Origin of the sequence: Bradyrhizobium guangxiense (assembly GCF_004114915.1) — a bacterium.
Taxonomy (GTDB): domain Bacteria; phylum Pseudomonadota; class Alphaproteobacteria; order Rhizobiales; family Xanthobacteraceae; genus Bradyrhizobium; species Bradyrhizobium guangxiense.
This window is the reverse complement of sequence record NZ_CP022219.1, coordinates 5233791-5291461: the sequence shown is the minus strand read 5'-3', so window position 1 is coordinate 5291461 and position 57671 is coordinate 5233791. Positions and strand designations below refer to the sequence as shown.

Here is a 57671-nt window from a genome sequence, read left to right as displayed (position 1 = left end):
GCGAGAGCCTCCGCGTCGGCCGCGACGATCAGCTTCGGCTGGCCCGCCGGAGCCATCACGAAAACTTCCGCCAGCTTCGCCCGTCGCGCCGCAGCAGCTCGTCGGCGCAGGCCGGACCGTCGCTGCCGGCTTCGTAGGTCTCAATGCCGTTGGTGCCCGCGCTCTTCCAGGCATCCAGGAACGGCTGCACCGCCTGCCATCCGGCCTCGATGCCGTCGGCGCGCTGGAACAGGATGTTGTCGCCGATCATGCAGTCGTAGATCAACGTCTCGTAGCCGGTCGAAGGATCGGCGCGGAAATAGTCGCCGTAGCGGAACTTCATCTCGACGCCGTCGATGGTGACGCTCGGCCCGGGAATCTTGGCGTTGAACTGCAGCTCGATGGTCTCGGTCGGCGCGATGCCGATGGTGAGGAAGTTCTGCGACAGGCGGTCGACTGTCGTGCCCGAGAACATCGACAGCGGCGCCTGCTTGAACTTGATCGCGACTTCGGTGCGCTTGTGGCCGAGCGCCTTGCCGGTGCGCAAATAGAACGGCACGCCGGCCCAGCGCCAATTGTCGATCATCAGTTTCAGCGCGACATAGGTCTCGGTGGTGCTGTCGGGCTTGACGTCCTCGGTCTTGCGATAATCCGGGATCTCGTCGTCGCCGATCCGCCCCGCCAGATATTGCGCGCGGACCGAGCTCTTCAGCGCCTCCTCCAGGCTTGGCCGCTGGACCGAGGTGAGCACTTCGGCCTTCTCCGAGCGTACGGAATGGGCATCGAAACGCGCCGGCGGCTCCATCGCGACCAGCGACATCAGCTGGAACAGATGGTTCGGCACCATGTCGCGCAGCGCGCCGGTGGCATCGTAGAAGCCGCCGCGATGACCGACTCCGAGCTTCTCCTCCACCGTGATCTGGATGTGGTCGATGTGGTTGCGATTCCAGATCGGCTCGAACATGCCGTTGGCGAAGCGCAGCACCAGGATGTTCTGCACCGTCTCCTTGCCGAGATAATGATCGATCCGGTAGATCTGGTGCTCCTCCATGATCTTCAAGAGCTCGGCGTTGAGCGCGCGCGCCGAGGCGAGGTCGGTGCCGAACGGCTTTTCGATCACCAGCCGCCGCCAGGCGCCGTTCTCCTTCATCATTCCAGTGCGGCCGAGCTCGCGCGCGGTCGGCGCGAACGCCGTGGGCGGGGTCGCGAGGTAGAACAGGCGGTTGCCGCCGGTGCCTTGCGAGCACTCCAGTGAGTCCAGATGCGCGCGCAAGCGGTCGAACGACGGCGGGTCCTTCGGATCGGCCTCGACGAAGGTGACGCATTCCAGCAGCTGCTTGGCGACGACATCGTCCACGGGCCGGGTTGCGAACTCGCGCAGGCCCTTCATCAGGCTGTCGCGCAGCTGCTCATCCGTCTGGCTCTTGCGGGCGACGCCGACAACGCAGAACTTTTCCGGCAGCAGGTTCTCGGCCGCCAGATTGTAGAGCGACGGGATCACCAGGCGATGGGTGAGGTCGCCGGTGACGCCAAAGATGACGAAGGCGCAATTTTCCGGCTTGCGCTTGGCTTGCGGGGCTTTTGTCACGAACGATTGGCCTTCGCTTTGTTACGTCTTATTTCGGCTTCGAAGCACCCGGCCGCTTCGGCTCCTTGTGCCCACCGAACCCCGCACGCATCGCGGAGAGAATTTTCTCGGCGAAGGTGTGTTCCTTGCGGGAACGGAAACGTGTGTAGAGCGCTGCAGTCAGCACTTCGGCCGGCACGGCCTCGTCGATCGCGGCATTGACTGTCCAGCGGCCTTCGCCGGAATCCTCGACGAAACCGGAATATTCCGAGAGCTGCGGGCTGTCGGCGAGCGCGGTCGAGGTGAGGTCGAGCAGCCAGGACGGGATCACGCTGCCGCGCCGCCACACTTCGGCGATGTCTGCAAGATCGAAATCATAACGATGATCTGCCGGCAATGCGTCGATGTTGGCGTTCTTGAGAATGTCGAAACCCTCGGCATAGGCCTGCATCAGGCCGTATTCGATGCCGTTGTGAATCATCTTGACGAAGTGGCCGGCGCCGACGGGGCCGGCATGGATGTAGCCCTGCTCGATGCGGGGATCGCGGCCGTCGCGTCCCTCCGTGCGCGGAATGTCGCCGGCGCCGGGCGCGAGCGCGGCGAAGATCGGATCGAGCCGGTCGACCACCTGCTTCTCGCCGCCGATCATCATGCAATAGCCGCGATCGAGCCCCCAGACGCCGCCCGAGGTGCCGACGTCGACATAGTGAATGCCGCGCGCTTTCAACGCCTTGCCGCGGCGGACGTCGTCCTGCCAGAAGGTGTTGCCACCGTCGATGATGACGTCACCTTCCTGCATCACGCCCGCGATGGTGTCGATGGTCGTCTCAGTGATGTGGCCGGCCGGCAGCATCACCCAGGCCGTGCGCGGCCGTTCGAGCTTCGCGATGAATTCTTCGAGCGTTGCCGAGCCGGTTGCGCCGTCGGCGGCAAGGCCGGCGACGGCCTTGGCGTCCTTGTCGTACACCACGGTCGAATGTCCCTGGCGCATCAGGCGGCGAACGATGTTGCCGCCCATCCGGCCGAGGCCGATCATGCCGAGTTGCATGTGAGAGATTCCCTTAATTCAGCGCGTCGTTGAGTGCCGCGTTGAGGGCCGCGAGGCCCTTCTTGAGCCCGCCCTTCAGGTGGACCCGCAGCGCGCGCCGGCCGCGTTCGGTGAGCACGTCGAAATCGCCGCGGGCCTGCGCCGCCTTGATCACGCCGAAGCTGGCCTTCTGGCCGGGCACCGCGAGGTCCTTGGCATCGTCGGCGGTGATCTGGAGGAACACGCCGCTGTCGGGGCCGCCCTTGTAGGCCTGACCGGTCGAGTGCAGGAAGCGCGGGCCGAACTCGGCGCAGGTCGCGACATGCCGCTTCTCGCGCACCTCCAGCCGCATGGCCTGGAGCGCATCGATCGTGGCCTTGTCGCGCGCGATATAGCCGAGCAGGGCGACATAGTCGCCGTCGCCCGAGCGCGACAGATGCGCCTTCAGCCAGGAGGTGAGATCGCCATTGGCGCCGGCGGCGCGCAGCGCCGTGGCGTTGGCTTCGTCGGTGTAGAGATCGGCCTCATCGGTGCTGACCACCGGCTCTTCTTGTGGCAGGGCACCGGTCTTCTCGAATGCGGCGGTGAGCTCGCGGGTCTTGATCTTGGCCGCTTCCACGTCCGGCTGGTCGAACGGGTTGATGCCGAGGATGCTGCCTGCCACCGCCGTTGCCATCTCGAAGCGGAAGAACTCCTGGCCGAGATGGTCGATCGACTTCATGGCGATGCGCACCACGGGATGGCCGGCCGCCTCGATCGCGGCAAGCTTGGAATCATGGGCGGCATCCGCTTCGCCTTCGACGCGGATGTCGATGAAGAAACGGTCGTTACCGTAGACGGAGGGATCGCCCAGCGGCTCGCCCTCGATCGGGATCAGGCCCTTGCCCTCCTTGCCGGTCGATTCCGCGATGAGCTGCTCGGCCCAGGCGCCGAAATCGGCGATCTTCTTAGATGCCAGGATCGTCACCTTGTCGCGGCCTTCGAGGCCCGCGAGGCCGATGGCGAGGCCGAGCTGCACACCCGGATTCTCGCTCGGCGGCACGTCCGGTCCGCAGGAGCGGGGCATCGCCAGCGCATGCTTGACGATGGTCTTGACGTCGATGCCCGCGGTTGCCGCCGGCACCAGGCCGAACGGCGAGAGCACCGAATAGCGGCCGCCGATCGAGGGCTCGCCACGGAAGATGCGGGCATAGTTCAGCTTCTTGGCCGCCTTCTCCAGCGACGAGCCGGGATCGGTCACCGCGATGAAGCGATGGCCGGTCTTCACCTTCGCACCCACCGCCTTGGCAACCTGATCATGGAAATAGTCCTTCATCGCGTTCGGCTCGGTGGTGCCGCCGGACTTGCTCGACACGATGAACACGGTGTTGGCGATGTCGATCTTCGATTCCATCGCGCGGACCTGCGCCGGATCCGTGGAGTCCAGCACATGGAGCTTCGGGAAACCGGGCTTCTTGCCAAAGGTCTCGGCCAGAACCTCGGGGCCGAGGCTCGATCCGCCCATGCCGAGCACGACGGCGTCGGAGAACTTCTGGCCCTTCACGCGGCCAGCATAATCCTCGTAATCGGCGACGTCGGCCTTGGCCGCGCTGTCGAGCCAGCCGAGCCATTTGTCCTCGTCCGCGCCGGTCCAGACCGACTTGTCGCGCTGCCACAGCCTGCGGATCTTTGCGGCCGCGCGCCATTCCTCGGTGCTTTTGGCCACGGCCTTGCCGAGCCCGTCACCGAGCGAGAGGTCCTGCCGGTCGAGCGCTGGCCCCAGCACGGTGGCGCGCTTGTGGGCGACCGCGCCGTAGAGCTTGTCGGCGGCATCCGCGAACAGCTTGACGCCGTCCTTGACCAGCTCCTCGGTGATGACATCGAGCGAGATACCGGAGCGCTCCAGCTCCTCGAGAACGCGGTTCGCGTCGTCGACGTTCTCTTCCAGGCTGTCGCGCAGCTTGCCGTGGTCGCGGAACGCGTCCAGCGTCGCCGGCGGCACCGTGTTGATGGTGTCGGGGCCGATCAGCTCCTCGACATAGAGCACGTCGCTGTAGTCCTTGTTCTTGGTGCCGGTCGAGGCCCACAGCATGCGCTGCGGCTTGGCGCCCTTGGCCGCGAGCTTGTCCCAGCGGCTGCCTGAGAACAGGCGCTTGTAGTCCTGATAGGCAACCTTGGCGTTGGCGATCGCGCCCTTGCCCTTGAGCGCGGGGAGCCGCTCCTTCTCGGAAGGGTCGTTGGCGCGGGCGATCTTCTCGTCGAGCTGCTTGTCGACCACGCTGTCGATGCGGCTGACGAAGAAGCTCGCCACGCTCGCGACATGGGAGGGGTCGCCGCCGCCGGCGACGTATTTTTCGAGGCCGGCGATGTAGGCTTCGGCCACCTGGAGATAGACCGCCCTGGCGAACAGCAGCGTGATGTTGATGCTGATGCCCTCGCCGATCAGCTGTTCGATCGCCGGCAGGCCCTCGGGCGTCGCCGGCACCTTCACCATCAGGTTCTTGCGAGCGACATCCTTCCACAGCCGCCGTGCTTCCGCCACTGTGCCTGATGTGTCCATGGCGAGATAGGGCGAGACCTCAAGGCTGACATAGCCGTCGCGCCCTTTGAGGCGGTCATAGACCGGGCGGAGCACGTCGGCGGCGTTCTGGATGTCCTCGACCGCGACGGCCTCGAACAAATCGGCCACGGGCCGGTCGCCGCGCTTCAGCGCCTTGCCGATCGGGGCATCGTATTCGTCCGAGCTGCCGATCGCCTTCTCGAAGATCGAGGGATTGGAGGTGACGCCCTTGACGCCGTCGGTGTCGATCAGCCGCTTCAGGTCGCCCTTGGCGATGAAGCCACGGGCCAGGAAGTCCAGCCAGACGGCTTGTCCGTGCTTTTCCAGTTCTTTGACGGGATTCATGATGCTTATTTATCTCCAAGCCTGCGGGCGAGGGGTTTCCGCCCCGGTCCTGACGCGCTATCCTCTAGCCTACATGCTCCCGTGAGGGAACCAATCAAGAGTGTGGGCGTCATACCCTCCAGTGTAACTCCGTCGCGATCATGGCGATCCGGGCGGCAGTAGCCGTTGCTGCGTAAAAAGTCGTTGGCCGAACGTTCGGCCGGGCTTGGTTATGCAACGTCGGCGGCTTTGCTCTCGATGCTTCCCACCCGGCGGCGGAGTGGTGGTCGTCGGCAACGCCTGCGCATCCGCGATCTCCACATCACCACATCGGCAATGAATTTCTGCCGTCGGATTCGATTGCGGAGATTTCGGTCGAACCGCGCCGCGGCCGCAACATGATTTTCCCGACGTCGCCCCTGCAGCGGCAGGTCCGCACCATCCGCGACTTCTTGGCCGTCACGCGCAGAGCGACCGGAGGGCCTGGCGGCCGATTTTGAGACAGTGCTGCGAGCACGCCTCGCGCCGCATTGCAGCAGGAAGATGAACGCGGCACTCAAGGCTTCGCCGTACAAGCGTCATAAGATCGCCGCTCCCGGTTCGCTATGCTGCAGCGCCGGATGGGCGCATCCCCGGGAAGGCCCGGATGTTGCGACCAAGTGACATTTTCTGGAAATGAGCCAATATAGTCAGAGATTCGCACAAATTACAGGCATGTGCCTGTTCGTAACTCATGGAGTGCCTACGTTGTGCGTTGCGTCGTGTCGGCACCCGGGTGTCCAATGATCGTCATGTGCTCACGCTGATTCGAAACGGCCTGAGGAACGGTCCGGTAACTGCTTTCGTTTCAGCTTGTAGCGGAACTCACGCGGAGAGGGATCATGTACAACGATTCTCTATTCAACGCTTTCGCTCGGTCGTTCGAGGCGAGAAGCCAGCACGACATGTCGATGGCGGAATATCTGGAATCGTGTCGAAGCGATCCCATGAAATACGCGAACGCGGCCGAACGACTGCTAGCGGCGATCGGCGAACCCCAGACGATTGACACGGCCAAGGACCCACGCCTTGGCCGTATTTTTTTGAACCGCACCATCCGGACCTATCCGGCCTTCGCCGGCTTCTACGGCATGGAAGAAACCATCGAGCGCATCGTTGGTTTCTTCCGCCACGCGGCGCAGGGCTTGGAAGAGCGCAAGCAGATCCTCTATCTGCTCGGGCCGGTCGGCGGCGGCAAATCTTCGCTCGCCGAGCGGCTGAAGTCATTGATGGAGGTGCACCCGATCTACGTGCTCAAGGCCGGCGACGAGCTCTCGCCGGTGTTCGAGAGCCCGCTCAGCCTGTTCGATCCCGACCAGCTCGGCCCGATGCTGGAAGAGAAGTACGGCATTCCGCGCCGGCGTCTCACTGGGTTGATGAGCCCGTGGTGCTACAAGCGGCTGGAAGCCTTCGGCGGCGACATATCCCAGTTCCGGGTCGCGAAGATCCAGCCGTCGCGGCTGCGTCAGATCGCAATCGCCAAGACCGAGCCCGGTGACGAGAACAACCAGGACATCTCCTCGCTGGTCGGCAAGGTCGACATCCGCAAGCTCGAGACCTACGCCCAGAACGATCCCGACGCCTACAGCTATTCCGGCGGCCTCAACCGCGCCAACCAGGGCGTGCTCGAGTTCGTCGAGATGTTCAAGGCGCCGATCAAGATGCTGCACCCGCTGCTCACCGCGACGCAGGAAGGCAACTACATCGGCACCGAGAACATCGGCGCGATCCCGTTCACCGGCGTGATCCTCGCGCACTCCAACGAAGCCGAGTGGGCGAGCTTCAAGGCCAACAAGAACAACGAGGCCTTCATCGACCGCATCTGCGTCATCAAGGTGCCTTACTGCCTGCGCGTCACCGAAGAGCAGAAGATCTACGAGAAGCTGATCCAGGGCTCCGAGCTCGCTTCGGCGCCTTGCGCGCCGTCGACGCTGGAGACGCTGGCGCGGTTCTCGGTGATGTCGCGCCTGCGCAAGCACGAGAATTCCACCCTGTTCGGCAAGATGCGGGTTTACGACGGCGAGAGCCTGAAGGAATCCGATCCGAAGGCGCGCAGCGTGCAGGAATATCGCGACGCCGCCGGCGTCGACGAAGGCATGGACGGCGTCTCCACCCGCTTCGCCTTCAAGATCCTCGCTGCAACCTTCAACCACGATCCGCAGGAAGTGGCGGCCGACGCCGTGCATCTGATGTACGCGCTTGAGCAGGCGATCCGCCGCGAGCAGCTGCCGGAGGAGACCGAGAAACGTTATCTCGAGTTCATCAAGGCGGAGCTTGCGCCGCGCTATGCCGAGTTCATCGGCAACGAGATCCAGAAGGCTTATCTGGAATCCTACTCCGATTACGGCCAGAACCTGTTCGACCGCTACGTTGACTATGCCGACGCCTGGATCGAGGATCAGGACTTCAAGGATCCCGACACCGGCCAGCTGCTCGATCGCGAGCTTTTGAACCAGGAGCTGACGAAAATCGAGAAGCCGGCGGGCATCGCCAACCCCAAGGACTTCCGCAACGAGGTCGTCAAATTCTCGTTACGGTCGCGGGCCCAGAACGGCGGCAAGAATCCGACCTGGACCTCCTACGAGAAGATTCGCGATGTGATCGAAAAGAGGATATTCTCCCAGGTCGAGGACCTGCTTCCGGTCATCTCCTTCGGGTCGAAGAAGGACGGCGAGACGGAGAAGAAACACGGCGAGTTCGTCGCACGCATGGTGGAGCGCGGCTACACCGAGCGTCAGGTTCGCCGGCTCGTCGAATGGTACATGCGCGTGAAGCAGGCCGGTTGAGGCGGATGGGAGGCGAATGGTAAAGTGCCCATTCACATTATTGACAGGCGCCTGAATCCAGGCGGCAAGAGTCTTGAGAACCGCCAGCGGTTCTTGCGTCGGGCCAAGTCCCTGGTGCAGGGCGCCGTCAAGAAGACCTCGCAGGAGCGCGACATCAAGGACGTCCTGGAGGGGGGCGAGGTCACGATTCCCCTCGACGGCATGCACGAGCCGCGCTTCCGCCGCGAAGGCGGAACGCGCGACATGGTGCTGCCCGGCAACAAGAAGTTCGTCGAGGGCGACTATCTCCAGCGCTCCGGCCAGGGCAGCGCCAAGGATTCGGGCCCGGGCGAGGGCGACAGCGAGGACGCGTTCCGCTTCGTGCTCTCCCGCGACGAATTCGTCGACCTCTTCCTGGACGACCTCGAGCTGCCGGATCTCGCCAAGCGCAAGATTGCGCAGACCGAGAGTGAGGGCATTCAGCGCGCCGGCTACACCACGTCGGGCTCGCCCGCCAACATCTCGGTGAGCCGGACGGTCAAGCTCGCACTGGCCCGCCGCATCGCGCTCAAGCGCCCCCGCAAGGAGGAGATCGAGGAGCTCGAGGCTGCGATCGCCGCGTGCACCGACGAGGACGAACGTGAGGAGCTATTGGCCCAGCTCGAAAAGCTGAAGGCGAAATCCAAGCGCATCCCTTTCATCGACCCGCTCGATATCCGCTATCGCCGCTTCGAGACGGTGCCGCGGCCGGTGGCGCAGGCGGTGATGTTCTGCCTGATGGACGTCTCCGGCTCGATGTCCGAGCACATGAAGGATCTCGCCAAGCGCTTCTACATGCTGCTCTACGTGTTCCTGAAGCGTCGCTACAAGCACGTCGAGATCGTCTTCATCCGCCACACCGACCGCGCCGAGGAGGTCGACGAGCAGACCTTCTTCTACGGCCCGGCCTCGGGCGGCACGCTGGTCTCGAGCGCGCTGCAGGCCATGCACGACATCGTGCGCGAGCGCTTCAACCCGTCGGACTGGAACATCTATGCCGCGCAAGCGTCCGATGGCGACAATTCCTATTCCGACGGCGAGCTCACCGGCATGCTGCTGACCGACAAGATCCTGCCGGTCTGCCAGTTCTTTGCCTATCTCGAGGTCGGCGAGTCCGGCGGCAGCGCCTTCGATCTGTCCGACTCCTCGCTCTGGAGCCTCTATGAGCGCCTGCGCAACAGCGGCGCACCGCTCTCGATGCGCAAGGTCTCGGAGCGCAGCGAGATCTTTCCGGTGTTCCACGATCTGTTCCAGCGCCGCGAAACTGCCCAGGAGAAGGCCGCTCCATGACGGAACGATTGTTCGAAGGCGCGGATTGGGATTTCCACACCTTGCAGCGCATCACCGATGCCTGCGAGGAGGTGGCGTTGAAGGATCTCGGGCTCGAGGTCTATCCGAACCAGATCGAGGTGATCACAGCCGAGCAGATGCTGGACGCCTATTCGTCGGTCGGCATGCCCTTGTTCTACAAGCACTGGTCGTTCGGCAAGCATTTTGCCTTCCATGAGGCCTCCTACCGCAAGGGCCTGATGGGTCTTGCCTATGAGATCGTGATCAACTCCTCGCCCTGCATCTCCTATCTGATGGAGGAGAACACGGCGACGATGCAGACCCTGGTGATCGCCCACGCCGCCTTCGGCCACAACCACTTCTTCAAGAACAATTACCTGTTCAAGCAGTGGACCGACGCCGAGGGCATTCTGGATTATCTCGACTTCGCCAAGAACTATGTCGCGACCTGCGAGGAGCGCTATGGCCGCGTCGAGGTCGAGCGCACGCTGGACGCCGCGCACGCGCTGATGTCGCACGGCATCGACCGCTATCCCGGCAAGAAGAAGCTGGACTTGCGCGTCGAGGAGAAGCGGGCGGGGCGCCGGCGCCAGCATGAGGAGGAGGTCTTCAACGACCTCTGGCGCACAGTCCCGAAGGGCGCCGCCAAGAGCCGGTCCACGCTGAGCATCGAGCGCCGCCGCAAGCTGCTCGGCCTGCCGCAGGAGAACCTGCTCTACTTCCTGGAGAAGAGCGCGCCGCGGCTGGCGCCGTGGCAGCGCGAGCTGTTGCGCATCGTCCGCCACATCGCGCAATATTTCTATCCGCAGAGCCAGACCAAGGTGATGAACGAGGGGACGGCGACCTACGTCCACTATCGCATCATGACCAAGCTGCATCAGCAGGGCCGCATCACCGACGGCAATTTCCTCGAATTCCTGGGCTCGCACACCAACGTGGTGTTTCAGCCCGAATTCGATGATCCGCGCTTCTCCGGCTTCAACCCTTATGCGCTCGGTTTTGCCGTGATGCAGGACATCGAGCGCATCGTCACCAATCCGGAAGACGAGGACCGCGAGTGGTTCCCCGACATCGCCGGCAAGAACGACGTGATGGGCGTGCTGCGCGACGTCTGGGCCAACTACCGCGATGAAAGCTTCATCGGCCAGTTCCTGAGCCCGAAATTGATGCGGCACTTTCGCATGTTCCACCTGCACGACGATCCGGAGGAGCGCGCCGGCATCCGCGTCGATGCCATCCATGACGAGCGCGGCTTCCGCCGCGTCCGGCGCGAGCTGGCGCGGCAGCACGATGTCGGCTTCATCGATGCCAATATCGAGGTGGTCGACGTCGATCTCTCTGGCGACCGCCGCCTGATCCTGCACCACCATGTCATCAAGGGCTCGCAGCTCAACGAGACCGATGCCAAGCGGGTGCTGCAGCATTTGGCCGATCTCTGGACCTACGACGTCGCGCTGATCGAGGTCGACGCCAACGACAAGGTCCTGCGCGAATACGTCGTGAGCCCGCGGCCGATCCCGGCGGCGGTGGCCTGAGGCGTCTTTCGTACGGATCAACGGGGCGAGATGCACGTTGATGCGCCCTCGCCCCTTGTGGGAGAGGCTAGCGACGTCGGCAGACACTCGTGGCGGCACACTGCCTACGAGGCTGATCGCTTCGCCGGCTTCTTCTTCGCCTTGCTCGCGTTCAGCTCCACCGCCGCGCGGATCAGCGCTTTCAACGCCTTCTCGTTGATCTTCTCGCCTTCGCGAATATCGATCGCGCGCCGTACATTGCCGTCGAGGCTGGAATTGAACAGGCCCGAGGGGTCATCCAGTGCCGCGCCCTTGGCGAAGGTCAGCTTCACCACTGCCTTGTAGGTCTCGCCGGTGCAGATGATGCCGTCGTGCTCCCACACGGGAACGCCGCGCCATTTCCACGCTTCGACGACATCAGGATCGGCGTCCTTGATCAGCGCGCGAATGCGCCCCAGCGTTTCCCCACGCCAGTCGCCGAGCTCCCTGATCCTGCCGTCGATCAGCCTGGCGGGCGACAGCCCGCCCGCGTCCGTCGCGCCAGCCTTCGTCGCGGCCACGGTCTTCTTCATTCTCTCGCCTCGTTCACGCGTTGCTGCGGCCGAGATGGGGCAGCGCGAACAAATACAGCCCGGTCGCGAGCAACGGAATCAGCGGGACCAGCGCCAGGAAGCCGATCCAGACGGCCTGCAGCTGCATGATCATCGCCACGATGTTCGCGATGACGGCAAGCGTGAAGGCCATCGACAGCCAGCGGTGAATCTGCCGGATCCACATCTGCGTGCTCATTGGAATCTCCTTCTCGGAATGATCGGAATGACGATGGTGCCAAGCATGATCCGGAAAAATGCGAAGCGGTTTTCCGGAATGATCATGCGCAAACAACAACCTAAAGCGCGATGACGATTCATCTAGATCTCATCGCGCTTTAGCCGGCCCGCGCCAGCAGCTCGTCCAGTTTTGCAAGGAACTGCTTCCAGCCGGCATGCGCGCCGCCATAGGCCTGTTTCTGCGTTGGGCTGAAGCCCGCCTGCTCGACGCGCAGATGCGTGCCCGAACCGGTCGGGGTGAGCGTGAAGGTCACGACGCTCTTGAGGTTGAAGGCGGCGTCCTCATGAGAAAAATTCCAGGTGTAGGCGAGCGTCTTCTCCGGCTCGATGGTGAGCACCTCGCAATCCAGCACGCCACCCCATTCGCCGCGCAGATTGAAGCGATGGCCGACGGTCGGCTTGAAGTCGTTCTTCATCAGCCATTCCTCGATCAGATGCGGCTGCGTCAGCGCGCGCCAGAGCCGCTCGACGGGAGCGGCAAATTCGCGCTCCACGACCACCGCGCGTGTCTGGCTTGAGGGTTCGGTCATTGGTCCATCCTCTTCAGGAGATCGTCGAGTGCGTCGAGCCGGCGCTGCCAGAACGAGGCCATCCGGCTGCTCCAGTCGATCAGCGGATTGAGCGCGCCGGGCTGCGCGCTGTAATGGGTCTGCCGTCCCTCATGGCGGTCGCGCACGAGGCCAGCCTGCTTCAGTGCGCCCAAATGTTTTGACACCGCCGGCTGCGACACGCCCGATCGCACCGTCAGCGCCCCGACCGTCTGCTCGCCCTCCCGGCACAGCCGCTCGAAGATCGCCCGCCGGGTCGGGTCGGCGAGCGTCCTGAACAGGAGATCGGGCGCGGGGGACATGGGTAATCCATAACCAGAAAGTTATGGATTAATTCATAACCATGGAGTTATAGGTAAGTCAAGAGCGAGGGGATATGGGACTGGCTTTCGCTGGCCCCTCCGCCTCATTGCGAGGAGCCCTTGCGACAATGCAATCCAGACTGTCTCCACGGAGGGATTCTGGATTGCTTCGCGGAGCCTGTCATCGGGCCGCGCTTGGCGCGGACCCGGTGGCTCGCAATGACGGAGAGACACCGGCGGCCAAGTCGGTCTTACGGCCGCAAATACAGATATCCCTGCGACTGCAGCTCGGCGAGGCGCACCACGCCGCCTTTCTCCGCATTGACGAAACCGGGCAGCAGATCCCTGAGCGTGACGTTCTGCGCCTTCATCGTGTTACCGCAGGCGGCGAGCTCGATGCCGTCCTTGGAGAATTCGCCGATCCGCTTGCTGATATCAGGGTTGGTCTGCGTCGCATGAAATGCCTTCAGCGCCGGCCCGTGGATCACAAGCGCGATGGTGACATGTTCGGGGCCGCCGACACCGTCGATGTGGTTCTGGATGTTGCCGAGCACGAAATTGACCTTCTCGGCGTCGCTGAGGTGGTACACGACTTTCAGCTTGTTGCTCGCGCTCGCGTCCGTCGCGGCTTTTGCGCTGGAGGCGCCGAGCGCTGCGCCCAAGGCCGAGACGGCGCTCCACAAGATGTTGCGGCGGTTCATGGCGTTCTCCCTGATTGCCTGACGTTGCCGCAGAGATATCACTTGTGACGCAGCGCGGCGAGTTCCTTACGGTCGATCACGAGCGAAGCGCATTCGCTATTGTTGGTGCGGTCGAGCCGGAAGATCTTGTCATCAGCGCCGGCCACCAGCGCGTGCTCGGCTTCGTCGTCCGGCTTGTTGTTTTGCCAGACCCGGATCTGTTCGAGGCGGATGATGGCAGACTTGTTGTCCTTGGACAGCGCCACTTCGATCCCGCCGCCTTCGCAGTCGACGCCGCAGCCCATGCGGACCTCGTCGCCCTGGCTGAGCAGCACCGCGTGACTGCCGCACGACCCGCTGGAGTCGAAATCGCCGCTGCGATGGCGATAGCGGAAGCCCATGCGGAACGAGTTGTGCAACTGCTTGTCCTCCTTGTCGGTCTCCGCCGAAATGAGCAACTTCATCGAGGCGACCTTCTGCTTGGGATGACGGGCCAGATGTTCTGCGTCGTAGCGCCGGACGAAGCAGGCATAGGCCTTGTCGCCGGGGCCCCCGCATAGACCCGGGCCGTGAAGGCCTCGGCTTCGGCCTTTGTGGTTTCCCGGACCTTGTCGGCTTCATCGGCGCGGGCGACGCCCACGAGGTCGGCAAAAGCGAACGGAAGGACAAGAGCAAGCTTCATGATCGCACCAAGCATTTGAACCGTCGTCGCCTCGCAACGAGCAGGGGAGCCGACTGGGGGTTAGTCGCAGGCGGGGAGCGGCGCGTTCAAGCCCTCCCGGTCGCGCACCTTGCCGGCAGCCTCGCGCAAGGTTCCAGCCTTAAGGCTTGCAAGCAGGGGCGGTAACCCCCTGGTTGCTGCAGATGACTGGTGGCGGTCAAAATGTCCGTAAGTCAGAACTTGCCCAACCTTGCGATCGGCTATTCCGCGCTGCGGCTGCTGAAGCTGCTGGGCGCCGGCCTGCTGCTGACGCTGCTGTCCGCCGCAGTCGCGTTCAACTGGTTTCAGGTCAAGACTCTCTCCGAGTTCCAGATCACAGCCTGCTACGTTGGTGTCGCATTGTTTGGATTCATGACCTGCAGGACGCTTTGGCGCCTGGTCTCAAGCAGGCAACCGGTCCTTTTCATTACCCGCGTCGGTATTCGCGATACCCGTATCGCCGATGACACCATCTCCTGGAGATCGGTGCGGGACGTATCGGTTTGGCGGTATCGCAGTCAGGCGATCGTGGTGCTCAAGCTCGACCCGCTTGTCGCCAGTCGCTTCGACGTTGGCCTTCTGAAGCGCGTCGTATCGGTGATGAACGAAGCGATCGGCGCGGAGGGCGTGCTCATCAATCCTGGCGGCCTGACGATGGATGGCGAAACGCTGCTTGAGACCTGCAAGCAATATTGGAAGGCCGGCCGCTTGGCATATACGGCCAGTCCCGCGACGCAGCCCGAGCCGGTCAATTAAGACATCCCGGCATCGGCCGATGCCGATAGCCTTCTGATACCGCGCGTCTCACCGCAGGCTGGCGTTGATCTTGTCCAGCACCGCCGAACCCGGGCACAGCGTATCCGCCTCCAGCGAGTTGAGCGGCGTCTCGACCGTGTTGAGGTGCTCGTGCAGATCTTCCGCGTCGGGATCGACGTAAAGAAGTCCCGTGACGATCTGGCCTTTGGCGGCGTGCCGCGCCAGGAAAGTCTGGGCGCCCAGCCGGTCGTGCGGATCGTAATCCGCGTCGATCTTGCGCAGCGCGATCTTGCTGCCGTCGTGCTGCTCGACCACCTGCACCGTGCCCGGCGCGTAATCGACCGCGATCGGGTCGCGGCCGACCAGCACGTCAAGCCGGTTCACGGCGTCATTGTGCTCGCGGACATAATCAAAGCTCTTGGTCGAGCCGGCGTGGTTGTTGAAGGCGATGCAGGGGCTGATGACGTCGATGAAGGACGCCCCCTTGTGGCCGATCGCGGCCGCGATCAGCGGCACCAACTGGCTCTTGTCGCCCGAGAACGAGCGCGCGATGAAGGTGGCCCCCAGCTGGAGGGCGATCGCGACGAGGTCGATGGCGTTGTCGGTGTTGGTGACGCCCTTCTTGCTCTTCGAGCCGCGGTCGGCCGTCGCCGAGAACTGGCCCTTGGTCAGGCCGTAGACGCCGTTGTTCTCGACGATATAGGTCATGTTGACGCCGCGCCGGATCGAATGCGCGAACTGGCCGAACCCGATCGAGGCGGAATCGCCGTCGCCGGAGACCCCGAGATAGATCAAATCACGGTTGGCGAGGTTGGCGCCCGTGAGCACGCTGGGCATGCGGCCGTGCACGGAGTTGAAGCCGTGCGAATTGCCGAGGAAGTAATCCGGCGTCTTCGAGGAACAGCCGATGCCGGAGATCTTCGCCACCCGATGCGGCTCGATTGACAGCTCGTAGCAGGCTTCGATGATCGAGGCCGTGATCGAATCGTGGCCGCAGCCCGCGCACAGCGTCGAGATCTTGCCCTCGTAGTCGCGATGCGTGTAGCCGAGCGCGTTCTTCTTCAGCCCCGGATGATGGAATTTCGGCTTTGCGATGTAGGTCATGACACGGCCTTGCGGAGCGGGGTCACCTTGAGGTGATCCTGGTGGTCGCCGATGGCTTTTGCGATGAAGCGGGCGGTGATCGGGGTGCCGTCGTAATGCACGATCGGCACGAGGCGAACGGGATCGATGCCGTTCTCGTTGACGATGAGCTGGCGGAGCTGGCTGTCACGATTCTGCTCGACCACGTAGACGAAGTCGTGCTCAGCGAGGAAGCTTGCAACGCTCGAGTGGAACGGGAAGGCGCGGATGCGCAGGCGGTCGAGCTGGTGCCCGCGTGCTTCCAAAAGGCCGATCGCCTCGTCCATGGCGGGGGAGGTCGAGCCGAAATAGATCACGCCGTATTTGGTCGGTCGTTCCGCATTGGCCTGCAGCGGCCGCGGCACCAGGTCCTGGGCGGTCTCGAATTTGCGGACGAGGCGCTGCATGTTGTCGGCATAGACCGAGCCTTCCTCGGAATAGCGCGCATAGCGGTCGCGCGAGGTGCCGCGGGTGAAGTAGGAGCCCTTGGTCGGGTGCGTACCGGGATAGGTGCGATAGGGGATGCCGTCGCCATCGACGTCGAGATAGCGGCCGAAGTCGCGGCCTTCCTCCAGCATTTCCGCGGTCATCACCTTGCCGCGGTCGTACTGCTTGGCATCGTCCCATTTCAGCGGGCGGCAGAGCCGGTGGTTCATGCCGATGTCGAGGTCGAGCATCAGGAAGATCGTGGTCTGCAGCCGCTCGGCGAGATCGAAGGCGGCCGCTGCGAACTCGAAGGCTTCAGCAGGGTCCTCTGGGAACAGCAGCACATGCTTGGTGTCGCCATGCGAGGCATAGGCGCAGGCGATGATGTCGCATTGCTGGGTGCGGGTCGGCATGCCCGTGGAGGGGCCGGCGCGCTGGATGTTCATGATCACGGCCGGAATCTCGGCGAAGTAGGACAGGCCGATGAACTCCGTCATCAGCGAGATGCCGGGGCCTGAGGTGGCGGTGAAGGCGCGGGCGCCGTTCCAGGAGGCGCCGATCACGATGCCGATCGAAGCCAGCTCATCCTCGCCCTGCACGATCGCGTATTTTGCTTTGCCGGTCTCGGGATCATGCCGGTATTTCTTGCAGTGGGCGGTGAAAGCCTCGGCCACCGACGAGGAGGGCGTGATCGGATACCAGGCGCAGACGGTGGCGCCGCCATAGACGGCGCCGAGCGCAGCGGCACTGTTGCCCTCGATGAAGATGCGGTCGCCGACCTTGTCGGACTTTCTCACGCGAAGCCCGATCGGGCATTTCAGATTCTGCAGCGCCCAGTCGCGGCCGAGATGCAGGGCGTGGACGTTGGATGAGAGCAGCTTCTCCTTGCCCTTATACTGCTCGCCGATCAGCTGCTCGATCAGCTTGGGGTCCATCTCGAGCAGGGCCGAAAGCGCGCCCAAATAGATGATGTTCTTGAACAGCTGGCGCTGGCGCGGATCAGTGTAGGTCGAGTTGGTGATGGCGGTTAAGGGGACGCCGATCACGGTGATGTCGTCGCGGAATTTGGCCGACGGCATCGGCTTGGTGGAATCATAGAACAGGTAGCCGCCCGGCTCGATGCCGGCGACGTCCTTGTCCCAGGTCTGCGGGTTCATCGCCACCATCATGTCGACGCCGCCGCGGGCGCCGAGATGGCCGTCTTCGGTGACCCGCACCTCGTACCAGGTCGGCAGGCCCTGAATGTTGGAGGGGAAGATATTGCGCGGAGACACAGGCACGCCGTGGCGCAGGATCGCGCGTGCGAACATCTCGTTGGCGCTGGCCGAGCCGGAGCCGTTGACGTTGGCGAAGCGGACGACGAAGTCGTTTACGCTGCTGATCGGCTTCTTGTCGGACATGTCGAACCTGCGTGAGTCATCTCGATGAAATATTTCTGCATGTCCCAGGCGCCGGTGGGACAGCGCTCGGCGCACAGCCCGCAATGCAGACAGACGTCCTCGTCCTTGACCATCACCCGTCCGGTTTTTAGATCCGAGGAGACGTAGAGGTCCTGATCCGGATGCGCGGAGGGCGCCTTCAGCCGCTGGCGCAGATCGTTTTCCTCGCCATTGGCGGTGAAGGTGATGCAATCCATCGGGCAGATGTCGGCGCAGGCGTCGCACTCGATGCAAAGCGAGGTCGAGAACACGGTCTGCACGTCGCAGTTCAGGCAGCGATGCGCCTCGCCGAGCGCGAGCTTGACGTCATAGCCGAGCTCGACTTCAGCGCGGATGTCCTTCAGCGCGATCACCTTGTCGCGATGCGGCACCTTGTAGCGCTTGTCGTTGGAGATGTCGTTGTCATAACTCCATTCGTGGATGCCCATCTTCTGCGATGAGACCTCCACGTCGGGCAGCGGGCGCTCGGTGATGTCCTCGCCCGACAGCATCTTGTGGATGGACAGCGCGGCGTCATGGCCGTGCGCGACCGCCCAGATGATGTTCTTGGGGCCGAACGCAGCATCGCCGCCGAAGAAGACCTTCGGGTTGGTCGAGACGAATGTCTTGGGATCGACCTTGGGCATGTGCCATTTGTCGAACTCGATGCCGCAATCCTGCTCGATCCAGGGGAAGGCATTCTCCTGGCCGACCGCGACCAGCACGTCGTCGCATTCGAAGGTCTGGTCCGGCTCGCCGGAGGGAACGAGGTTGCGGCGGCCCTTGGCATCGTATTCGGCCTTCACTTTCTGGAAGGTGATGCCGGTGAGCTTGCCGTTGTCGTGGAGGAAGGCGACGGGAACGAGGAAGTTGAGGATCGGAATGTCCTCGTGGATCGCGTCCTCCTTCTCCCAGGGCGAGGCCTTCATCTCCTCGAAGCCGGAGCGCACGACGACCTTGACGTCCTCGCCGCCGAGCCGGCGCGCGGTGCGGCAGCAATCCATCGCGGTGTTGCCGCCGCCAAGCACGATGACGCGCTTGCCGATCTTATCGGTATGGCCAAATGACACGTTGGCCAGCCATTCGATGCCGATATGGATGTTCGCGGCTGCCTCTTTCCGGCCGGGAATGTCGAGCTCGCGGCCGCGCGGCGCGCCGGAGCCGACGAAGATCGCGTCGTATTTCTCCGCGAGCAGACCCTTCATGCTGTCGACGCGGTGGCCGCCTTTGAACTCGACCCCGAGATTCAGGATGTAGCCGGTCTCCTCGTCGATCACGGAATTGGGCAGGCGGAATTTCGGGATCTGCGTGCGCATCATGCCGCCGGCTTCCGGATCGGCATCGAACACCGTGCAGTGATAGCCGAGCGGCGCGAGATCGCGCGCCACCGTCAGCGAAGCGGGCCCGCCGCCGACCAGCGCGACGCGTTTGCCGTTCTTCGGACCGGGCTTGGGCAGGCGCTGCTTGATGTTGTCCTTGAAGTCGGCGGCGACGCGCTTGAGGCGGCAGATCGCGACGGGATTTTCCTCGACGCGTCCGCGCCGGCACGCCGGCTCGCAGGGGCGATCGCAGGTGCGTCCCAGAATTCCGGGAAACACGTTCGATTTCCAATTGATCATGTAGGCGTCGCTGTAGCGGCCCTGTGCGATCAGTCGGATGTATTCGGGAACCGGGGTGTGCGCAGGACAGGCCCATTGGCAATCGACCACTTTGTGAAAGTAGTCGGGGGCCGCGATATCGGTCGGTTTCATTCCTACCCTGTCCGCGCAGGCCCAAAGACCCGGCGGCCTCTTTTGAGCTTGGCGGACGCTTAACGCGCGTCGATCTGGTTTCTGAATGACGTCATTGGGTTAGCTTATTAGAACCATTCCCAAGTACAACGGCAAATTTGTGGATGTCCTCGCTTTCATGGGAGCCACGCGCACACAGCATTAACGGCGCGCGCAATGTGCGTGCGGTGCAGCATGTTGCGATGCGTGCGAGCGCGTCAGTTGCGCGCGATGTCGCTCTTCGCCAGGTCCCACATCAGGCAGTAGGTGCCGACGGAGACCGGGAGCGGGAAGGGCGCGGCGGCAGGTCCGGTGAAGCGTTCGGCGATCACGGCCGAGACCGCGCCGACATGCGTGCCGTCGATCAGCACGAACCAGTCGCGCGCGCCTTCGTTGCGCACCGCCGGAATGTCCGCCGTCGCGCCAGACAATTCCGGCTCGCTTTCGAGCAGATGCATCGAGATGAGGCCGTCGCGGTCCTGCGGTGCCAGCTTTTCTTGCAGTGCGTCACGCCATGCGCCCGCGTTGTCCGGCGTGGGGCGCAGCCGCACGAGCCCGAGCGCTGCGCCGCGGCCGGTGCCCTTGCTGATGGTGATGCGCGCGACCACGCGCAGCATGTCCTTGAAATGCGCCATGCTCCGCCGCGACCATTCGGTCTGGTTGGCCAGACGCGCGCGGTAAGCGGGGCTGTCGAGCACGTCGAGCGTTTCGGTCGAGTACAGCGAGAGATATTTGGGATTGGCGGCATGCGCGACATAGCGCCGCGCTTCCAGGAAGCCCTCGATCGCGACGCGCTCTTCCAGATGCTCGCGATCGTACCAGCGGTTGAAATCGGCCTCGTCGGCCGCGTCGATGTTCATCGACGTCAGCAGCATGCCCTTCCCGGCGAGCGGCATTTTTCTTGTCCCCTTATCGCCCGATCTTCGATGCGAGGTCGGCGATCGATTTCATCACCGCATCCCTCACGCCGGCATCATAGAGCGAATGTCCGGCTTCTTCCACGATGCGAAGCTCGGAACCCGGCCAAACTTTCGCGAGTGCGTCGGACGTCTGCGGCGGACACAGCAGATCGTAGCGGCCCTGCACGATAATGCCGGGAATGCCGGCAAGGCGCTCGGCGTCTCGCAACAACTGGTCTTCGCCCATGAAGGAATTGTTGACGAAATAATGCGCCTCCATGAACGGCGTCGCCGGCAGCGTGCGCCACACATTCAGTGAGGCGAGGTCGAGCCGCGTCTTGCCCGCCTTGTGCTCCGACAGCGCGCGCTCGGTGTCGTGCCAGGCCCGCGCCGCAGGTCCGTGGACGGCAGGATCGGCATCGAGGATGCGGCGATAGTAGGCTTCCACCGGCTGCGCGCGCTCCTCAGGCGGCAGCACGCTCAGAAAATCCTCGTAGAGTGCGGGGTAGAATTGCTGCAGGCGACCCGTGAAGGCGGTCTCGACCTCCGCCCGCGTGCCGAGGAACGTCGCGCGCAGCGCAATGCCGGAGACACGCTCGGGATGCGTCTGCGCGTACGCCAGCGCCAGCGTGGCGCCCCAGGAGCCGCCAACCATCATCCAGCGTTCGAAGCCGAATTTCTCGCGGATCTTCTCCATGTCCGCGATCAGATGCGCCGTGGTGTTGTGCGCGCGCGATCCCTTCGGCCGGCTCCGGCCGCAGCCGCGCTGGTCGAACAACACCGCATGCATCCGCTCGGGATCGAACAGCCGGCGATGGTCCGGCTGGCAGCCGCTGCCGGGTCCGCCGTGCAGATAGATCGCGGGGATGCCGTCGCTGCGGCCGACGCTTTCGACATAGAGCTCATGGCCGTCGCCGACGTCGAGCATGTCGGAGGTCAGCGGCGCAAAGGGATCGGCGCGTCTCGCCGCTGTGCCGGCGTCGGCGTCAGGCGCCATTCTCGGATTCCAGGGTGCCACCGGCGAAGTTGCGATAGAGGAAGCGGTTGGTCTCGCCCTCGGCCTCGGCTTCCGCCTGCTTGAAGATGGTCTCGTGCAGCGGCGACAGCGCGCAGGCCGGATCGGTGTTGGCGGCGTCCCCGGTCAGCGCGAAGGCCTGGCAGCGGCAGCCGCCGAAATCGATCTCGCGGAATTCGCAAGATTTGCACGGCTCCTTCATCCAGCCGGTGCCGCGATAGCGGTTGAAGGCCTCCGAGTTCTGCCAGATCCAGGCGATCGAATGGTTGGAGCGCACGGATTCGAACGCGAGCCCGGTGATGCTCTCCGCGGCGTGGCAGGGCAGCACCTTGCCGGCGGGCGAGATGTTGAAGAACTGCCGGCCCCAGCCGCCCATGCATTTCTTCGGCCGCAACGCGTAATAATCGGGGACGACGTAGTCGATGGTCAGCCGGCCCTTCAGCCGCTCCCGTGCCGCCTCGACAATGGCGGTGCACTCGTCGAGCTGCGCCACAGTCGGCATCAGCGCCGCGCGGTTCTTCAGCGCCCAGCCGTAATATTGCACATTGGCGACCTCCAGCCGGTCGGCGTCGAGATCGATGGCCATCTGGATGATGTCCGGGAGTTGGTGCAGGTTCTGCCGGTGCATCACCGCGTTCACGGTGAGCGGCAGATCGAGCTCGCGCGTCCATTTCGCCACCTCGAGCTTCTTGCGGTGGCCGCCTTTGTAGCCGGCGACGCGATCGGCGAGGCCTTCCTCGATGCCCTGGAAAGAGATCTGCACATGGCAGAGCCCGGCATCTGCGAGCTCGCTGAGCTTCTCTCGCGTCAGCAGCACGGCCGAGGTGATGAGGTTGGTGTAGAGGCCGACGTCGCTGGCATGCTTGACGAGGTCGACGAGGTCCTTGCGCGCCGTCGGCTCGCCGCCGGAGAAATGCACCTGCAAGACGCCGATCTCGGCAAGCTCGCTCAAGACCCTCTTCCATTCCTCGGTGGTCAGCTCTTTGCCCGAGCGGTCGAGCTCGACCGGGTTGGAGCAATAGGGGCACTGCAGCGGACAGCGATGCGTGATCTCAAGCAGCACCGCCAGCGGAATGCCGAAGGTCTCCGCCGTCGAGCGCTGCTTCTCCAGCACCGCGAGGCTGTCGCTGGTTTCGGGCGGGATGTTTGGGAGCACGTCGCTCATGGCGTCTTCTCCCTGATCTCGGTGAGAAAGCCCTTGTCGGCGAGGTCCTGCAGCATGACGATGACGTCGGCGAGGATCGCCTCGCGGGGCGCCGCGTATTTCGCCGCCAGCTGGTCGGACACGTCGCCGACGCTGCGCTTGCCGTCGCAGAGCTGCAGCACCTCGACCGCGATCTCGTCCGGCGCCAGCACCCGTTCCGGCGCCAGGATTACCCAGACCTTCCGCGTCTCGTCATATTTCAGCTTGGCATGCCGCGGCAGCACGGGGCGGCTCGCCTCGCTGACGCTGATGTTCCGCGGCCCGGCCATTGCCCTCGTCCTTCAATTCGCCTTCTTAGTTTTCTTTGGGCACGAACGCGCCCGGCGGAATGTGGCCCTCGACATAGGCGTGCTGGAGCGCGTCGAGCTGCACCCACAGCACGTTGGTCTTGAAGATCAGCGCGTTGCACACCTGGGCGCGCTGCTCCGGCGTCGTGGCGTGCGTCTTGACGTAATCAAGCGCGAAATTGGCATCGCGCGGTGCCTGCGTCAGGCGGCGCTTGAAATAGCTCATGGTGTCGGGATTGACGAAATCGTAGTGCTGCAACATGCCGGCGATGCGCTCCTCATGGATGCTCGGCGCGAACAGCTCGGTGAGCGAGGAGGCGATCGCCTCCAGCGGGCTCTTCTCGCGGCAGTAATGCACGTAGGCTTCCACTGCAAAGCGCGTCGCCGGCAAGATGCCTTCGGTGGATTCCACGTAAGCCGTGTCGAGGCCGAGGCCTTCGGTCAGCTTGATCCAGCGCTCGATGCCGCCTTCGGCCCCGACGTCTCCGTCATGGTCCTCGATGCGGTGGCGCCATTCCAGGCGCGTGGCGCGATCGCGGAAGCGCGAGATCACCACCGCGTCCTTGATCGGAATCGTGCTCTGGTAATAGTAGCGGTTCAGCGCCCAAGCCTGCACCTGGCCCTTGTTCAGCTTGCCGCCATGCAGCAGCTTATGGAACGGGTGCAGGCTGTGATAGCGCGTGGCCCCGATATGGCGCAGCGTAGCCTCGAGCTCCTCGGCCGAGTTGAGCTTCAAGTCCTTGCCGATCGAGAGTGCAGTCATTCCAGTCATTGACGCCGTATTCACAGCACGATCTCCGTTCCATCCGCCGGTATCTGCCAGCCCGCCGCCTCGGCGGCCTTGCGCTCGTGCGAGGCAGGCAGCAGCGCCGGGTTCGAGTTATTGATATGCAGAAATATCTTCCTGTCGAGCGTGAGATCGGCCAGCCGCGCAATTGCGCCGTCCTCGCCGGACATCGCGACGTGGCCCATGCTCTTGCCGGTCTTGTGGCCGAGCCCGGCCCTGATCATCTCGTCGTCCCGCCAGACCGTGCCGTCGAAGAACACGAGCGAAGCGCCGTCGATCTCGGCCTTGAGCGCGTCGGTCACGTCGGCGCAGGCGGCGATGAAGTAGAAATATTTGCCGGTCGACTTGTCGGTGATCTTCAGGCCCAGCGTATCGCCGTCGCCGCTGTCGCCGCCGGGATGCGCCTTGCCTTCCAGATACCAGGCCGACTTGCCCGAGACCGCGAAGGGCAGCACCTCCAGTCCGGAGCGGGCGCCGTCGGCGAGACGCGGCTCGAATGGCTCATTGATGCCAATCGGCTGGCGCCGCACGTGCTTCTCGTTCAGCACGTTGAAGATGCTGTTGCTGGCAAGGATCGCCAGCACTTTCTCATGCGCATAGATCGTGAACGGCGAGCTCTCGCGCATCGAGAGCAGACCCGCCACCGCGTCCACTTCGCTGTTGGTCAAAATCACGCCCGCAATTGGCGTATGGCGCAACACCCCGGCCTTGGGGTGCAGTTGCGGGGTGGCATTCAATTGCTGGCGCAGGTCGGGGGACGCGTTGATCAGGAACCAGTTCTCGCCATCGCCGCTGAAGGCGACCGAGGCCTGCGTCCGGTGCAGCTCAGGCCCACCATTGCGGGCAGCCCGGCAGCCCTCGCAGCCACAATTCCACTGGGGAACTCCGCCGCCGGCTGCGGCGCCCAGGACGACGAGGCGAAGCATGATCCGTCTCCTGGAGGGAACACGCGCGGTGGATCTCAGGCCGACGCATCTGCCGACAAGAATTCCTTCTTTCGGAAACGCATCGTGACCGAAAGATCCACCGCCGCAGAACGCGAGATCGCCAACCGGCTTACTTGCGGGTGGCGCTCACATACATGTTGATTTCCATGCCACAGGGCACTTCGACGATCTTCGGGGCTTTCCATGCCATTTTGGCTCTCCATTTTCTGCGAATTCGGACGTATCCGCCCACCCGCTAAGTTAATGCGAGTGCAGAAGTTCGCTAGTGAAATTTTCCCGGACCTAGGTAGTAGGCCGGTTGAATTGTTGCAGTGCAAAGAAAGCTTGTTGCTGCCGCAAAGTGAGCGAACGACCGACGCAAAAACCGCCGATAGGTCGTGATCCCTGTCGGGATAAACGAGTTGTGAGTATAGATCGGCTTCCAATCGGCTACAGGCGACCCCATTGGATCAGGCATGCCCAGATATTTCTTCAACACCCGTATCGGCGACGAATTGATCGTGGATCCTGACGGCGAGGATCTGCGCAACCCCGATCGTGCCTGGGAGGTCGCCCGCCAGATGATCCTGGAGGTGGTGAAGTCGGAGGGCACCCAGCGCGCCCTGCTCGATGCAGTGATCGAGGTGACCGACGCCGAAGGCGAGATCGTGCTGGAGTTTCCCTTCACCGAGGCGCTGCTGGACATGCCGGATCCGTCCGCGACGAGGCATTAGCGACCTCCAACTCTTTCCACCGTCATTGCAAGGGCTCCTCGCAATGATGGAGAATGAGGCGCTATCCCGCACCAAACCCGCCCTTCATGCCTGCGAAATCCGCATGGCTTTGCCGCGTTCCGGGCGCTAAAAGACGCCGGTCACACGGAGCAAGCCATGCAAGATCTCTGGCGCCTGTCGGCCGCCGACCTCGCCACCCTCGTCAAATCCAGGAAAGTCTCCGCCAGGGAGGCTGCCAAGGCCGGCCTCGCCCGGCTCGATGCCGTCAATCCCAGGCTCAATGCGGTGATCGACCACCGGCCGGAGGACGTGCTCAAGCAGGCCGACGCTGTCGATGCCGCCATCGCGCGCGGCGAGGATCCCGGCGTGCTCGCCGGCGTGCCCGTCACCATCAAGGCCAATGTCGACCAGGAGGGCTTTGCCACCACCAACGGCCTGAAGCTCCAGCGCGACGTGATCGCGCGCGAGGACAATCCGGTGGTCGCCAATTTCCGCAAAGCTGGCGCCATCCTGCTCGGCCGCACCAATTGCCCGGCCTTCTCCTATCGCTGGTTCACCACCAATCTCATCCACGGCGACACCAAGAACCCGCGCGACCCCTCGCTGACCCCGGGCGGCTCCTCCGGCGGCGCCGGCTCGGCGGTCGCGGCCGGCATCGGCCATATCGCCCACGGCACCGACATCGCCGGCTCGATCCGCTATCCCGCCTATGCCTGCGGCGTCCACGGCCTGCGTCCCACCCTCGGCCGCATCCCGGCTTTCAACCCGGCGCTGCCGGAGCGCCCGATCGGGCCGCAGATCATGGCGGTGTCTGGTCCGCTCGCACGCACCATCAACGATATCAGGATTTCGCTCGAAGCGATGTCGGCTCGCGACATCCGCGATCCCTGGTTCGTGCCGGTGCCGCTGCAAGGCCCCGCACGGGACAAGCGCGCCGCGCTCTGCCTCAATCCGGGCGGCCTTGCCACCACGCCGGAGGTGAAGGCGGCGGTGAGCGATGCCGGCAAGCGCCTGGAGCGCGCCGGCTGGGCCGTCGATGTGATCGAGGACCCCCCGCCGATGCGCGAGGCGGTCGAGTGGCAGATCAAGCTTTGGCTCGGCGATGGCTATGAGGCGCAGCTCGAGGCGGCCGAGCGCGAGGGCGATCCCGGTGCGCTGGCCTGTCTGCGCGGTACCCGCGCCAGGGTCACGCCGATGGACCAGGCCAATTACGCCAAGGCGCTGACTCGGCGAGCCACGCTGACCCGCGAATGGATGCTGTTCTTCGAGAAATACGCGGTGCTGCTGACCCCGGTGTCCGGCGAGCTGCCGTTCCCGGATCATCTCGACCGCAAGGACGAGGAGTCCTTCAAGCGGGTCTGGGAAGCGCAGCTCCCGCAGATCGCGATTCCTTTCATGGGATTGCCGGGCCTCGTGGTCTCCACCGGTCTCGTCGGCAAGGCGCCGGTCGGCGTGCATGTCGTCTCGGGCCGCTATCGCGAGGATCTCTGCCTGCTCGCGGGCGAAGCGATCGAGGCGGGCGGCGTGCCGCCGTCGCCGATCGACCCTGTGGGCTAGCGATGTCGGCCATCTACGACTTCAAGGCCAACTCGCTGGCCGGCGAGGAGGTGCCGATGCGCCGCTTCGAAGGGCAGGTGCTGCTGATCGTCAACACCGCGAGCAAATGCGGCTTCACGCCGCAATATCGCGGCTTGGAGGAGCTGCATCGCGATCTCTCTCCGCGCGGCTTCTCCGTGCTCGGCTTTCCCTGCAACCAGTTCGGCGCGCAGGAGCCGGGGCAGGCGAGCGAGATCCAGGCGTTCTGCTCGACCAACTACGACGTCACCTTCCCGCTGTTCGAGAAGATCGATGTCAACGGGCCGACGGCGCATCCCCTGTATGAGTATCTGAAACACCAGCAATCGGGCCTGTTAGGCGCCTCCATCAAATGGAATTTCACCAAATTCCTGGTGGACCGTGCCGGCAAGGTGGTCGCCCGCTACGCGCCGACCGCACGGCCTGAAGGACTGCGGAATCAAATCGAAACACTGTTGTGAGCAAGGCAATCATGAGCGACGAATTTCCGGACCGTCTGTCGGTCGATCCGAACAGCCCCTATTACAACGCGGACATCCTGTCGCGCGACGTCGGCATCCGCTTCAAGGGCATCGAGAAGACCAATGTCGAGGAGTACTGCATCAGCGAAGGCTGGGTCCGCGTCACCGCCGGCAACGCCAAGGACCGCTACGGCAATCCGCTGACCATCAAGGTGCACGGCCCGGTCGAGCCGTATTTCCGGGATAAGAAGTGACGGCGAAGCCGTCATTCCGGGGCTCGCGAAGCGAGAACCCGGAATCTCGAGATTCCGGGTCTGGTCCTTCGGACCATCCCGGAATGATGCGATAGTAATCGAAAGTCCAACCCCATGTCCGTCCGCATCGTCGACGTCCGCGAGATCACCAAACCGATCTCGTCCCCGATCCGCAACGCCTATATCGACTTCACCAAGATGACGACCAGCCTCGTTGCCGTCGTCACCGACGTGGTGCGCGACGGCAATCGCGTCGTCGGCTACGGCTTCAACTCCAACGGCCGCTACGGGCAGGGCGGCCTGATCCGCGAGCGCTTTGCCTCGCGCATCCTGGAGGCCGATCCGAAGTCGTTGCTGGATGAAGCCAGCGACAATCTCGACCCCGACAAGGTCTGGGCCGCGATGATGACCAACGAGAAACCGGGCGGCCACGGCGAACGCTCGGTCGCGGTCGGCACCATCGACATGGCGGTGTGGGACGCGGTGGCGAAGATCGCCGGCAAGCCGCTGTTCCGTCTGCTCGCCGAACGCCACGGCGTCACCGCCAATCCGCGCGTCTTCGTCTACGCCGCCGGCGGCTACTATTATCCCGGCAAGGGCCTGTCGATGCTGCGCGGCGAGATGCGCGGCTATCTCGATCGTGGCTATAACGTCGTGAAGATGAAGATCGGCGGCGCCGCTATCGACGAGGACCGCAAGCGCATCGAGGCCGTGCTGGAAGAGATCGGCAAGGACGCGCAACTCGCCGTCGATGCCAACGGCCGCTTCAATCTGGAGACCGGCATCGCCTATGCTAAGATGCTGCGGGACTATCCCTTGTTCTGGTACGAGGAGGTCGGCGATCCCCTCGACTACGCGCTGCAGGCCGCGCTCGCCGAGTTCTACCCCGGTCCGATGGCGACAGGCGAGAATCTGTTCAGCCACCAGGACGCCCGCAACCTGATCCGCTACGGCGGCATGCGCCCCGACCGCGATTGGCTGCAATTCGACTGCGCGTTGTCCTACGGCCTGTGCGAATACCAGCGCACGCTGGACGTGCTGAAGACCCACGGCTGGTCCCCCAGCCGCTGCATCCCGCATGGCGGCCACCAGATGTCTCTCAACATCGCCGCCGGCCTCGGCCTAGGCGGCAACGAGAGCTATCCCGACCTGTTCCAGCCCTATGGGGGCTTCCCCGACGGCGTGCGCGTCGAGAACGGCCACATCACCATGCCGGATCTCCCCGGCATCGGCTTCGAGGGCAAGTCCGATCTCTACAAGGAGATGAAGGCGCTGGCGGAGTAGGGGCGGGGACGGCCGCTCCACATTCGCTGTCGTCCCGGACAAGCGCGCCTTAAGCGCGCTCCGATCCGGGACCCATAACCCCAGGGAGAGGTTATGGAGCGAGCGGGTCACTCCGAAGTCTTCGCCAAACCCGACCTTGGGGTTATGGGTCCCGGATCTGCGCTTCGCTTGTCCGGGACGACAGCTGCGGTTGTGCTACGACAACCGCATATCCAGCAGCCTCCGCCCTTCACCCTTCAGCAGCTTCTTCACCGTGCTCGACGCCACGACCTCGCCGTCGTTGGCATAGGCTTCGTGGTTCTTCTCGATGTCGTCGAGGCGGTAGAGGTAGTTCACCATCACGCCGGCCGACTCGCGCACGCCCTTCGGCGAGAGGTCGCCCAGCCAGTTGATGCGCTCCAGCCGGGCGCCGTTGCCGAGATGGAAGCGGGCGACGGAGTCGATCATCTTGCCTTTCGGCGTGCGGGCCTTGAGGAAATAGTGCGCCGCGAGCGGCTCGATCACGCCGCGCAGCAGCGCGGTCGTCTCGGGGCTCTCGAACCATTTGGGATCGTCGAGGCGCTTCAGCGTCTCGCGGTCCTCGTCCGACAGCGGCAAATCCCTGTCCTGCTTCACCCATGCCATGAAGCCCGGCACCGGCGACAGCGTCACGAAAGTGTCGAGCTTGGGCAGCTCGCGGCGCAGCTCCTCCACCACCTGCTTGATCAGGAAGCTGCCGAACGAAATTCCGCCGAGCCCGCGCTGGGTGTTGGAGATCGAATAGAACACGGCAGTGCGCGCGCGCTCGATCGGCAGATACTGGCGGTCGACGGCGAGCAGCGGCGCGATTGCGCCGGGGATGGTCTCGGTCAGCGCCACCTCGACGAAGATCAGGGGCTCGTCTACCATCGCAGGGTGGAAGAAGGCGTAGCAGCGGCGGTCGACGGGATCGATGCGGCGACGCAGATCATCCCAGTCCGAGATCTCGTGCACGGCCTCGTAACGGATGATCTTTTCGAGGATGTTGGCCGGGGTCGACCAGTCGATCCTGCGCAGCACGAGAAACCCCCTGTTGAACCACGAAGAGAGAAGATGCGAGACGTCGCGATCCAGCGCGGCGAGATCGGTGTGTCCGTTCATCATGCCGAGCAGGTCGGCGCGCATGCTGACGAGATCGCCGGTGCCGCCGGGCGCGCGGTTGAGCCGCCGGATCAGCTCCTGCCGCCGCGGCTCGGAGGCGAAATGCAGCGAGCTTGCGTCCTCGTCGCTAGGCGCGACACGCCATTTCTCGATTGCCTTGGACAGGCGCTCCCGGTCCGGGCCGAAATCGCGCACCAGTCCGTCGAAGAAGGCGCGGCGTCCCGCCGCATCCAGCTCTCGATAGATGTCGAGCACCTCGCGCGCGATGGCGACGCCCGATGCTTCGCCGCGGCCCGACAGCAGCGCGTCGCAAAGCTCGAGCAGCCCATCGGCATCCCGCCTGGTATCGGCGGAATCGCCACGACGAAGCAGTGTGCGGCCGCGCTCGGAGATGGTGGCGAGCAGGTCGGAGAAGAAGGCGTTGGCCATCGGGGCTTTCGTATCAGGTTTGTGCGTTGCGGAAGCTTACACGGGATTTGGGCGGAAACCGATCACAATCAAGCGGAGGAATGCGGCAACTTTAGTCGGGCCGTGCGTTTGGAGAATGCCGACATGCCCGGCGAGGTTGATGTCGCGCGGTCTGCTCACCCCAAAACGCGCTATCATGCCCCCGCGCATGCGGGGCATCCAGTACGCCGCGGCTTTTCGCTTCTGGAATACTGGATTGCCCGCCCCAATGGCAGCCTACTTCCCCGCAAACTCCGTCGGCGTCCGGCCCGTCACCTGGCGGAACGCGGCCGAGAACGCCGGCACGCTGGCATAGCCGAGCTGGGTTGCGAGCTGTTTCACCGACACGCTGGCATCCGTCGACAGGCGCTGGATCGCAGCTGCGATCCGCGCGCGCTGGCACCAGCTCTTGAAGCTCAGTTGCGTCTCCGTCGAGAACAGCCGCGACAGCGTGCGCGCCGAGGTTCCGACCTCGCGCGCCAGTGTGTCGATGTCGTGCAGGCCGGTGGGGTCGTCCAGCACGATCAGCGCGGCGCGGCGGCAGCGCGGCTCGTGCGGCAACGGCACGAAGGGTGCGGAATCCTCGGCCTGGTGCAATTCCAGCATCACGAGGCGCACCAATAGCTCGGTGCGCTCCTCGGTGTTGCGCGCGTCGAACAGGGCAAGGATCGCCTGGTTGAGCAGCGGCGACACCCGCACCACGAACTCCCTGGTCAACCCCTCATAGCGCTGCTCGCGCTTGAGCCAGGCGAGGTCGAAATATAGCGTGCGCATCTCGATGTCGGCGAGCAGGTCGAGGGCATGCTCGAGCCCGGCCGGCACCCAGACGGCCCGGTCCGGCGGCACCAGCCAGCGTCCCTCCGGCGTCGTCACCTGCATGGTGCCGCGTACCGCATAGATCAGCTGCGCCTCGCGGTGCAAATGCGGGTCGATCCGCATGCCCTTGGGATAGTCGCGCGCGACCAGGTGCACGCCGGCGGGCGAGCGATGGTTGCTCCGGACCTCCCGCAGGATTGGCGTTTCCAAGATTGGCGTTTCGAAGACAGTCATTGGCGGCACCCCGTCATGGGGAGGACATATAACTCATTTCGGAGCAGGAAGGGATTCCGGGAATGAACAGCCCCAGCCGTGTCATCAGTTTCGTCAACGCAGGCCATTTCATCGACCACTATTCGATGCTGATCTTCGCCGCCGCGGTGATCATCATGGGGCCGGCGCTCGGCATGGCCTATTCGGAACTGCTGCCCTATGCGACGCCGGGCTTCGTCGCCTTCGGCGCGGGCTCGCTGCTGACCGGCTGGCTCGGGGGCCGCTGGAGCCGCCGCCACATGATGGTGATCTTCTTCGTCGGCATCGGCCTCTCCATGATCTCGGTCGGCCTGGTGCAGACCCCGGCGCAACTCGGCGCCGCTCTGCTCGCGATCGGCATCTTCGCCTCGATCTATCATCCCGTCGGCACCGCCATGATCGTGTCCTATGCCGACCGGCTCGGCCGCGAGATGGGCATCAACGGCGTCTGGGGCAATCTCGGCGTCGCCTCCTCGGCGCTGGTGACAGGCGTGATCGGGCAGTATCTCGGCTGGCGCTTCGCCTTCATCATCCCCGGCATCGTCACGATCCTGATCGGCATCGCTTTTGCGATGCTGGTCGTGCACGAGGACCGCAAGAGCTCGAAGCAGGCAGCCGCGCAGGCGCGGGTGGCCAAGCGGGACATGTGGCGCGTGGTGCTATCGCTGCTAATCGTGGTGATCGCGATCTCCACGACGTTCAACGCCGTCACGGTGGCGCTGCCAAAGCTGTTTGCGGAGCGGCTGGCCGATCTCACCAGGAGCCCGGCGCTGCTCGGGGGCATCGCCGCCTGCGTCTATGTGTTCGGCGCGATGACCCAGTACACGATCGGCCGGCTGCTCGACCGTTATTCGCTGAAGACGGTGGCGCTGCCGCTCTCCTTCATGCTGGCGCCGTTCCTGTATCTGGCCGCCAGCCTAGAGAATCTGCCGCTGATTTTGGTGTCGATCGGCATCGTCATGGGCGCGTTCGGGCAGGTCACGGTCAACGACGCCATGGTCGGCAAGTACACCAGCGAGGAATGGCGCTCGCGCGCCTACGCCGTGCGCTACTTCATCGGCTTCACCGCGGCGGGGGCCTCGGTCGGCCTGGTCGCCTGGCTCTACGAGCAGGGCGGCTTCGTCACCATGCTGCACGCCTTCGCCGGCCTCTGCCTGCTCGCGATCGCAGCGGCCATCATCCTGCCGCGCGAGATCAGGACGCCGGCTGGTCAAAACGCCTGATCGGTAGAAGACCGCTGTCGAGATTCTTGCGCGATCTCGTTCGCAGCGGGAAGCTGACGAGCGAACGGTGGTGAGATGTTCGTCGTCGGCCGCTTCACAATGGCTCGCCTGTCCTTCACATAGGCGATAGTAACACCCAACCTTTCCACGCTGCCGATGATCTCGCCATCGAGGTCGCGATCGCAGTTCATGTGCGTCGGAGCGATAAAGAATTCCGACTCGTCCCATTCGGACCGGAAGTCCCAACGCAGTTGTGGAAGCGTGACAGTGTGATCGAACGCCGGGCGTTCTCCACATACGGCAACGGAATAGACCGTCGATGTTTTATCTTCGAGCGGTGTCTCTTCGCGGACGAACGTCTCGAGCATTCGGATGGCTTCCGGCATGCTGTTGAACCAGTAGTCCAGGTCAAAGCGGCGAAAAGCCCCCGGAAGTCCTCCGGTCACGGCGTTGTAGGACAGGTTCTCGTAGGGATGAAGCCTTGCCAGCATGACCCCTTCCGACAGGAAGGACGCGCACACCACGGCAAGTCCCGCACAGGCCAGTCGGCGGCCGCGCAGGGCAATCGCATCGAGGACGTCGCTTAGACCAACGCCGGCCAGCGTGGCCAGAGGAGGAAGCACAAAAAGGAAATGGCGCATGCCGTTGAATGCAGGGCCATGAACGAGCGCTTGGCAGCCCAGGGGAACCAGAACCATCGCCGATAGCAATGCGAGATCGCGGCACCGGTCCGGACCTTGCTTGACGGGACGCCAAAGCAGCGAAACCATCGCCAGCGCGGCGCCGGCCTGGGTGATCAGCGGCACGCGGATGAAGAGATAGAAGGGAACATAGATGCGCGGCACGTGGGCCATTTCGTACGCGCGCCCGGCAAACAGCGTTCGGATCGCATACTGAAATTCCGAGTACGCAAATAGGCCACGGACGGGATTGAGCGGCGAAAGCGCAGCCCACGGCCAGGCCAGGATCATCAGCAGATAGGCGACCGCCACGGCAGGACATATCTTCAACAGGGAGTTGGCCGCAAAGGCAAGGCGCGCAGCGCGGCTTTCCGTCCAGGGCAGATAGATCAGGACTGCAAGTCCGAGATAGACGAACAGCAGAAAACCATAGCTTCGCAGCCCGAGAGCTGCCCCGGCAAGAAAGCCGAAAACCGCAACATGCAGGGTGCGCGGCGCTGGCAGTTGGCGGGCCAAGCGGAGAAGGACCAGTGTCGCTCCGGCCATGGCCGCCGCAAAGGGAATATCCTTGGTGTGGTTGAACATGGCGCCGTACCAAGCGCCACAGAGCGCAAGCGCGATCATGGCTATGAGGCCCGCGCGAGGTCCGGCGATCGACCGCGCGGCAGCGCCACTGAACGCGATGCCTGCGAGGCCCGTAGCTGCGCAGAGAATGTGCCGCAATTCGTAGATATCGACGGGGATGACTTGGCCGAGCGCGATTGCTATGACGTCGAACAGACCTCCGTAGAGATACAGGTTATCGAAGGTGAAGAGATCGCGTATCCGCAGTCCGCTCTGATAGTATGCGATGATCAATTCGCCGTAGCGATGCTGGACGGCCTCGTCATTGGAAATGGCGTAGTCCTTCGCTGTGAAGCACGCGATGACAACCAGAGTTGCAAGAAATGCCAGGGCTAAAAAGTCGAAGGTGTTCGAAGGGGTGATGCTGCGCCGAGGGCTCTCAACAAGGCCCTTCGCTGCGTGCTCGACGGAAATCCGGTCGCTCGCTGCTTCTGCTTCAACTCTCAACAGCGCATGGTCCGATCTCATGTGCGGCTCGCTCGCCTGCAAAGCGAGTTGCTAGGCCTCTTGGAGCCTGCCTTCGATGGGCTGCATCTGGCTTTGTCCGGCATGGCCGATCCCTAGAACTTGTGACCTTTGTCCCGCAGCAGCTGGGTCATCTGTCCCTTGATCTCGTCGCTCGCTTCGCGCGAGATATCCTCGGCGATCTTTCGGCCGGTCTCCGAGAATTCGCGCGATCTTTCGATGTATTTCTGTCCGGTCGCGGTGCGGCCGAACGCTTCGATCTCGTGCAGTTCTTCCACTGAGAAGTTCGCCGCGTAGAACGCTGCAGCGCGCTCGATCATCGTATTGTTGTATTTCGATTGGCCGGCTTCCAAAATAGCCGGCACTCCGGCGTCAAAGTCCCGCTCGATCTCCGGACGGCCCTGAGACAGAACCGGTCGAAGGCTGAACAGAATGCCCGGAAGCAGAGCCTTGTATTGATCGGTCACCCTCAGCGTCATGACAAAGCTCCGAGCCGCGTCCATTGCGGCGGATGATGGGTCGTCTGCCCGCGCGATACCCATTGTGAGCAGGATGGCGCAAACAATCGTCAGCACCTTGTGCATGCCTGTCTCCTCCGCGCATCTGCTCACGCGGCGCTCGGCTGAGTGCGAGCCACGGGCGTTGCCTCCGGTTGGAGGATGGTGTCCAGGCGCTCGTCGCTGCTGGCGTCCACGAAGAGATTTGGGACCCGTTGTGCACGATCCAGAAGCCAGGCGACCGCGCTCATGACGACCATTCCACCGATGCTGAGCAGAATTTGCTCGATCACCTGGTGCTTCCACTGAACCAGTATCCAATGCACCCCGAACGACAGGAAGACGCCGAGGCAGAACAGCGGCAGCGAATGCTGGCCGCACAACACCAACGGACGGAGCCATCTCGACTTCAGTCCGGCCCAATCCCGGCTGAGATAGCGCGAGACGATGACTGCCAGCGCAAGAAAGTGCGTGAACCGGAGCATGTCAAGGTCCGTCTTGTCGATCGGATAGATCAGCTTGATCATCCATTTCGGGATCAACGACTCCAGAAATGCGCTGTGCCAGGTCATCACGATCACCAGCGCAAAAGCGATCCAGCTGATCGCGACTGCGAAGACGATGCGCGACTGAAGGAATTCGCTGATTTGAGCGACCGCGCCGCATCCGCACCAAGCACCGAAAAAGAACATCAATTGCCAGGCGAACGGATTGAAATACCACGTCGCCCCTTTCGGGTAGGACGGCAGGTTCCAGTCAAAATAGCGAGCGAGCAGGTACAGCACGATCGAACCTGCCAAGGTCAGATTCGGGCGTCGCACGAGGCACCACACCACGAACGGCGAAACGAAAACCAGGGATATGTAAAGCGGCAGGACGTCCAGATCGACGGGTTTGTATTGCAGCGTGAGCGCCTTGCCGATCAACTCGTCGGGATGGGCGAGGAAGTTGGCGACGTTGAACTCGTCCTTGTACATGGGATTGTCCCACTTCCGCGCTGCACGGGCGATCTGTGCCGTGAAGGCGAGGAACAGCAGGATGTGGGCAACGTACATTTGCCAGGCGCGCAGCCACAGTCGCTTCAACGCCGGAAGAAACCGGCCCGCCGCCACGATGGGAACGTAAATGAATCCGAGGAGATAACCGGAGATGAAAACGAAGAACTCCGCTGCGTCGCTGAAGCCGTAATTGCGCAGCGTGAGCCAGGCCACGACGTCGTCCGGAATGTGGTCGAGAAAGATCATCCAGAGGCCGAGGCCGCGCAAGAGATCGAGCCTCAAGTCCCGCTCTACGACAAAAGGATCCGTGCTCTCTTTCGCCATATCAGCCAGCCCCCCCCCGGTTGAGTAAGTCATCATCAAGAACGTTGCGCGATCAGCTTTGGTATATCCGCCTTGGCGCGCTCGTGCCCGGACATTGACCATTTGTACCACGTGAATACCCTTGCAATGCCGTACAGGATCAAGATGCCGCCGGCGCCGACCACCAGGTGCAGCACGAAGCCCGCATCAAGCTCGATGAGCAGTGCGTAGCCTGCGAATGACAGGGCGACGCCGAGCGCAAAAATTTGAAGAGAATACTGTCCGCAAAGGATGAGGGGGCGCGCCCAGGCCGATCGTAACCCCGCCCAGTCGCCCGGCACGAAGCGTAGCGCGACGACGGCCAGCGCCAGGAAATGCGCAAACCTCAGGATGTCGAAATCGGTCTTGTTAATCGGATAGATCAGCCCCGCCACCCAGCCGGGGATCGCCTGCTCCAGGGACGGAAAATACCACGTCATGGTCACAAAGAAAGCACCGCAGAGATAGGCGACGGCCAGCCAGAACACGGATCGGGAATTGAGGATCGGCGATAGTCGCTTGCCTCCGCCAAGCGCGCACCAGGCGCCAAACACGAACAGCAGCTGCCATCCATAAGGATTGAACGACCAGAAGCCGTCTGGATAGGTCGACAAATGCAGGTCGTATCGAAGCATGAGCACATAGAGTCCGGCCGATAGAGCGAGCGGCAGATCCCGGTGCAATTTAGCGAGCAGCAGCACCAACGGTAGAAAAGCCATCAGAACGACATAGAGCGGCAGAACATCCATGTTCAGCGGGCGGAATCGCAACAGTAGTGCCTGGATCATTTCGGAACCAGGTTGTTTGAAGAATTCTCCGACCTCCATCTCCTGGATGTAGAACGCCGGCTTCTCGGAAACCGTAGTAACGAACGCGATTTCGGCCATCAGGACCAGGAAGAGCAGAAGATGCGCGGTATAGATTTGCCAGCCCCGCCGCAGCACACGCGCTGTCCCGATCACGAAGCCAGCCTCGAAGGTTGCGCGACCGTAGACCAGGGCTGCGGTGAAGCCGGAGATGAAGATGAACACTTCGGCGGCGTCGCTAAACCCATAATTGCGTATCGTGACCCATGTCAGGAGGTCGGGTGAAACGTGATCGACATAAATGAGCCAGAGGGCCAGGCCGCGGAAGAAGTCGAGCCGCAGTTCTCGCTCGCCCTTGGCGACGGCAAAGCCAGGTGTTGTGAGGGACGGCGACGAAGCCGACGCGACGCCATGCCGCTTTGACTGGGGGTAACCTCTGGCGAACCAGGCGGCGAGCCAGATCAATCGGAGGTATTGTGGGCGCCTCGTGAGCCCAATCTCGGCACGCGCTCCATGGATACCAAGAATCGGCGAACGCCTCATTGGTCCCCCTCCCTGTTCCGAGAGGAGCTTAACCGCCGCTCTGGAACAAGAAAATCGAAAAAATCGAAAATGCGATGCCTCCATAGGGACGCAACCCAATACCTCACACAACGAATGCTGTGCGTGGGGGCTGCATAGTCGGTACCAGGGGACCTATCTAATGCCTTGGTTCTATGGCTTCGTTAGCCAGTCGGCATTGGTATTGACCGAGAAGGACTGCCAGAGCTGACGCATCGAGGGATGCGGCGTTCGGCCATTCATGGCACCCGGCTTCGCTGGGCTCCCACCTCGGAGAATATTGCGGCACGTCGCGCCATGCCGTTCTTGCTGCATTCTGCCAGTTTTCTGCGAGACGGAGCAAGTGATCTTCGGCAAGGCAGAAACTTTCCAGGTTTTTCCAACCCGTCGCTGTTGCGCATGGGTTGCTTTCGCTCTTTTGTCTTTGTTCTAACCCTGGTCGCGGAACCTGCTCCTCCTCCCGCGGGTTCTACCCTTGTAGCCGCCGGCATCTTGCAGGGGCAGCAACGGGGAAGACGCCTGCATGCAGTGGAGCCTGCTCCGACCGGTCGGCCTTGTCCCCGCGGCGCTTGTCCTCACCACCATTGCGGCCGGCGCGGAGGGCGGCAAATCGGCCAGCCCGTCCGAATTCCTTCTGGTGACGCAAATCGTGCTGTTGGTCGCGGTCGGCCGCGGCCTCGGCGAGATCATGCAGCGGATCGGCCAGCCCTCGGTGATCGGCGAATTGCTCGCCGGCATCATTCTTGGCCCGTCGCTGTTCGGCTGGATCTGGCCGGAGGCGAAAGCCACGATCTTCCCGAAGACGCCCGAGCAGAAGGCGATGATCGATGGCATCGCGCAAGTGGGCATCCTGCTGCTGCTCCTGCTGACCGGCATGGAGACCGACCTCAAGCTGGTCCGGAAGGTCGGCAAGGCCGCGATCGCGATCTCGATCGCCGGCATCCTCGTGCCCTTTGCCTTCGGCTTCGCGCTCGGCGAGTTCCTGCCGGATGCGCTCTTGCCCAATCCGCAACAGCGGCTGGTGGCCTCGCTGTTCATGGGCACATCGCTGTCGATCTCCTCGGTGAAGATCGTCGCCGTGGTCGTGCGCGAGATGAACTTCATGCGCCGCAATGTCGGCCAGATCATCGTCGCGACCGCCGTGATCGACGACACCATCGGCTGGATCATCATCGCCGTCATCTTCAGCCTGGCCTCGCAGGGAACGCTGGACATCGTCTCGGTGGCGAAGGCGGTGCTGGGCACGCTCGCCTTCCTCGCGATCAGCTTCACCATCGGCCGCCGCCTGGTGTTCCAGCTGATCCGCTGGGCCAACGACACCCTCGTCAGCGCCGCGGCCGTCATCACGGTGATCCTGCTGCTGATGGGCGTGATGGCGATGATCACGCATGCCATCGGGGTCCACACCGTGCTGGGTGCCTTCGTCGCCGGCATCCTGGTCGGGGAATCCCCGATCCTGACGCGGCAGATCGACGAGCGTTTGCGCGGGCTGATCTCGAGCTTCTTCATGCCGGTATTCTTCGGCCTCGCCGGCCTCAGTGCCGATCTGTCGGTGCTGCGCGATCCCAATCTGTTGATGCTCACCGGCCTCCTGGTCGCGATCGCCAGCGTCGGCAAGTTCGGCGGCGCCTTCGTCGGCGGCACCATCGGCGGGCTGAACCATCGGGAGTCGCTGGCGCTCGCGAGCGGCATGAACGCCCGCGGCTCGACCGAGGTCATCATCGCCACCATTGGCCTCTCCATCGGCGTGCTCAGCCAGAACCTGTTCACGATGATCGTGACCATGGCGATCGTGACGACGATGGCGATGCCGCCGATGCTGCGCGCGGCGCTGGCAAGGCTGCCGATGAACAAGGAGGAGAAGGAGCGGCTGGAGCGGGAGGAGTTCGAAAGGCGCGGCTTCGTCGCCAATCTCGAGCGCCCGCTGCTGGCGGTGGACGAAAGCGTCAACGCCACCTTTGCCGCCCACGTCGCGGGCCTGATCGCCGGCATGCGCACCCTGCCGATCACCGTGCTGCATATCGGCAAGCAGCCCGAGGAGCAAGAGAAGAGCCGCGACGAGGAGGAGAGCCACGAAGCCGTGGTGAAGAAGGCTGCCGAGGCGGCCAATACCGCTGGCGAGGCCGGCAGCATCGACGTCGTGACGCGCGCGAGGCGCACGGCGCTCGGCGAGACCATCGCCGACGAGGCGCGCAAGGGTTTCGACCTCCTCATCGTCGGTGTCGGCAAGGTTGCCGCGACCAGGGATCGCTTCGACCGCAGGATCGAGGACATCGCAGCACGGTTCGAGGGGCCGCTCGCGATCGTCGCGGCCAAGGGCGAGCACCTGAAGCGGCCGATGCCCGACGCGCTCAACATCCTCGTTCCCGTCTCCGGCAGCGCTGTGTCCAAGCGCGGCGCCGAGGTCGCGGTCGCATTGGCGCAGGGAGGATCCGGCTCGCTCCGGGTGATCTATGTCGCGACCACACGCGACAAGGGCGCGCAGCGCGGCGCCTCCCGCGGCCTGAACCAGGAGGCGGGCATCCTGAAGGACGCCAGCGATCTCGCCGCCCGCTACGACGTCGACATCACCACGACGCTGCGGGTGAACCGCGCGCCGGAGGCCGCGATCCTGCGTGAGATCGACACCACCGACGTCGATCTCGTGGTCATGGGCGTCGACCGCATCCAGGCCGACCATCTGTCCTTCGGTGGCGTCGCCGACGCCGTGCTGAGGCAGTCGAAGGTGTCAGTGCTGCTGGTGTCGAGCGGCGAAGCGCGGCAGGCCCCAGCGGAGAAGGCTTGAGCGACGGTCTCTCCGCTGTCATTGCGAGCGCAGCAAAGCAATCCAGAGTGTCTCCGCGGCGGCAGTCTGGATTGCTTCGTCGCAACGGCTCCTCGCAATGACGGTTTTGGTTGGCGACCTTGTCTACTTCACCGCCACCGTCTCCGCCTTCACCGCCTTCTTGCTCGCCCGCCAGTTCTCGTATCGCTGCACCACCACGAAGAAGGCCGGCACGAACAGCACCGCAAGGCAGGTCGAGGCCAGCATGCCGGAGAACACCGTGATGCCGATCGACTTGCGCGCGCTGGCGCCGGCACCGGTGGCGAGCACCAGCGGGACAACGCCGAGGATGAAGGCGAACGAGGTCATCAGGATCGGGCGGAAGCGGGCGCGCGCCGCCTCGATGGCGGCCTCCAGGATCGGCTTGCCGTCGCGGCCGTGCAGCTCGAGTCCGACCTCGACGATCAGGATCGCGTTCTTGGCCGACAGCGCGATCAGCAGGATCAGGCCGATCTGGCAATAGAGGTTGTTGTCGATCTTGAGCCCGGAGAGGATCAGCATCGGCCCGAGCAGCGACAGCGGCACGGCGAGGATCACCGAGATCGGCGCGTACCAGCTCTCATACTGGCCGGCGAGCACGAGGTAGACCAGCAGCATGGCAAGTCCGAACACCCAGTAGATCTGGTTCGAGACCGCCTTCTCCTGGTAGGACATTGCAGTCCATTCATAGCCGGTGCCGGGCGGCAGCGTCTTGTCTGCGATCTCCTCCATCAGCTTCAATGACTGGCCGGAGGAGTAGCCCTGCGCCGGCAGGCCGATCACGGTCGAGGAGGGGGAGAGATTGTAGAGGCTGATCAGCGACGGGCCGGTGGCCGGCGTGATCTTGGCGACGGTGCCGATCGGGATCATGTCGCCGTTCGAGTTGCGCACCTGCATGTTGGCGATGTCGCGCTCGGTGACGCGGAAGGCGGGATCGGCCTGGGTGTAGACCTGGAACACGCGGCCGAACTTGTTGAACTGGTTGACGTAGGACGAGCCGAGATAGGTCGACAGCGCCGAGAACACCTGATCTGTGGTGACGTGCAGCGTCTGGGTCTTGATCCGGTCGATCTCGACGTTGAATTGCGGCACCGAGGAGCGGAACGAGGACTGCACGCGCTGCAGCGCGCTCTGGCTCTGGCCGTTGGAGACCATCGCGCCGGTGATGGCCTGCAGCTTGGCGAAATCGCTGTTGCCGTCGCGCAGCTCGACCTGCATCGAGAAGCCCGCCGCGTTGCCGATGCCCTGGATCGGCGGCGGCGGCAGCACGATGGTGCGGGCTTCCATGATGGCCGCGAGCTTGTCATTGAGGCCAAAGACCAGCGAGCGCAGATCCTCACCGGGTCCTTTGCGCGCGTCCCAGTCCTTCAGGATGATGTAGGCGACGCCGGCATTGGCAAGGCTGGCGCTGTTGTCGAGTGCGGAGATGCCGGCGATGGTGATGACCTGCGCCACGCCAGGCGTGTCCTTGATCAGCCCGCTCGCTTTGTCGAGCACGGCCTGCGTCCGGTCCAGCGCAGCACCGTCCGGCAGCTGCACGGCGGCGATCAGATAGCCCTGGTCCTCGATTGGCAGAAAGCCGGTCGGCACCCGCGACAGGCCGTAGCCGCTGGCACCGATGACCAATAGCGCGAACGCGACGGAGGTGGTGGCGTGCTTCACGAGGAATGTGATCAGCCTCGTGTAGCCGCGCTCGACGCGGTCATAGACCGCGTTGAAGCCGCGATAGAAGACATTGCGCTGCCCCGGTGGCACTGTCGGCCGCAGCCAGAGCGCACACTGTGTCGGCTTCAAGGTGGCCGCGTTGATGGCCGACAGAAGCGCGGTCGCCGCGATTACCAGCGCGAATTGCGAGTAGATCCGTCCCGTGAGCCCGGCAAGGAACGAGGCCGGCAGGAACACCGAGATCAGCACCAGCGTGATGCCGACGATCGGCGCAAACAGCTGGTCCATCGCCCTGATCGCGGCGTCGTGGCCGTTCATGCCCCGCTCGATGTTGTGCGCAGCGCCCTCGACCACGACGATCGCGTCGTCGACCACGATGCCGATCGCGAGAACGATCGCGAACAGCGTCGACATGTTGATGGTGAAGCCGAGTGCCGCCATCGCCGCGAAGGCGCCGATGATGGTCACCGGCACGGTCGTGGCGGGCACCAGCATCGCGCGCCAGTCCTGCAGGAAGACGAGGATCACGACTAGCACCAAGAGGCCAGCCTCGATCAGGGTCATGTAGACCTCGTGCACCGAGGCCTCGACGAACTTGGTGGTGTCGAATGGCGTATCGTATTTGACGCCTTCCGGGAAGCGCTTGGCAAGCTCGGCCATCTTCTTTTCGACCGCCTGCTCGACCTGGAGCGCGTTGGCGCCGGGCGACTGGAACACGCCGATGCCGACGGCCGGTTGCTTGTTGAGCGAGAAGATCTGGCTGTAGGTCTGCGCGCCGAGCTCGACCCAGCCGACGTCGCGCACCCGCGTGACGTCGCCGCTGGCGCCAGATTTGACGATGATGTTCTCGAACTGGCTGGCGTCGTCAAGCCGTCCGTTGACGTTGAGCGTGTATTGGAACCCCTGGCCCGGCGGCGTCGGCGGCGCGCCGACCTGGCCGGCGGAGACCTGCTGGCTCTGCTGCTGGATTGCGTTGATGACGTCCTGCGGCACCAGGCCACGCACCTGCAGCTTGTTGGGGTCGAGCCAGATCCGCATCGAATACTGGCCGGCGCCGAACACGGTGACGTTGCCGACGCCAGGCAGGCGGGAGAGCTCGTCGCGGATGTTGATGGTGGCGTAGTTGCTTAGATAGAGACTGTCGTACCTTGCATCCGGCGAGGTCAGCGTCACGAACAAGAGGATCGAGGTCGACCGCTTCTGCACGGTGACGCCCTGGTTCTGCACCGCCTGGGGCAATTGCGACAGCGCGCTGGAGACGCGGTTCTGCACCAGCACCTGCGCGAAGTTGAGGTCGGTGCCGATCTTGAAGGTGACGGTCAGCGTATAGGTACCGTCGGAGCCGCTATAGGACTGCATGTAGAGCATGTCCTCGACGCCGTTGACCTGCTGCTCGATCGGCAGCGCCACGGTGTCGATCACGGTCTTGGCGCTGGCGCCGGGATAGCGCGTTGTGACCTGCACGGTCGGCGGCACCACGTCGGGATATTGGGCGATGGCGAGGTTGAACAGCGCGACGCCGCCGATCAGGATCATCAACAGCGCGATGACGTTGGAGAGGACCGGCCGCTCGATGAAGAACTTTGAGATCATGGCTGGCAGCCCTACTTGCTCGAGGCCTGGGACTGCTCGATCTTCGTCACCTGCGGATCGATCTTCTGGCCGGGGATAACCCGTAGAAGCCCCGCGATGACGACGCGGTCCTCAGGCTTCAGGCCGCTTTCGATGACGCGCAGCCCGTTGTCGACCGGGCCGACCTGCACCTTGCGCTGCTCTACGACATTGTCGCCGTTGACAACCAGCAGATAGCGACCGCCCTGGTCGCTGCCGAGCGCCGTATCAGGGACGAGCAGGGCGCTCTTTTCCTGGTCGAAGGGCACGCGGACCCGGACGAAATATCCGGGCAGCAGCACCCGCGTGTCGTTGGGGACGAGGCCGCGCACCGCCAGCGTGCCGGTCGATTGATTGAGGGTCGGCGAAACGTAGTCGAGCTTGCCTTCGTGCGGATAACCGGTCTCGGTCTGCAGTCCCACCTGAATCGGGAACTGCTTCATGTCGGCCGGCGTCAGCCCGCGCCGGATGGCCTCGGCGCGGATGCGCAGCACGTCCTGCTCGTTGACGGTGAAGTTCACATAGATCGGGTCCATCGCGACGATGGTCGCGAGCTGTGTGGGGGACGAGACGCCGACCAGTTCGCCGACCGAGACCATATGGGCGCTGACGATGCCGTCGAACGGCGCCGTCACCTTGGTGTAGCCGTAATTGACCTCGGCGAGCTTGGTATTGGCCTGCGCCTGCAGCAGATTGGCCTGAGCGTTGTCGCGGTTCGAGGTCGAGGTATCGAGGGTCGACTGTGAGATCACCTGGCGCTGCACCAGCTCGGCCTGCCGCTTGTAATCGGCTTCGGCCTGCCGCAGCGAGGCCTGCGCGCCGGACTCGGCCGCCTGCGCCTGTTCGAGCTTGAGCTTGTAGGTCTCCGGCTCGATCGTGAAGAGCTGGGTGCCCTGCTTGACGAAGCTGCCGTCCTGATAATCGATCGTTTGCAGAAAGCCCTGCACCCGCGCGACCAGATCGACGCTCTTGATCGGCGCGGTGTTGCCGGTGGCCTCGATGTAGCGCGTCACCGGACGCTGCACGGGCGTCGCCACGTCCACCTTGGGCGGCGGCGGTGCCACGAATGTGTTCTTGTCCTCGCAACCGGTGAGCACGGCCACCAATGCCGCAGCGGAAAGGACCTGCCCGATACGCCTCCACGCTCCATTGCGTCGTGCGGGAGAGGCGGGGTTCGTTGAGGTCATTCGGTAGCCCCCGATTGCTGTCTGTCGGTGCGGCAGGCTAGCAACAAACGACTGGCCGTGGAACACCATAGCCATGGCAGTCACCGGCCTTGCGCTGCAACGAGCGATGTGGCCTTTGGCAGGTTTATCACGACAAACAGCTTTTCACCGAGCGCAGGATCGACCAGAATTGTGTCAAAGGCCGCGTGAGTGGAGCGGCCGGGAAGAAGAAAAGGTGAGGAGACCATGACATGCGCGCGACAATTCGGTCGGTCCTCGCCGGCCTCGCTTTTGCAGCGATGGTTGCGATGCCCGCGCTAGCAGATGGTCTGAAGGACGAGATCGCGCCGACCGGCAAGCTGCGGGTCGCGATCGCAATCAGCCCCGCAGGCGGTGCGTTCTGGTCGACCAAGACCGGAGCCGGCTATGCCGGCGTTCCCGTCGATCTCGGCAAGGCGATGGCCGCCCAGCTTGGGGTCCCCGTCGAATATGTCGTGCACCAGAATTCCGGACAGATCACTGACGCCGCCGGCGAGAACATGTGGGACGTCACCTGGCTGCCCAGGGATCCCGAGCGCGAGACCAAGATGCTGTTCGGCCCGATCTACGAGGTCGCGGACGCCACCTATATCGTCAAGCCGGGTTCGAACGTCACCAATTTTGCGACACTCGACCAACCCGGCGTCAAGGTCGCCGCGGTCAACGCCACGACGACCATGCGCGGCGCGATCGCGCATCTGAAGCATGCGAAGGTCACGGGCTATCAGACCTATGACGAGATCTTCGCCCTGCTGAGAAGCGGCGAGATCGACGCCTTCGCGCTGTCGCGCGACCAGCTCAACAAGATGGCGCAGAAGATCCCGGGGACGAGGGTACTGGACGAGACGTTCAAGAAGACGGTGACCGCCGTCGCCGTGCCGCTCGGCCACAGCCAGGCGCTGGCATTTGTGACGGGGTTCATGAACGAAGCCGTGACGAATGGCACGCTGCGCAAGGCCTATGACGACAACGGGCTGATGAACACGTCGATCCGGACGGAGTAGGCACGCGGCGTGGTTTGCCCGTGATCCGGCTAGGTCCCGACCGCAGCTGCCTCGCGCGCGTGCCACGCTGAAAGCACCGCGCTTTCTTCATCGGAGCTGAGCCCGGTCACGGGGCCGTTGCTGTCGCGCAGCCAGTGCAGCGTATCGCGCGCAGTCTCTCCCGGCGGCCGCGCCGTCAGCCCGGCCTCGCGGGCCGGTGCGGTGTCGCGCGTCTGGAAGCCGGCGAAGTCGGGCAGTGGCAGCCACATCGGCAATGACCGCGGACCTGCCCAGCGCCGCACGTCGTGGGCCTCGAGAAACGGGCGATCGATCCAGGTGAACGTGCAGGACGCGTTGAGTGCGGCTGCGCATTCGGCCAGAAATTCGCCGCGCCTACGTGTCGGTCCAATCCCGTCATAGATGCCGGTGAGGCGAACCTCTGCCGCGTGCACGATCCATTGCGCGAGATCGCGCACGTCGATGAACTGGACGGCATCGTCAGGCGATCCCGGGGCCAGCACCTCACCGCCGCGCGCAAGTCGTGCCGGCCAATAGCCGAAGCGCCCCGTCGGGTCTTCCGGCCCGGCGATCAAGCCGGCGCGGCAGATGAAGGCATCGCTGCCGAGTGCCTGTTCGCAGGCGACCTTGGCGGCGCCGTAGATGGCGTCGGTGCTGTGTTCGATCTCCGCGGCAATGGGCTCGCGCAATGGCGCCGTGTCGGCGCGTTGTCCGGGGATCCGGTTGTCCGCATACACGCTGATCGTGGAAACGAAGGTCCAATGCACGCCCGGATGCTTCAGCGCCGCGACTGCGCGCCGAACCTGGCCGGGATGACGTGAGACGTCGACCACGGCATCGAACGTCTCGCCCGCTAGCGGTGCAAGCCCCTCGGCCATGTCGCGGTCGATCCGGACGAAGTGCGCGCCCGCCGCGATTGGTCCCGCAAGGCCGCGGGCGGCACATGTCACGTCGTGTCCGACAGCACAGGCATGGGCTGCGACTGCCCGCCCGAGAAACTGGCTGCCACCGAGAATGAGGATGCGCATGTGATGGTCCGTGCGGCAAGGGAGATTTTGCAATCATACAATTAATGGTTGTTGGCGCAACTCCGTCAGCGCCCTTTGAGCTCCGCGTACTTCGCCATCGCTTTCTCGAACTTGCGGCTGAACAGCCACATCGCCGCGAGGATCTCGCGGAAGGTCGCCGATGAGCGTGCCCGGTCGGCCTGTCCGAACGCGAAGATGCTGTTGTTGCGCAGGTGCTTCATCACTGTCGGGCTCGAGACCCTGTAATTCAGGAGGTCGCCGGACTTGAGCGCGGCGCGCGTCGGGGTCGGCACGATCTGGATCAGCTCGAACAGCTTCATCTGGTCGATCGTATCAGGCAGCGTCTTCACGATGGCGGGGATCTCGCGGAACAGGTCGGCATGCGCGTTCATCAGGCCGTCGCGCACATTGGTCCAGTGATTGAACCGGTGATCGGTCCCGCGGGCCCGCGCTTCCTCCTTGTCGTCGCGCGCGCTTAAGGACGGATCGATCGCGGCGATCTCGCCCTTGATGGCCTCCCATTTCCTGCGGCCGTTGCGGTCCTCGGACGGGCCGGTCTGGAAGCTGCCCATATAGGTGTTCGAGCGTCCGTTGCGGACATTCTGCTTGCCGTTCGTCTCCGCATAGAACAGTCCGAGGCTGATGCGCCCCGCCGCTTCGGCGTGTTCAGGAGCAAGTCCCTTGGTGCGCGCGATCACCGTGGCGAGATCGACGACGTCGTTGAACGGCGTCGCCGAGTTCTGCGCATCGGCGGGCGGCGCCTCCATGACGTCGAAGAGTCTAGAATATTCGTCGATCAGCGGCTCGATATCGGCATCGAAATAGGCCGGCGGGATTTCGAACTTGTTGGGCCGGCCGATCCGCGACGGCATGGCATCGGTCAGATCCTTGTAGCTGCTGATGACCGCGACGCGCGCCAGATACAGCGCCTGTCCCGGCAGGTTCGGCAGCGGCTCTCTTGTCTCGATCTGTCGGCGTCGTTCGGCGAGGATCGACTTGAAGTCGGCGAGCGCGTGGTCATAGGCGGCGAGCGCCTCCGCTTGCCGGCTCGTGAGCGCGCGCTGTTGGCCGGCGGCGGACGCTGCGACGAAGAAGGCAATGGCCGCAAAGATGGCAAGACGTCTGGATCCCATGGCCGGTTCCGATCGATTCGGTGGCTAGAGATCGTAAGCGTCGGAGGCGGCGGCTGGCGAGATGCAAATCCCGCTCAGCCGGAATTCTTATGCCGCCCGGTAATCCGGCGCCGTCGCCAGGAATTTCGCATAGGCATCCGCATCCGGCGGCTGGAAATGCCCAGCGAGTCCGCCGCGCTTCTGCTGCTTGGCGCCGATGTCGGCCATCAGCTCGTCGAAATGGCGGTAGTGATAGGGCGCGACGCAGAGGCCGCCATAGACGCCGGCCGCCGGTCGCTCGACGCGCTTGAAGTGCAGCATCATCTCGATGTTGTCGCGCATCGCCTGCGCCGTCGGCTGGTTGGCGAGCTGGCCGTCGGCATAACGCACTAGCCAGTTCGCGGCGAGGTCGGCGCAGAGCACGGTGCAGAACGACGAGTTGAAGCCGACGAAGCCGAGCTCGGGCAGATCGGGGTTGGCGATCAGGCGGTAGAGCCGGTACTGCCCGTCGTCATCGACCAGCTTCGCGTGATAGGCCTCGGGCAGGAACGGCACGCCGAGCTTGTAGCCGATCGCGAGCACCGCGACGTCGGCGCCCACGCGCTCGCCGCCGCTCATCACGATGCTGTCGCCCTCGTAATGACCGAAGGTGCCGAACACCGCCTTGATGCGGCCGTCGGCGACCATCGGATAGAAGCCCGGCGTTGCGATCGGCACCGAGCAGTTGACGCCGTCCTCGATCCGCTCCTTCGGCACCATGTTGCAGCGGCTGAGCTTGAGCTGCGCCTTGAGCAGGCTCTCCAGTCCGCGCCAGTTCGCCCACACCAGCGGCGCGGCGATGCGGTGCGCGAGCCGCCCCATAACGCCGATGCCCCAGCCCGGAAACATTTCCTCCTGCGCGCGGATGTAGAGGATGCGCTTGAAGTTCACGAGCCCGCCGATGAAATAGGGGATGCGCCAGACCGGCTCGCGCATCACGATGGTGACCTCGCGCGCGCCCGATTTCACCGCGTTGACCGCGATGTCGGTCGCCGATTTGGAGCCGCCGAGCACGACGACGCGGCGTCCCTTTGCCAGCATAGGATCGCCGTATTTCGAGGAGTGCAGGATCTGGCCGCCCTGCGCCAGAAAGCCGTCCTCGCCCGGGCAATGCAGCTCGCGCGGCTCGTTGAATTGCCCGGTGCAGACCGCGACGAAATCGAAATCCTCGTTCGTCGTTGTTCCGTCCTTGCGCTTCAGAGCGAGCGTCCAGCCCGGCCGGCCGTCGGCACGCCGCGTCATGCCGGCGACTTCGGTGTCAAGGCGCAGCATGCGGTTGAGGCCGAAGCTCCTGGCGTAGTCCGCAAGATACGCATGGACCTGCGGCCCGGTCGGCCATTCCGGATAGGCCTCCGGCATGGCACGGTCAGTGTAGCGATAGAGCTCCTTCGGGCTCTGCGTCTGCACCTCGGGGTAGGAGCGTGCCGGCTCCCAGACGCCGCCGAGATCTGAGCTGCGCTCGACGATGGTGACGCGGTGGCCGCGGCTGGAGAATGCCTTGGCGGCGGCAAGGCCGGAGACGCCGGCGCCGATCACGCAGACATGCTTGGGGCTGACCATGGATTTGCTCGCTATCGATGTGTTTTCCGCGCGCAAGCGGCGACGTTCGGCCGCAAGGCGCGGCCGGCAGGCCTGCAAGCAGGTGAAAGTGGACGAGGAGGCGGCCGCCTAAAGCATGATCCGGAAAAGTGCGAAGCGGTTTTCCGGAAAGATCATGCGCAAACAACAACCTAAAGCGCGATGACGATTCATCTGGATCTCATCGCGCTTTAGTCGTTGGCCTCAGGCGGCAGGAAGTCGACCTCATGCAGCGCCGAGATGCGCACGACCTCGGCCGGGTCGGTCAGATTGTGCAGCTGGTTGAACAGCGCCTCCAGCTTCTGCATCGGCGAGACCCAGAACAGCGCGCGGCACGGCTTGTCGGACTTGTTGAAATAGCCGTGCGGGATGCCGCGCGGCATGCGCACGAGATCCCCGGCATGGGCCTTGACCCATTTTCCGTCGAGCTTGAGGTCGAGCGTGCCCTCCTGCACCAGGATGAATTCGTCCTGGGTCGGATGGATGTGCACCGGCACGAACTGGCCGGGATCGCTGTTGGTCTCGAACGCGAAGGTGGAGTCGGTGATGGCCTTGGGGAAATAAACCTGGCCCAGAATGTTCCAGCTCTTGCCGCCGTAGCCTGTGCCGTTAGCGGTAATGCCTTTTTCGAGTGCAGTCATGGCGCGCTCCCAATGAATTCCGGCGGGGACGGAGCTTCGGCTAGCAACGTGCGCCTGTCTATCCGCTAAACGAATCCGCGAGCCGGCTGTTGCCGTGCAGCATGACGATTTCGCCGTCGTCGCCCTTTTCGCGTCCGGCGAACTATTATAGGCTTAAAACAATTCCGTGACGCGTAGCGTGGTCGACGATGTCCGCAGCCGTGCTGGAAATGAGTGCGATGGCGCCCGCAGCCGAACGGCTCGCGGATTTCGCCCGCGTCACCACGGATGACGTCGACGAAGCGGCCGAAGAGATCGGACGCATCTTCTGCCCGCACGACCTGAAGCCGGCGCAGGCGCACGCGTCCGGCTTCTCGGCCCGGCACAATTGCGCGGCCTTTGACGGCTTTTCCATCAATTATGTCGCCTATGGCGGGTCGGTCTGCATCGATCCCGGTTGTCTCGAGCACTTCTTCCTGGTGCAGGTCCCGCTTGTGGGCACCGCACACATCCGCGCCGGCGTCATCGAGGTCGAGGCGGCGCCGGCGCGGACGGCGTCGCTGCTGTCGCCGACGATCCCGACCCGGATGATATGGCGCGACTGCGCTCAGGCGATCCTGCTGCTCGACCGCCGCATGGTCGAGCAGCGCGCCGCGGCGCTGTCTGGCCGGGCGGCGGTCGCGGTCGAGTTCGATCCCATGATCGTTCTGGAGGCGCCGGCGGGGCGGGCCCTGGGAGCCAGTCTTGCCGAGCTGATGACGCTTGCCGAGCGTCTCGGTCCCTGCGGCAGGCTGTCGGCGGTCGCGATGGCCGATTGGCGCGAGCTGCTGCTCGATCATCTGCTCAATGGCCAGCGGCATGGCCTCTCGGATGCGATTCAAACCTTTTCGGGACGAGCCGAGCGGCTGCCGCGCGCGCTCCGCGCGGCGCGGGATCATCTTGCGGACAATGCCGGCGAGCCGCTCGACCTCGCGCAGCTCGCCTGTGCTTCCGGCATTGGCATCCGCGCGCTCCAGCTCGGCTTCCGCCGTCACTTCGGCCTGTCGATCTCGCAGATGCTGCTCGACATGCGCCTGGCCGGTCTGCACGCCCGGCTCGCACAGGCCTCACCCGACGTCTCCATCACCGACATCGCCTTCGATCTCGGCTTCACCCATCTCGGCCGCATGGCCGGCGCCTATCGCGAAAAGTTCGGTGAGACACCATCGGCGACGTTGCGGCGAAGGATGAGCTAGCGCCGGCTATTTCCGCGACCGCGTCGTGCCGTTGTCCTTTGCGGCCTGCCTGCGCAGAAAACCCTCGACGTCGGCCTGGACCGAATAGGGCGTCGGGATGGCATCGCCGGCGGAATCGACCGCGGTATCGAGGCAGCGGCGCAGCATGCGTGCGAGCTCGGCTTTGCGGTAGGGCTTTCGCAGCAGCGGCGCACCCATCGTGGCGCGTCCCTGCACATGCAGCGAATCGTAGGCGTAACCCGAGGTGAACAGGACCCGCAGCGAAGGGCGCGTCGCCACCATCTGCTCGGCGAGCTCCCGTCCGTTCATGCCGCCGGCCATCACGATGTCGGTGAAGAGCAGGTCGAACGACCTGCCGTCGGCCGCGATTGCGAGGGCCTCGGTCGCATTGGCGGCTGGAATGACCTTGTAGCCGAGGCTCTCGAGCTGGACGGTGACGTATTGGCGGGCGTCGTGGTCGTCCTCGACGCAAAGGACGGTTTCCTTGCCTCCCACGATCTTGCGGTCGTCATAGCCGGCCGGGCGCAGCGCGCTCGCCTCCGCCTTCGGCAAATAGATCGTGAAGACCGTGCCGCGACCTTCTTCGGACGTGACCTTGATGCCGCCGCCGGATTGCTTGACGAAACCGAACACCATGCTGAGCCCGAGCCCGGTGCCCTTGCCGACCTCCTTGGTGGAGAAGAACGGATCGAAGATGCGCTCCAGGATCGCTTGCGGAATGCCTGTGCCGGTGTCGGCAATCTCGATCTCGACGTAGTCGCCGGCATAGCCGGCGCCGACCGCGATGGCCTCGCGCACGCCGAACACGACGTTGCGCGTCGTCAGCATCAGCCTGCCGCCATCCAGCATGGCATCGCGCGCGTTGATGGCGAGGTTGAGCAGCGCCGAGCTCAGCTGGCCGCGGTCGGCGAAGGCGAGCCAGACGTTGCCGTCGAGCCTGGTGACGATCTCGATCTTCTTGTCGAAGGTTGCCAGCAGCAGCTTCGTGAGCTCCTCCAGCAGCTCGTTGACGTCGATCTCGGCCGGCTGCAGCGCCTGCTTGCGGGCAAAGGACAACAGGCTCGAGGTCAGCGCGGCGCCGCGATCGGCGGCCTCGCTGATCAGCTTGGTGATCGTCGCAAGCGGCGGGGTGTCCTTGACGGCCTCGGCGAGGATCTCGATCGTGCCCGTGATCACCGTGAGCATGTTGTTGAATTCGTGCGCGATGCCGCCGGTGAGCTGGCCGACCGCCTCCATCTTCTGGGACTGCACCAATTGCTCCTCGGCCGCGCGCTTCTGGGTGATGTCCCGGACGAAGGTGTTGACGATGGCGCGCTCGCCCAGCCGCAGCACCGTGCTGGATGCCTCGGCGAGGATCACCTCGCCGTTCCTGTGGATCAGGGTGAGCTCGAAGCGCAGGCCGGACGGCGTGTCCGACAGTTCCGGCACCAGCCGCGCCATGCGCTGCCTGAAGGCGGCGCGCAGCGGCTTGGCGACGATGAGGTCGACCACGTCGGCGCCGAGCGCCTCCTTGCGCGTCCAGCCGGTCAGGGCCTCGGCCTGAAAGCTCCATTCCAGCACGGTGCCGCTGCCGTCGATCTGAATGAAGGCATCGAGCGCGGTCTTGATGACGGCTTGCGTCATCTGCGCGCTGTCGCTGCGGGCCCGCGCCAGCTCGGCCGATTGCGTGACCGCGCGCTTCTCCTCCGACCTCTCGATTGCGCGGGTGCAGATCCGCACGAGCAGCACCGCAACGGCGGTGCTTGCCAGGAGGGCGACAAGCTGGGCAATGCCGAATTCACGGGGGCCGGTCACGGCGTAGGAAGCGAACAGGGCTGCAGCCGTCACGACGACCTGTGCGGCCATCGCGAGTGTCAGAAGCCCCCTGAGTTTCATGGTGTCACACCAACCGCAAGCCGCGCACCGCATCGACCGCCCGGGTCGAGGGGCCGCTTGATGTGAGCTACAGACTCCGCGTGACGGCGTCGAGGGGCAATTTCCGGCGGTACCAGGCGGCGATCGCCTCAACCTGCGGGCGAGTCGGTCTGGTGCAGCGTCGTCACCCAGATCACGCGCGCGGCCTGCTGGGTCGGATTGTCGAACATGTGCGGCACGATGCTCGGAAAGCGGAAACTGTCGCCGGCTTCCAGCACGTGGGCCTGATTGTCGAGCCACAGCCGCAGGCTGCCTGAGAGGATGTAGCCTGCCTTCTCGCCGGTGTGCTGCAGAAAGTCGGTTCCGGAGGAGGCGCCCGGGTTAAGCGTGAGCTCGTAGAGCTCGAGCTGGCCTTTGCCTTCGGGGGTGAGGGCTTCCTTGACCACGCCGCTGGCGGTGAGCCGCAGCAGGCGCCTGGCGTTCTTCCGCACGATGTAGCGCGGCGCATCAGTGGGAACGCTGGTCTCGAAGAAATAGGAGATGGGAACGTCGAGCGCGATGCTGAGCAGGCGCAGCGTGCGGATCGACGGCATGGCGCGCGCGCGTTCGAGCTGGCTGATCATGCCGGTGGACAGGCCGGTCTTGTTGGCGACGTCCTGGATCGACAGGCCGGCGCGCTGACGCAGCAGCCGCACGGTCTCGCCGAGGCGCTGGTCGACCGCATCGTCGGGCTCGGTCGTCGGAGCGTCCTTCAGACTGTTCGTGTCGCCGCGACCATCCATGCCGCTCTCCCATGCATCATCTTGAGCCGCGGCCGCACCGGGCCGAGGCTTCAGTCGGAGTGAAGACGTCGCGCATACTAGCAATGCGATTGACAGCTGTATTTAGTCGTGATGAAATTTTGGCAGAAAAATTTAGAAGCACTAAAGCCCACTCCTGTCCCTTTGCCGGGGTCTCGGGGCGCGGGAGACGGTGCCGCGTGCGGAAACGGAGAGTGGGACATGGCAGACGACACCGGCAAGCTCGGCGTTGGGGCGCTGCATCTCGGCATTCCGAATCGCCGTCAGTTCTTTCAGCTCGGCGCCGGCGCCGCGGCGGGATGGACGCTGTCAGGCAGCGCCTTTGCCCAGACCGAACGCCCGACCAGTCCGCCGGACAAGCCGCGCGGACAGGTGATTGCGGCGCTGTCGCAGGAGCCGACCGTCTTCCATCCGCTGATGCCGGGCATCGAGGTCGATCAGGGCATCTGGTGGCAGGTGTTCTCGCCGCTCTGGTTCATCGAGCCCGACGGCAAGTTCGTCCCAGACCTCGCCCGCGAGGTCCCGACCATCGAGAATGGCGGCCTGTCGGCGGACGGCCTGACCTGGAAGATCAAGCTGCGCAATGACGTGAAGTGGCACGACGGCACCGCCTTCACGGCCGAGGACGTCAAGTTCTCGCTCGAGCTGATCAACAATCCCGATTTCCGCGTCCGCAACCGCGTCGGCCATAGTCTCGTCAAGGACATCAAGGTCGTCGCGCCCGACGAGATCCACTGGCGAATGGAGGCTCCCTATTCGCCCTACATGTCGATCCTGTCGCTCACCTTCATCGTGCCTAAGCACATCCTGGAGAAGGTGTCCGATCCGAATTCCACGCCGTTCCACAACGCACCCGTCGGCACCGGGCCGTTCCGCTGGGCCGAGCGCGTGCCGGGCGATCACATCCAGCTGAATGCCCATGCCGGCTATCACGGCAAGGGACCTTACGTCGAACGCGTCGTCTTCAAGTACATTCCGGACCTCACCGTTCTTTACACCCAGTTCCGCACCGGCCAGGTCGACTACACCGGCCTGCAGGGCATTCTGCCGAACTTCGTGCAGGAGGCGAAGACGCTGAAGGGCCGCAAGATCTTCGTTTCCTCGACGTCTTCGGTGGAGCACATCGCGCCCAATCTGGAATTCGGCCCCTTTGCCGATCGCGCGGTGCGCGAGGCGCTGTATCTCGCCATCAACAAGCAGGCGATCATCGACGCGCTGAACTACGGCCTGCCGACGCAGACCGAGAGCTTCGTGCCGCAGCAGGCCTGGTCGTTCCAGCAGGGTCTGCCGCAGCACAAATACGATCCCGCCAAGGCCAACGCGCTGCTCGATGCGGCGGGGGGGACGCGCGGCGCTGGCGGCGTGCGCGAGAAGGGCGGCGTCAAGCTCGAATTCACCAATTCGACGACGTCGGGCAATGCGGTCCGCGAGCAGACCCAGCAGCTCCTGATCCAGGACTGGCGCGCGATCGGCGCTGCGATGCGCGTCAACAACATGCCGGCGGCGGTGATCTGGGGCGAGTTCTGGCAGCAGTCGAAGTTCAACTCCGTGCTGGTGTCCGTGAACTTCATGCTCGGCAGTGACCCCGACGTGACGCCGCGCTTCGGCTCGAGTGCCATTCCCGCCAAGGGCGGCCGCGGCTTCAACACCTATCAGTACAGGAGCCCGGAGGCGGATCGTCTGCTCGCCGAAGGCGCCAAGCAGTTCGAGCTCGCGCAGCGCAAGACCATTTATGGCGATCTGCAGAAGCTGATCCGCAACGACCTCGCCATCCTGCCGCTGTTCCAGGGTTTTATCGCCGAGGGTGTCAAGGAGGGGCTGCAAGGCTTCCGTCCCAACATCAACACCTCCATCAACTGCTGGAATATCCGCGAATGGTATTGGGCCTGATGTCTCGGGCTGGTCGGATCGCCTGAGATGGTCCGTTACGTCGTCAACCGCCTGGTACAGGCGATCATGCTGCTCGTGATCGTCTCCGCGATCGGCTTTGCCATCCTGCATCTGGCGCCCGGGGGGCCGCTCTCCCAGTTCGCGGTGTCCGCACAGATGACGCAGGAGGATCTCGACCGCGTCACCAGGCAGCTCGGCCTCGATCGTCCTCTGCCGATCCAGTATCTCGACTGGTTCGGCCGCATGGTGCGGGGTGATTGGGGCAAGTCCTATCGCGACGGCGAGGCGGTGCTGTCGGTGATCTCCTCGCATCTCGGCGCCACGCTGGAGCTGATGGTGACGGCGACCATCCTCGCGGTGCTGCTCGGCTGCTGGATCGGCATCCTTGGCGCGCTGCGTCGCTATTCGCTGTTCGACACGCTTGCGACCGTGGGCGCCATGATCGCGCTGTCGATCCCGACCTTCTGGTTCGGCCTCGTCACCATCTACGTGTTCTCGGTGAAGCTCGGCTGGCTGCCGGCCGGCAACCGGCACACCATTGGCGACGGCTCCTTGCTCGACCTCATGCATCACCTGATCGCGCCGGCGGTGGTGCTGGCGCTGGTCGAGACTGCGATGTGGGGCCGCTTCATGCGCTCCTCCATGCTCGAGGTCATCAACCAGGACTACATCCGCACCGCGCGCGCCAAAGGCATGCCGGAATGGCGCATTCTCACGGTGCACGCGCTTCGCAACGCGCTGCTGCCGATGATCACGGTGGCCGGACTGCAACTTCCGACGCTGCTCGGCGGCGCGCTGGTCGCCGAGACCGTGTTCACCTGGCCCGGCATGGGCCGGCTGTTCCTCGATTCCATCGGCTATCGCGACTATCCCGTGGTGATGGGCATCCTGATGTTCTCGGCGGCGATCGTACTGATCGGCTCGCTGCTCGCCGACATCCTCTATGCCGTCGTCGATCCGCGCATCCGGGTGGGCTAGGCAATGGCGACCGCAGCCCTCTCCACCGTTCAGCTTGCGCCCGGCCAGGCCGCCTGGCGGCGCTTCCATCGGCATCGCCTCGCGCTCGCGGGTGCGGTGATCATCGTGGTGCTCGTGCTCGGTTCGGTGTTCGGCCCATATCTGCTGCCGTTCGACGACACCTATATCGACATCATGAAGCGGTTCGCGCCGCCGCTCTCGGGCGCGCATATCCTCGGCACCGACGAACTCGGCCGCGACGTGCTGGCGCGGCTGATGATGGGCGCGCGCGTCTCGCTCACGATCGGCTTCGTCGCGATGGTGATCGCGATGGCGGTCGGCATCGTCGTCGGCGCCTTTGCCGGCTTCTATGGCGGCGTGGT

At 64.1% G+C, this 57671-nt stretch carries 49 protein-coding genes and 1 pseudogene (2 of these 50 cut by a window edge); 16 read left to right on the top strand and 34 right to left on the bottom strand.

The window, feature by feature from the left end; translation table 11 throughout:
* The 4 genes in view from pgl to X268_RS25290 are tightly spaced (at most 28 nt apart) and all read right to left on the bottom strand, a layout consistent with a single transcriptional unit that may run on beyond the window.
* A protein-coding gene (pgl, locus tag X268_RS25305; protein ID WP_164938186.1) for a 6-phosphogluconolactonase crosses the window boundary here: on the bottom strand, positions 1-56 show its 5' end (the start). The gene continues 694 nt to the left of window position 1, outside the view; the window shows 56 of its 750 coding nt (coding positions 1-56); it begins with the start codon at positions 54-56; its stop codon lies beyond the left edge, outside the window.
* Positions 56-1567 (bottom strand): glucose-6-phosphate dehydrogenase, encoded by a 1512-nt coding sequence (gene zwf, locus X268_RS25300; protein ID WP_128927445.1) that lies wholly within the window; start codon positions 1565-1567, stop codon positions 56-58. The genes pgl and zwf overlap by 1 nt, the downstream gene beginning before the upstream one ends.
* Before the next feature lie 28 nt (positions 1568-1595).
* Positions 1596-2594 (bottom strand): phosphogluconate dehydrogenase (NAD(+)-dependent, decarboxylating), encoded by a 999-nt coding sequence (gene gnd / locus X268_RS25295; RefSeq protein WP_128927444.1) that lies wholly within the window; start codon positions 2592-2594, stop codon positions 1596-1598.
* Positions 2595-2607: 13 nt separating this feature from the next.
* Positions 2608-5457 carry a bifunctional transaldolase/phosoglucose isomerase gene (locus X268_RS25290; RefSeq protein WP_128927443.1) on the bottom strand — a complete coding sequence of 950 codons (2850 nt, stop codon included), beginning with the start codon at positions 5455-5457 and terminating at the stop codon, positions 2608-2610.
* An 860-nt stretch (positions 5458-6317) separates the two neighbouring features.
* Between X268_RS25290 and X268_RS25285 the strand changes: the two genes are divergently transcribed.
* The 3 genes from X268_RS25285 to X268_RS25275 are packed head-to-tail and all read left to right on the top strand — an operon-like array spanning position 6318 to position 11104.
* Complete coding sequence (locus X268_RS25285; protein ID WP_128927442.1) at positions 6318-8261, top strand: PrkA family serine protein kinase; 1944 nt, start codon at positions 6318-6320, stop codon at positions 8259-8261.
* 30 nt (positions 8262-8291) lie between these two features.
* Positions 8292-9569, top strand: a complete 1278-nt coding sequence (locus X268_RS25280) for a YeaH/YhbH family protein (protein ID WP_208764470.1) — start codon at positions 8292-8294, stop codon at positions 9567-9569.
* Positions 9566-11104, top strand: a complete 1539-nt coding sequence (locus X268_RS25275) for a SpoVR family protein (RefSeq protein ID WP_128927440.1) — start codon at positions 9566-9568, stop codon at positions 11102-11104. Before X268_RS25280 ends, X268_RS25275 begins: the two co-directional genes overlap by 4 nt.
* A gap of 104 nt (positions 11105-11208) precedes the next feature.
* Here X268_RS25275 and X268_RS25270 read toward each other — a convergent pair whose 3' ends face one another.
* The 6 genes and pseudogenes from X268_RS25270 to X268_RS25245 form a co-directional block, all read right to left on the bottom strand.
* Entirely contained in the window at positions 11209-11655 is a 447-nt protein-coding gene (locus X268_RS25270; protein ID WP_128927439.1) for a DUF1801 domain-containing protein, read from the bottom strand.
* A 13-nt stretch (positions 11656-11668) separates the two neighbouring features.
* The gene (locus X268_RS25265; protein ID WP_164937931.1) at positions 11669-11872 is read right to left on the bottom strand and encodes a hypothetical protein; all 204 of its coding nucleotides are present in this window, start codon (positions 11870-11872) and stop codon (positions 11669-11671) included.
* A 139-nt stretch (positions 11873-12011) separates the two neighbouring features.
* Complete coding sequence (locus X268_RS25260; RefSeq protein ID WP_128927438.1) at positions 12012-12443, bottom strand: SRPBCC family protein; 432 nt, start codon at positions 12441-12443, stop codon at positions 12012-12014.
* Complete coding sequence (locus tag X268_RS25255; protein ID WP_128927437.1) at positions 12440-12763, bottom strand: ArsR/SmtB family transcription factor; 324 nt, start codon at positions 12761-12763, stop codon at positions 12440-12442. The genes X268_RS25260 and X268_RS25255 overlap by 4 nt, the downstream gene beginning before the upstream one ends.
* Positions 12764-13014: 251 nt before the next feature.
* Complete coding sequence (locus X268_RS25250) at positions 13015-13464, bottom strand: DsrE family protein (RefSeq protein WP_128927436.1); 450 nt, start codon at positions 13462-13464, stop codon at positions 13015-13017.
* 38 nt (positions 13465-13502) lie between these two features.
* A pseudogene (locus X268_RS25245) lies at positions 13503-14125 on the bottom strand (hypothetical protein).
* A 189-nt stretch (positions 14126-14314) separates the two neighbouring features.
* Here X268_RS25245 and X268_RS25240 point away from each other — a divergent pair.
* A complete protein-coding gene (locus tag X268_RS25240; RefSeq protein WP_245477647.1) occupies positions 14315-14899 on the top strand; it encodes an STM3941 family protein in 585 nt (194 codons plus the stop codon).
* A 48-nt stretch (positions 14900-14947) separates the two neighbouring features.
* Here X268_RS25240 and X268_RS25235 read toward each other — a convergent pair whose 3' ends face one another.
* The 10 genes from X268_RS25235 to pqqA all read right to left on the bottom strand — a co-directional run bounded on the left by X268_RS25235 (position 14948) and on the right by pqqA (position 24963).
* Positions 14948-16003, bottom strand: a complete 1056-nt coding sequence (locus X268_RS25235) for a 2-oxoacid:ferredoxin oxidoreductase subunit beta (protein WP_128927435.1) — start codon at positions 16001-16003, stop codon at positions 14948-14950.
* Positions 16000-17847 (bottom strand): 2-oxoacid:acceptor oxidoreductase subunit alpha, encoded by a 1848-nt coding sequence (locus X268_RS25230; RefSeq protein WP_164937930.1) that lies wholly within the window; start codon positions 17845-17847, stop codon positions 16000-16002. Before X268_RS25230 ends, X268_RS25235 begins: the two co-directional genes overlap by 4 nt.
* On the bottom strand, positions 17817-19616 hold the full coding sequence (locus tag X268_RS25225; protein ID WP_128927433.1) for an FAD-dependent oxidoreductase: 1800 nt from the start codon (positions 19614-19616) through the stop codon (positions 17817-17819). Before X268_RS25225 ends, X268_RS25230 begins: the two co-directional genes overlap by 31 nt.
* Positions 19617-19852: 236 nt before the next feature.
* Positions 19853-20530 (bottom strand): DUF4286 family protein, encoded by a 678-nt coding sequence (locus X268_RS25220; RefSeq protein WP_128927432.1) that lies wholly within the window; start codon positions 20528-20530, stop codon positions 19853-19855.
* Positions 20531-20543: 13 nt separating this feature from the next.
* On the bottom strand, positions 20544-21530 hold the full coding sequence (gene pip, locus X268_RS25215; RefSeq protein WP_128927431.1) for a prolyl aminopeptidase: 987 nt from the start codon (positions 21528-21530) through the stop codon (positions 20544-20546).
* On the bottom strand, positions 21520-22713 hold the full coding sequence (pqqE, locus tag X268_RS25210; protein ID WP_128927430.1) for a pyrroloquinoline quinone biosynthesis protein PqqE: 1194 nt from the start codon (positions 22711-22713) through the stop codon (positions 21520-21522). The genes pip and pqqE overlap by 11 nt, the downstream gene beginning before the upstream one ends.
* The gene (gene pqqD, locus X268_RS25205; protein WP_128927429.1) at positions 22710-23021 is read right to left on the bottom strand and encodes a pyrroloquinoline quinone biosynthesis peptide chaperone PqqD; all 312 of its coding nucleotides are present in this window, start codon (positions 23019-23021) and stop codon (positions 22710-22712) included. Before pqqD ends, pqqE begins: the two co-directional genes overlap by 4 nt.
* A gap of 25 nt (positions 23022-23046) precedes the next feature.
* Complete coding sequence (gene pqqC, locus X268_RS25200; RefSeq protein ID WP_430648429.1) at positions 23047-23802, bottom strand: pyrroloquinoline-quinone synthase PqqC; 756 nt, start codon at positions 23800-23802, stop codon at positions 23047-23049.
* Between the two features lie 20 nt (positions 23803-23822).
* Positions 23823-24752: a pyrroloquinoline quinone biosynthesis protein PqqB gene (gene pqqB / locus X268_RS25195; RefSeq protein WP_128927427.1), complete on the bottom strand. Its 930-nt coding sequence runs from the start codon at positions 24750-24752 to the stop codon at positions 23823-23825.
* Between the two features lie 130 nt (positions 24753-24882).
* Positions 24883-24963, bottom strand: a complete 81-nt coding sequence (gene pqqA, locus X268_RS25190; RefSeq protein WP_007595659.1) for a pyrroloquinoline quinone precursor peptide PqqA — start codon at positions 24961-24963, stop codon at positions 24883-24885.
* A 265-nt stretch (positions 24964-25228) separates the two neighbouring features.
* Between pqqA and X268_RS25185 the strand changes: the two genes are divergently transcribed.
* The 5 genes from X268_RS25185 (at position 25229) to tarD (ending at position 29060) form a co-directional block, all read left to right on the top strand.
* Entirely contained in the window at positions 25229-25486 is a 258-nt protein-coding gene (locus tag X268_RS25185) for a DUF6894 family protein (RefSeq protein ID WP_128927426.1), read from the top strand.
* Positions 25487-25642: 156 nt separating this feature from the next.
* Complete coding sequence (locus X268_RS25180; protein ID WP_128927425.1) at positions 25643-27043, top strand: amidase family protein; 1401 nt, start codon at positions 25643-25645, stop codon at positions 27041-27043.
* Positions 27044-27045: 2 nt separating this feature from the next.
* Positions 27046-27522: a glutathione peroxidase gene (locus tag X268_RS25175; RefSeq protein ID WP_128927424.1), complete on the top strand. Its 477-nt coding sequence runs from the start codon at positions 27046-27048 to the stop codon at positions 27520-27522.
* Positions 27523-27533: 11 nt separating this feature from the next.
* Positions 27534-27776 (top strand): DUF3297 family protein, encoded by a 243-nt coding sequence (locus tag X268_RS25170; RefSeq protein ID WP_164937929.1) that lies wholly within the window; start codon positions 27534-27536, stop codon positions 27774-27776.
* Between the two features lie 114 nt (positions 27777-27890).
* Positions 27891-29060, top strand: a complete 1170-nt coding sequence (tarD, locus tag X268_RS25165; protein ID WP_128927422.1) for a D(-)-tartrate dehydratase — start codon at positions 27891-27893, stop codon at positions 29058-29060.
* Positions 29061-29255: 195 nt separating this feature from the next.
* Here the strand turns inward: tarD and X268_RS25160 are convergent, their stop codons facing one another.
* Together X268_RS25160 and X268_RS25155 are read right to left on the bottom strand one after the other, a co-directional pair.
* Positions 29256-30608, bottom strand: coding sequence for a malonyl-CoA decarboxylase (locus X268_RS25160; RefSeq protein WP_128927421.1), 1353 nt, complete (start codon positions 30606-30608; stop codon positions 29256-29258).
* Positions 30609-30863: 255 nt separating this feature from the next.
* Positions 30864-31676, bottom strand: a complete 813-nt coding sequence (locus tag X268_RS25155) for an AraC family transcriptional regulator (RefSeq protein ID WP_128927420.1) — start codon at positions 31674-31676, stop codon at positions 30864-30866.
* Positions 31677-31738: 62 nt separating this feature from the next.
* Between X268_RS25155 and X268_RS25150 the strand changes: the two genes are divergently transcribed.
* Positions 31739-32917, top strand: a complete 1179-nt coding sequence (locus X268_RS25150) for an MFS transporter (protein ID WP_128927419.1) — start codon at positions 31739-31741, stop codon at positions 32915-32917.
* Here the strand turns inward: X268_RS25150 and X268_RS25145 are convergent.
* The 4 genes from X268_RS25145 to X268_RS25130 form a co-directional block, all read right to left on the bottom strand.
* Positions 32905-34689 carry an ArnT family glycosyltransferase gene (locus X268_RS25145; protein ID WP_128927418.1) on the bottom strand — a complete coding sequence of 595 codons (1785 nt, stop codon included), beginning with the start codon at positions 34687-34689 and terminating at the stop codon, positions 32905-32907. The genes X268_RS25150 and X268_RS25145 overlap by 13 nt on opposite strands.
* Positions 34690-34781: 92 nt before the next feature.
* Complete coding sequence (locus X268_RS25140; protein ID WP_128927417.1) at positions 34782-35270, bottom strand: DUF2059 domain-containing protein; 489 nt, start codon at positions 35268-35270, stop codon at positions 34782-34784.
* A gap of 23 nt (positions 35271-35293) precedes the next feature.
* Positions 35294-36505 (bottom strand): OpgC domain-containing protein, encoded by a 1212-nt coding sequence (locus X268_RS25135; protein WP_128929379.1) that lies wholly within the window; start codon positions 36503-36505, stop codon positions 35294-35296.
* A gap of 35 nt (positions 36506-36540) precedes the next feature.
* Positions 36541-37794, bottom strand: a complete 1254-nt coding sequence (locus tag X268_RS25130) for an OpgC domain-containing protein (RefSeq protein ID WP_245477645.1) — start codon at positions 37792-37794, stop codon at positions 36541-36543.
* A 619-nt stretch (positions 37795-38413) separates the two neighbouring features.
* Between X268_RS25130 and X268_RS25125 the strand changes: the two genes are divergently transcribed.
* Positions 38414-40675 carry a cation:proton antiporter domain-containing protein gene (locus X268_RS25125; protein WP_128927415.1) on the top strand — a complete coding sequence of 754 codons (2262 nt, stop codon included), beginning with the start codon at positions 38414-38416 and terminating at the stop codon, positions 40673-40675.
* Between the two features lie 123 nt (positions 40676-40798).
* Here X268_RS25125 and X268_RS25120 read toward each other — a convergent pair whose 3' ends face one another.
* Positions 40799-43951 carry an efflux RND transporter permease subunit gene (locus X268_RS25120; RefSeq protein ID WP_128927414.1) on the bottom strand — a complete coding sequence of 1051 codons (3153 nt, stop codon included), beginning with the start codon at positions 43949-43951 and terminating at the stop codon, positions 40799-40801.
* Between the two features lie 11 nt (positions 43952-43962).
* Positions 43963-45156: an efflux RND transporter periplasmic adaptor subunit gene (locus X268_RS25115; protein ID WP_164937928.1), complete on the bottom strand. Its 1194-nt coding sequence runs from the start codon at positions 45154-45156 to the stop codon at positions 43963-43965.
* Between the two features lie 230 nt (positions 45157-45386).
* On the opposite strand from X268_RS25115, the gene X268_RS25110 reads away from it, so the two are divergent.
* Positions 45387-46178 (top strand): transporter substrate-binding domain-containing protein, encoded by a 792-nt coding sequence (locus X268_RS25110; protein WP_128927413.1) that lies wholly within the window; start codon positions 45387-45389, stop codon positions 46176-46178.
* A gap of 29 nt (positions 46179-46207) precedes the next feature.
* Here the strand turns inward: X268_RS25110 and X268_RS25105 are convergent, their stop codons facing one another.
* The 4 genes from X268_RS25105 to X268_RS25090 form a co-directional block, all read right to left on the bottom strand.
* The gene (locus tag X268_RS25105) at positions 46208-47203 is read right to left on the bottom strand and encodes an NAD-dependent epimerase/dehydratase family protein (protein ID WP_128927412.1); all 996 of its coding nucleotides are present in this window, start codon (positions 47201-47203) and stop codon (positions 46208-46210) included.
* A gap of 65 nt (positions 47204-47268) precedes the next feature.
* Positions 47269-48336, bottom strand: a complete 1068-nt coding sequence (locus tag X268_RS25100; protein ID WP_128927411.1) for a hypothetical protein — start codon at positions 48334-48336, stop codon at positions 47269-47271.
* Positions 48337-48423: 87 nt separating this feature from the next.
* The gene (locus X268_RS25095; protein WP_128927410.1) at positions 48424-49914 is read right to left on the bottom strand and encodes a flavin-containing monooxygenase; all 1491 of its coding nucleotides are present in this window, start codon (positions 49912-49914) and stop codon (positions 48424-48426) included.
* Between the two features lie 209 nt (positions 49915-50123).
* Entirely contained in the window at positions 50124-50573 is a 450-nt protein-coding gene (locus tag X268_RS25090) for a cupin domain-containing protein (RefSeq protein WP_128927409.1), read from the bottom strand.
* A gap of 188 nt (positions 50574-50761) precedes the next feature.
* Between X268_RS25090 and X268_RS25085 the strand changes: the two genes are divergently transcribed.
* Entirely contained in the window at positions 50762-51787 is a 1026-nt protein-coding gene (locus tag X268_RS25085; protein WP_128927408.1) for an AraC family transcriptional regulator, read from the top strand.
* A 6-nt stretch (positions 51788-51793) separates the two neighbouring features.
* Here X268_RS25085 and X268_RS25080 read toward each other — a convergent pair whose 3' ends face one another.
* Complete coding sequence (locus X268_RS25080; protein ID WP_128927407.1) at positions 51794-53662, bottom strand: ATP-binding protein; 1869 nt, start codon at positions 53660-53662, stop codon at positions 51794-51796.
* 128 nt (positions 53663-53790) lie between these two features.
* Positions 53791-54423, bottom strand: a complete 633-nt coding sequence (locus X268_RS25075; protein ID WP_128927406.1) for a cupin domain-containing protein — start codon at positions 54421-54423, stop codon at positions 53791-53793.
* A 219-nt stretch (positions 54424-54642) separates the two neighbouring features.
* Here X268_RS25075 and X268_RS25070 point away from each other — a divergent pair, with 219 nt between their 5' ends.
* The 3 genes in view from X268_RS25070 to X268_RS25060 are tightly spaced (at most 27 nt apart) and all read left to right on the top strand, a layout consistent with a single transcriptional unit that may run on beyond the window.
* The gene (locus tag X268_RS25070) at positions 54643-56331 is read left to right on the top strand and encodes a peptide ABC transporter substrate-binding protein (protein ID WP_128927405.1); all 1689 of its coding nucleotides are present in this window, start codon (positions 54643-54645) and stop codon (positions 56329-56331) included.
* Positions 56332-56358: 27 nt separating this feature from the next.
* On the top strand, positions 56359-57309 hold the full coding sequence (locus X268_RS25065) for an ABC transporter permease (protein WP_128927404.1): 951 nt from the start codon (positions 56359-56361) through the stop codon (positions 57307-57309).
* A gap of 3 nt (positions 57310-57312) precedes the next feature.
* Positions 57313-57671 carry the start of an ABC transporter permease gene (locus X268_RS25060; RefSeq protein ID WP_128927403.1) on the top strand. Its footprint extends 517 nt past the window's final position, so the window shows 359 of its 876 coding nt (coding positions 1-359); it begins with the start codon at positions 57313-57315; the stop codon falls past the right edge of the window.

Bases quoted from the DNA above. Each gene is read 5' to 3' on its own strand.
- X268_RS25120 (WP_128927414.1), bottom strand. From the start codon at position 43,951: ATGATCTCAAAGTTCTTCATCGAGCGGCCGGTCCTCTCCAACGTCATC.
- tarD (WP_128927422.1), top strand. From the start codon at position 27,891: ATGTCCGTCCGCATCGTCGACGTCCGCGAGATCACCAAACCGATCTCG.
- X268_RS25075 (WP_128927406.1), bottom strand. From the start codon at position 54,423: ATGGATGGTCGCGGCGACACGAACAGTCTGAAGGACGCTCCGACGACC.
- X268_RS25225 (WP_128927433.1), bottom strand. From the start codon at position 19,616: ATGAAACCGACCGATATCGCGGCCCCCGACTACTTTCACAAAGTGGTC.
- X268_RS25290 (WP_128927443.1), bottom strand. From the start codon at position 5,457: ATGAATCCCGTCAAAGAACTGGAAAAGCACGGACAAGCCGTCTGGCTG.
- X268_RS25065 (WP_128927404.1), top strand. From the start codon at position 56,359: ATGGTCCGTTACGTCGTCAACCGCCTGGTACAGGCGATCATGCTGCTC.
- X268_RS25160 (WP_128927421.1), bottom strand. From the start codon at position 30,608: ATGGCCAACGCCTTCTTCTCCGACCTGCTCGCCACCATCTCCGAGCGC.
- X268_RS25275 (WP_128927440.1), top strand. From the start codon at position 9,566: ATGACGGAACGATTGTTCGAAGGCGCGGATTGGGATTTCCACACCTTG.
- pqqD (WP_128927429.1), bottom strand. From the start codon at position 23,021: ATGGCCGGGCCGCGGAACATCAGCGTCAGCGAGGCGAGCCGCCCCGTG.
- X268_RS25180 (WP_128927425.1), top strand. From the start codon at position 25,643: ATGCAAGATCTCTGGCGCCTGTCGGCCGCCGACCTCGCCACCCTCGTC.
- X268_RS25140 (WP_128927417.1), bottom strand. From the start codon at position 35,270: ATGCACAAGGTGCTGACGATTGTTTGCGCCATCCTGCTCACAATGGGT.
- X268_RS25090 (WP_128927409.1), bottom strand. From the start codon at position 50,573: ATGACTGCACTCGAAAAAGGCATTACCGCTAACGGCACAGGCTACGGC.
- X268_RS25105 (WP_128927412.1), bottom strand. From the start codon at position 47,203: ATGCGCATCCTCATTCTCGGTGGCAGCCAGTTTCTCGGGCGGGCAGTC.
- gnd (WP_128927444.1), bottom strand. From the start codon at position 2,594: ATGCAACTCGGCATGATCGGCCTCGGCCGGATGGGCGGCAACATCGTT.
- X268_RS25185 (WP_128927426.1), top strand. From the start codon at position 25,229: ATGCCCAGATATTTCTTCAACACCCGTATCGGCGACGAATTGATCGTG.
- pqqC (WP_430648429.1), bottom strand. From the start codon at position 23,802: ATGACTGCACTCTCGATCGGCAAGGACTTGAAGCTCAACTCGGCCGAG.
- X268_RS25255 (WP_128927437.1), bottom strand. From the start codon at position 12,763: ATGTCCCCCGCGCCCGATCTCCTGTTCAGGACGCTCGCCGACCCGACC.
- X268_RS25085 (WP_128927408.1), top strand. From the start codon at position 50,762: ATGTCCGCAGCCGTGCTGGAAATGAGTGCGATGGCGCCCGCAGCCGAA.
- X268_RS25150 (WP_128927419.1), top strand. From the start codon at position 31,739: ATGAACAGCCCCAGCCGTGTCATCAGTTTCGTCAACGCAGGCCATTTC.
- X268_RS25145 (WP_128927418.1), bottom strand. From the start codon at position 34,689: ATGAGATCGGACCATGCGCTGTTGAGAGTTGAAGCAGAAGCAGCGAGC.
- X268_RS25080 (WP_128927407.1), bottom strand. From the start codon at position 53,662: ATGAAACTCAGGGGGCTTCTGACACTCGCGATGGCCGCACAGGTCGTC.
- X268_RS25260 (WP_128927438.1), bottom strand. From the start codon at position 12,443: ATGACCGAACCCTCAAGCCAGACACGCGCGGTGGTCGTGGAGCGCGAA.
- X268_RS25220 (WP_128927432.1), bottom strand. From the start codon at position 20,530: ATGCCGCTCGCCGGGAAGGGCATGCTGCTGACGTCGATGAACATCGAC.
- pqqA (WP_007595659.1), bottom strand. From the start codon at position 24,963: ATGGCATGGAAAGCCCCGAAGATCGTCGAAGTGCCCTGTGGCATGGAA.
- X268_RS25100 (WP_128927411.1), bottom strand. From the start codon at position 48,336: ATGGGATCCAGACGTCTTGCCATCTTTGCGGCCATTGCCTTCTTCGTC.
- X268_RS25070 (WP_128927405.1), top strand. From the start codon at position 54,643: ATGGCAGACGACACCGGCAAGCTCGGCGTTGGGGCGCTGCATCTCGGC.
- pqqE (WP_128927430.1), bottom strand. From the start codon at position 22,713: ATGAGCGACGTGCTCCCAAACATCCCGCCCGAAACCAGCGACAGCCTC.
- X268_RS25265 (WP_164937931.1), bottom strand. From the start codon at position 11,872: ATGAGCACGCAGATGTGGATCCGGCAGATTCACCGCTGGCTGTCGATG.
- X268_RS25135 (WP_128929379.1), bottom strand. From the start codon at position 36,505: ATGGCGAAAGAGAGCACGGATCCTTTTGTCGTAGAGCGGGACTTGAGG.
- pqqB (WP_128927427.1), bottom strand. From the start codon at position 24,752: ATGCTTCGCCTCGTCGTCCTGGGCGCCGCAGCCGGCGGCGGAGTTCCC.
- X268_RS25110 (WP_128927413.1), top strand. From the start codon at position 45,387: ATGCGCGCGACAATTCGGTCGGTCCTCGCCGGCCTCGCTTTTGCAGCG.
- X268_RS25175 (WP_128927424.1), top strand. From the start codon at position 27,046: ATGTCGGCCATCTACGACTTCAAGGCCAACTCGCTGGCCGGCGAGGAG.
- X268_RS25235 (WP_128927435.1), bottom strand. From the start codon at position 16,003: ATGACCTACATCGCAAAGCCGAAATTCCATCATCCGGGGCTGAAGAAG.
- X268_RS25250 (WP_128927436.1), bottom strand. From the start codon at position 13,464: ATGAACCGCCGCAACATCTTGTGGAGCGCCGTCTCGGCCTTGGGCGCA.
- X268_RS25170 (WP_164937929.1), top strand. From the start codon at position 27,534: ATGAGCGACGAATTTCCGGACCGTCTGTCGGTCGATCCGAACAGCCCC.
- X268_RS25155 (WP_128927420.1), bottom strand. From the start codon at position 31,676: ATGACTGTCTTCGAAACGCCAATCTTGGAAACGCCAATCCTGCGGGAG.
- pip (WP_128927431.1), bottom strand. From the start codon at position 21,530: ATGGCGCCTGACGCCGACGCCGGCACAGCGGCGAGACGCGCCGATCCC.
- X268_RS25125 (WP_128927415.1), top strand. From the start codon at position 38,414: ATGCAGTGGAGCCTGCTCCGACCGGTCGGCCTTGTCCCCGCGGCGCTT.
- X268_RS25285 (WP_128927442.1), top strand. From the start codon at position 6,318: ATGTACAACGATTCTCTATTCAACGCTTTCGCTCGGTCGTTCGAGGCG.
- X268_RS25095 (WP_128927410.1), bottom strand. From the start codon at position 49,914: ATGGTCAGCCCCAAGCATGTCTGCGTGATCGGCGCCGGCGTCTCCGGC.
- X268_RS25115 (WP_164937928.1), bottom strand. From the start codon at position 45,156: ATGACCTCAACGAACCCCGCCTCTCCCGCACGACGCAATGGAGCGTGG.
- X268_RS25230 (WP_164937930.1), bottom strand. From the start codon at position 17,847: ATGTCCGACAAGAAGCCGATCAGCAGCGTAAACGACTTCGTCGTCCGC.
- X268_RS25270 (WP_128927439.1), bottom strand. From the start codon at position 11,655: ATGAAGAAGACCGTGGCCGCGACGAAGGCTGGCGCGACGGACGCGGGC.